Source organism: Serratia sp. NA_13 (assembly GCF_052691735.1).
The window spans coordinates 342,014-399,684 of sequence record NZ_JBQZFV010000002.1 but is presented as its reverse complement, the minus strand read 5'-3'; the positions used below and the strand labels follow the sequence as shown (position 1 = coordinate 399,684).

Genomic DNA, 57,671 nt, shown 5'->3' with positions numbered 1-57,671 from the left:
TGCTTAACCTGCTCAATGACCTGCAAGATCACGCGCGGCTGGAAACCGGTTCGTTGACGCTGGTGCCCAGGAGCGTGGCGCTGCAACCCTGGATAGCCCACATCAACGCCCTTTATCAACCGCTGATCGGCGAACGCCCGGTGACGCTAAACGTCAGCGCGGCCGACAACCTGCCGGCCGCTGTCCTCATTGATGGTGAGCGTTTACTTCAGGTAGCTAACAATCTGATAAACAATGCAATTAAGTTCACGCTGCGTGGCACCATTCAGGTGAATATCGGTTGGCATGAGCAGGATCCACCGCAGGGGGAATTGTGGCTGACGGTAGCCGACAGCGGCTGTGGTATCGCCACCGATGAGATAGATAAACTCTTCCGGCCGTTCTATCGCGCACGCGGTGCACAGCGTGTATCCGTTCAGGGGACCGGGTTGGGGCTGTCTATCTGTAAAGAGATTATCGAACAAATGGGCGGTCAAATCGCGTTGCAATCACAACTCGGCATCGGCACCCAGGTGACATTGTCCGTGCCGGTAAGCCAGGTCGCTGTCGATCCCTCGACTCAGCAGGCCGACACACCACCCAATTTGCCGCCGCCCCCCCTGCGCGTAGCGCTGATCGACGATCACCCCACCAACCTGCTGTTGATGGAGCGGCAATTGCGCCACTTCGGCCTGCAGCCAACGCTGTTCGAGCAGGGCTATAAGCTGTTGCAGGCCCACCGTCAGCAGCCGTTTGACCTGCTGTTTATCGATTACAATATGCCGCGTCCGGACGGCCTGACGCTGGCGAGGCTGATACGCCGCGACGAACAACGCCATCAGCGCCCGGCCTGCCAGATCATTCTCTGCTCGGCCGACGTGCAGGAATTTACCCGCATCCCACCGGGGCTGGTGGCGATAGATCGCTTTTTAACCAAGCCAATTTCCCTGGCCGCAATAGCTCAGGCACTACCGCAGCAACCTCAGGCGATGGAGCAGCAGTTAGTCCTTACTGACCTGCAGCAAACCCTGGTCGATATGGCCGGCAATGAGCGACCGATGATCCTGCGTTTGGCCACAATGCTGCAGGAGACGCTGCGGGAAGACCGGCAACGGCTTGAGTTGGCGGCACAGAATCAGGACTGGCCAACCCTGGCGCAAACCGCGCATCGCATCAAGGGCAGCCTGCTGATGTTGCAACAGCCTGCAGCGGCCAACCTGTGCCAACAACTGGCGGACAGCGGCCGTGAAGGAATATTTATTCAGGCCTCCTATACTGAATTGAGTAAGTTAGTGGAACAGATACTGATAGATCTGGATAATCTGGTCAGCACTGACAAGTCGTATTTTGCTATGGATAAGGATGAATAATGTCGGACACCCCACACGTACACCTGCCAAAAGACAGTAATAGTAAACGCCTACTGACCGCTTTTTTAGTCACCGCGGTCTTTATGGTTGCCGAAGTGGCCGGCGGGTTAATTTCAGGTTCACTGGCGCTGCTGGCGGATGCCGGCCATATGCTCACCGATGCCGCCGCGCTGCTGGTGGCCTTGATGGCGGTCCACTTCTCACAGCGTAAGCCCAACGCCCGCCACACCTTCGGTTATCTGCGCCTGACCACCCTGGCGGCCTTCCTCAACGCCGCGGCGCTGTTGGTGATCGTGGTATTCATCCTGTGGGAGGCGATACGGCGTTTCTTCGAGCCACAGCCGGTGATGGGTACGCCAATGCTGATTATCGCCATAGCGGGTCTGCTGGCTAACCTGTTCGCCTTCTGGCTGCTACACCGCGGCAGCGAAGAGAAGAATATCAATGTGCGAGCTGCCGCATTGCATGTGCTGGGGGATTTGCTGGGGTCGGTGGGTGCCATCGCCGCCGCCATTGTGATCCTGACCACCGGCTGGACACCGATTGACCCGATATTGTCGGTACTGGTGTCCTGTCTGGTGATACGCAGCGCCTGGCGGCTGCTGAAAGAGAGCTTCCACGAACTGCTGGAAGGCACGCCGCAGGAAGTGGACATCAACAAGCTGCAAAAAGACCTGTGCCTGAATATTCCGGACGTGCGCAATATTCATCACGTCCATGTGTGGCAGATTGGTGAACAGAAATTGATGACGCTGCATGCGCAGGTGATACCGCCACACGACCATGATGGCCTGCTGCGCCGTATTCAGGCCTATTTGCTGGAGCACTATCGGATTGGTCACGTGACCATTCAGATGGAATATCAGCACTGTGATACCCCCGATTGCGGGATTAACCGGGCCCCCGAGCCGAGTGATCACTCACATTCACATGTGGGACATCATCACTAGAATCAATTGGGGCGCCCTATTCGGCGCCCCAGCGTTGTTATGGTGCGGAAGATAATGGTCGGCCGGCGCTTTTGATCCACAGCCAGGAGCCGTTCAGCGCAATCAGCGTCAGGATCACGTATTCCAGCGCCATGGCATAGACGCCCTGGTAGGCGAATATCGCCACGCTGATCACGTCAATCACCACCCACAGCAACCAGTTTTCCACGTACTTGCGCGTCATCAAGATCATCGCCACGATCGACAACACCATCATGGTCGAATCCCAGAATGGGAAGGCATCCGGCTGCAGCTGCGGCATTTGCACGCTCAGGCCCAGCCCCTGCATTACCGTCACCGCCGCCTGCGTCAACCAGGCAAACACGCGGTCAATGTTGAACGTCATCAAGGCGATGCCGATAACGCATACTGCCGCCCAGCTCAGCGCCTTCGGCAGCGGCAGCCAGCGTATCTTCAACTCGGCCTGATTATCCTGAGTCTGACGGCTCCAGGCGTACCAGCCGTAAATATTGGCGGCAAAAAAGAACAGCTGCAGCAGCAGGCTGGCGTAAAGCTGGATTTGAAAGAAAATCACCGCAAACAGCGTGACGTTAATCAGGCCGAACAGGTAATTGATAATTTTCTCTTTGCTGGCATACCAGATGCACAGCAGACCAAACAGAGTGCCAATAGCCTCAATCCATGACAGATCGTAGCCCCCCACTCCCAGCGGGATATGCACCAGGATATTGCTGGTACTGAAAAAGCTCATTTTATCATCCTTATTAAACGGTTAAGCGTTCCCTTTAACCTGCACCCTTAACTCAGCGGCGAAATCCAACATCCGGTTCAACGGGATCAGCGCCTTCTGACGCAGCGCAGCATCGACGTGGATCTCATGCAGTGCACCGCCGTGCTCCAGCCCATCGGCGATCGCCTTCAGGCCATTCATCGCCATCCACGGGCAGTGCGCGCAGCTACGACAGGTGGCACCTTCCCCGGCGGTTGGCGCTTCGAACAACTCTTTGTCCGGGCAGGCCTGTTGCATCTTATAAAAAATACCGCGATCGGTGGCAACAATCAGCTGCGGATTGGGCAGAGCTTTCGCTGCCTGAATCAATTGGCTGGTTGAACCTACCGCATCGGCCAGGTCTACCACCGCCTGTGGTGACTCCGGATGCACCAGTATCGCCGCGTTCGGGTACAAAGCCTTCATCCGCATCAGGGCCTGGGTTTTAAACTCATCATGTACGATACAGGCGCCCTGCCAGCACAGCATATCGGCACCGGTCTGCTTTTGCACATAGCTGCCCAGATGGCGATCCGGCGCCCAGATGATTTTTTCACCCAAGCTATCGAGATGTTCGATCAGTTCAACGGCGATACTGGAGGTGACCACCCAGTCCGCTCGCGCTTTTACCGCCGCAGAGGTATTAGCGTAAACCACCACGGTCCGGTCCGGGTGGCTGTCGCAAAAGGCATTGAAGTCTTCTTCCGGGCAACCGAGATCCAGCGAGCACTCCGCGTTCAGCGTCGGCATCAGCACCCGTTTTTCCGGGCTGAGGATCTTGGCGGTTTCCCCCATAAAACGCACCCCGGCAACCAGCAGGGTCGAAGCCGGATGATTGCTGCCAAAGCGCGCCATCTCCAGCGAGTCCGCCACGCAGCCACCGGTTTCTTCCGCCAGCGCCTGGATCTCCGGATCGGTATAGTAATGGGCTACCATCACCGCATTACGCTGCTTGAGCAGGATTTTAATTTTCTCGCGGTAAAACGCCTTCTGCGCGTCGTCCAACGGTACCGGCTTGGGTGGGAACGGATACACCGCCGAATTAACATCAAACATTTCACTCATCGCTGCAATCTCTGTGCTAGGCTGGGTGTCTGCTGCCCGGGTATCACCCCATCGCAACCCCCTTCGTTTTATATACTAAACAAAATACCTTTATTTGTGCGAAAAGTCCGCTGATATTTTCAGTGTGAGGTCTTTGTTGTTTAATGGATTGAATTTTTAATGAAAGCAACGATGCTGTAACAAGCAAAATGCATTTTTGAAGGCAAAGCGGATTGAAAGTGTTGTGGAAAACGTACTGGAGATACGATTCGTGCGTTATGTGATGTTCAAGTTGGGGAAAGTGCTGAGGTACTCTGTGAAATGGTGGGCCGTGCGGGATTACTCGGCCTCCGGGCCAGCGCAAGCGCTGTTCAAAATTGTCAGAACAATTTTGTCGAACCTGAACGCAGCTTCTCACCCACACGGTTCGTGCTTTATGTGATGTTCAAGTTTAGGGAAAGTGCTGAGGTACTCTGTGAAATGGTGGGCCGTGCGGGATTCGAACCTGCGACCAATTGATTAAAAGTCAACTGCTCTACCAACTGAGCTAACGGCCCACTGAGGGGATACTGCTGAACCGCGTAAGCAGGAGAGGAACTCGCTGCAATAATGGTGGGCCGTGCGGGATTCGAACCTGCGACCAATTGATTAAAAGTCAACTGCTCTACCAACTGAGCTAACGGCCCACTGACGTGGTTTACTGCTGAACAACCAATACAAAACCGAAGCTCGTATTGCGGAAAACCATTCTGAAATGGTGGGCCGTGCGGGATTCGAACCTGCGACCAATTGATTAAAAGTCAACTGCTCTACCAACTGAGCTAACGGCCCACAGCAGTGGTGGGTGATGACGGGCTCGAACCGCCGACCCCCTCCGTGTAAAGGAGATGCTCTACCAACTGAGCTAATCACCCACTAGTGTGGTTACTGCTACTACTTCAGAAATTGGTGGGTCGTGCGGGATTCGAACCTGCGACCAATTGATTAAAAGTCAACTGCTCTACCAACTGAGCTAACGACCCAATTTCCTTGCTGCTTTAACATCTTGCAAGATGTCTTGGCAACGGCGGCATATATTACTAATTTATCTTGGCAGCGCAACCTAAATTTATAAACAACAGGTTCAACTGCTTGTTCTTCACACGAATGAGCCCAGAAACCGGTCAAATCGACTAACTTCTGGGCTCATTTTTTTACTGACTAACCTGCTACTCGACTTTTCGCCTGTTTGGCCGCAGCACTGGTTGGGTATTGTTTGATCACCTGCTGGAACACGGCTTTGGCTTTATCAGCCTGCCCTTTTTCCTGCATGATGATACCCACCTTGTACATTGCGTCCGGTGCCTTAGGTGATTTTGCGTAATTCTTCACCACCACCGCATAATAGTAAGCCGCATCATCTTTCTTACCCTTGTTGTAGAACAACTGGCCCAGCCAATAGTTGGCGTTAGGCTGGTAAGTCGATTTTGGGTACTGTTTTACGAAGGACTGAAAAGCGGAAATAGCCTGGTCATACTGTTTTTTTTCCAGCGCCAATGAAACAGCGGCGTTGTAGTCGCTGTTTTCATCACCCGTACTGGCCGGCGCTACTGCTGTAGCGCCCGCAGAGGCGCTGTCAGCACCGTCGGTGGACGCAGCCGCTGCTGCCCCGCCTGCGGCACCCGCTGCAGCAGCGGAGCTCTGAGCGCCACCCTGGCTGATGCTATCCATCTGCTGATAGATCTGCTTTTGGCGTTCAACAACCTGATTCAGTTGATATTGGTTTTCCTGGATTTGCCCGCGGAGAGAATCAATATCGCGCTGATTGTCAGAGAGTTGTTGCTGGAGTTGGTTTAAAAGCTGGCCCTGAGCATTGCTGATGCGCTCAAGTGAGGTGACACGGTCTTCGACCGAGCCGGAGCCGACATTACTGATTGGCGCTTGGGCAGTAGCGGCCCATGGGACCGCTACGCCAACCAGTAACGACAGACTCAACAAGTGACGTCTGAAGTTACTGTTCATGCGATTCTCTTAGTAAACCAGAACTGCACGACGGTTTTTAGCATAAGCCGCTTCGTCGTGGCCCAGTACTGCTGGTTTTTCTTTACCGTAAGAAACGATAGAGATCTGGTCAGCAGAAACGCCTTTACCTTGCAGGTACATTTTGACTGAGTTAGAACGACGCTCACCCAGGGCAATGTTGTATTCCGGCGTACCGCGTTCATCCGCGTGGCCTTCAACGGTCACTTTGTAAGACGGGTTGTTACGCAGGAATGCAGCGTGCGCGTCCAGCATCTGAGCGAACTCAGAGCTCACGTCATACTTGTCCAGGCCGAAGTAAACAATGTTGTTCTTCTGCAGTTCTTGCATCTGCAGACGAGCTTGTTCTTCAGAAGACAGGTTGCTGCTGCCATTTTCTGTACCAGTGCCAGCGCCCATACCAGATTGGTCGTTGTTTGCGCTTTTATTAGAACTACAAGCCGCTACAGCCAGAACTGGCAGTGCCAGCAGAAGCCCTTTCAGCACTTTGTTCAGTTGCATTTCTTTAATCCTTTTATAGTTTGCCATACATATTTACACATGCATCACAGATACGGCGACCAGGCAGGGAATTTGACCTGTCCATCAGTTGCCGGAAGACGCGCTTTAAAACGCCCATCAGTCGATACCAGTTGCAGCACGGAGCCCATACCTTGCGTGGAGCTATAGATCACCATGGTGCCATTTGGCGCAATACTAGGCGTTTCGTCCAGGAAGGTGCCGGTCAAAACTTGAACCGCCCCCGATCCAAGATCTTGTTTGGCGATATGCTGAGCACCACCGTTGGTCCCCACCATCACCAGGAATTTACCATCAGAGCTGACTTCAGAATCCTGATTCTGAGAGCCTTCCCATGTCAGACGCTGTGACGCACCGCCACTGGCACTGATTTTATAAATTTGTGGTCTGCCGCCCTGATCGGAGGTATAGGCCAGAGACTGTCCATCCGGGAACCAGGTCGGTTCGGTATTGTTGCTGCGCCCGTCGGTGAGTTGGGTAATCTGGCCAGAGCCAAGATTCATCACGTACAGGTTCAGGCTGCCACTTTTAGACAGCGCAAACGCCAGGCGGCTGCCATCCGGTGAGAACGCCGGTGCACCGTTGTGACGCGGGAACGAAGCGATCTGACGGATAGCACCGTTAGCCAGGGTCTGCACTACCAGCGCAGAACGGCCGCTTTCAAAGGTTACGTACGCCAGTTTGCTGCCGTCCGGCGACCAGGCCGGGGACATCAGAGGTTCTGGCGAACGATGTACCGTAAACTGGTTGTAGCCATCGTAATCCGCTACGCGCAGCTCATACGGGAATTTCCCGCCGTTGGTCTGCACTACGTAAGCAATACGGGTACGAAATGCGCCCTTGATACCGGTCAGCTTTTCAAACACTTCGTCACTGGCAGTGTGAGCAGAATAACGCAACCATTGTTTGGTCACTTTGTACTGATTCTGCGCCAGAACGGTGCCCGGTGAGCCAGAAGTGTCCACCAGTTGATAAGAGATCAGGTAGCCGCCGTCTGCACCAGGTTGCACCTGGCCGACCACAACCGCGTCAATACCCAATGCAGTCCAGGCCGCCGGCGTCACTTCAGACGCGGTGGTCGGTTGCTGCGGCATACGCGCCACGTCAATTGGGTTGAATTTGCCGCTGTTGCGCAGGTCTGCGCCGACAATCTTGCCAATATCTTCCGGAGGCGTGCCTGGACCCGCCCATTTAAACGGCACCACGCCAATCGGGCGAGCAGAGTCGACCCCCTGGGTGATTTCAATGCGAACTTCCGCGTGCAGCACGGACGCCCACAGAATTAAAAAACCTAGCGCTACTCGAAATGCCTGCTTCATCTCATCTCCCTTATCCAGGCGGGATGCCTGCGATAAATTAGCAGAATTTTAACAAACCAACTTACGTAAAACTACATAATCCCTGTTGGTTACCTTAGTACATCCCTGTGGTATCACTCAATCAACCGTTATTGCGGCTTGAATTCAAGTATAGAATTCTTAAAGTGCTGATAAACGGCATCGCTCGGCGGCTTCGGTATATGCGCCAACTTGGCGGCAGACACCGCTGCTTGACACAGAGCAGGATCGCCCCCCGCCGCTTGTACGCTTATCAGCAGACCGTCCGGCGCCAGCTTGATACGCAGGTCGCAGGTTTTGCCGACAAACGAACTGGCGTCATAGAACTTGCTCTGAATCGCCCCTTGGATCTGCCCCATATAACCGCTGATATCCGCCCCGCTGGCGCCAGCCGTCTTGGCATTGCCCTGCCCGGCCGGTTTACCGTCGCCCTTCGATTTGGCACCGCCTTTCGGCGCGTTCTTGCCGTCCGCCAGACCGCCAAGCAGATCGTCGACTTCCGCCGACTGCTTCGCAGCCTCTGCGGCAGCCTTTTTCTTGGCGTCCGCCGCGGCTTTCTTGGCAGCAGCCGCTTTCTCGGCGGCCACTTTTTTCTCTGCTTCGGCGGCGGCCTTCTTCTCTGCGGCCTCTGCAGCTTTTTGCTCTGCGGCGGCAGCGGCGGCTTTCTTCGCCTCTTCCGCCTGTTTCTTGGCGGCGGCGGCAGCAGCCGCTTCTTTCTTGGCTTCCGCTTCGGCTTTCTTCTGGGCTTCCGCCTGCGCCTTGGCTATTTTGTCTGCTTCGGCCTTCGCCTTGGCGGCAGCGGCTTCGGCGACTTTTTGTTGCTCTTTGGCCTTGGCTGCGGCGGCTTCCGCCGCTTTTTGCTGCTCGGCAGCCTGCTTTTGCTGTTCAGCCTGTTCTTTCGCGTCCTGAGCCGCTTTTTCCTGCGCGCTCAAACGCTCCTTCTCCAGCTCTTTCAGGCGCTGTTGTTCCGCCGCCTGCTTCTGCTGAAGTTCTTCGGCCTGTTGCTCCGCTTTTTTCTGGCGCTGCTTTTCAGCACGTTGCGCGTCGTTATTCTGCTGTTGCTGGCGGTTGTACTGCTCCACCACTGCTCCAGGATCGACCATCACTGCACCAACGACCGAACCTTCGCCGCCACCGCCGGCACTACTCATTTCGACGTTTTCTTGCAGCGAGCCCCAAATCAGCAGGGCAATCAATACAAAGTGCAGAACGACCGAAACAATAACGGCGCGGTTCAGCTTATCGTTTTGCTCAGTTGCCTTTACCAAAATAGATTCCCAAAAACTGGTGTTGCTTATACGGGGTTCCTGCACCGCAGCGCAGGAACCGGGTTGCCACTGACCTTAGGGTCAAATTGGCTGGGTCATCAGCCCCACGGAAGCGACGCCCGCCTGATGGAGAATATTCAATGCCTTGATAATCTCATCATACGGAACTTCCTTCGCCCCACCGATCAAAAAGACCGTCTTAGGGTTGGCCGCCAAACGTGACTTGGCTTCGGCTGCAACCTGCTCCGGCGGCAACAGTTCCATGCGGTCGTGATCCACCACCATGGTGTATTGGCCCACGCCGGAAACCTCGAGGATCACCGGCGGGTTATCACTGCTGGAGACCGCTTTGGAATCGGTGGCATCCGGCAAGTCAACCTCAACGCTCTGGGTGATGATCGGTGCGGTTGCCATAAAGATCAGCAACAGCACCAGCAACACGTCGAGCAACGGAACTATGTTAATTTCGGACTTCAGCTCGCGCCGATTACGTCCACGAACTCTCGCCATGCTACCTCCTACTTATTTGCTGTCGCTGGAGAAGGCCTGACGATGCAGAATAGCGGTGAACTCTTCCATAAAGTTGTCGTAATTCTGCTCAAGCTTGTTGACGCGCTGGTTGAGACGGTTATAGGCCATCACGGCCGGAATAGCGGCGAACAGACCGATGGCGGTGGCGATCAGTGCTTCGGCGATACCCGGTGCTACCATTTGCAGCGTGGCCTGTTTCACCGCACCCAGTGCGATAAAGGCGTGCATGATCCCCCACACGGTGCCGAACAAACCGATATACGGACTGATCGAACCCACGGTGCCGAGGAAAGGAATGTGGTTTTCCAGCGTTTCCAGTTCGCGGTTCATCGAGATGCGCATAGCGCGTGACGCACCTTCGATCACCGATTCCGGCGCATGGTTATTAGCGCGGTGCAAACGAGCGAACTCTTTGAAACCAGAGTGGAAAATTTGCTCTGAACCGGTCAGGCTATCGCGACGTGCCTGGCTTTCCTGATACAAACGGGAAAGCTCAATACCGGACCAGAATTTGTCTTCAAAGGCTTCGGCGTCACGCGTGGCCGCATTAAGGATGCGGGTACGCTGGATGATGATCGCCCAGGAGGCCACTGAGAAGCATATCAAGATCAACATGATAAGCTTAACCAGCAGGCTGGCCTTCAAGAATAAATCTAGGATGTTCATGTCATTCACTGCTTAAACTCCGCGACAATAGACTTAGGAAGCGCTATCGGCTTCATTTGGTGTGGATCAATACATGCAATCAACACGTCGGCCTGACTCAAAAGAGTTCCGTCAGAATTGACAATGCGTTGAGCAAACGTAAGAGAAGCCCCGCGCATTGAGGTGATTTCACTCTGGACTTCCAGCTGGTCGTCAAGACGAGCAGGAAGCAGATAATCAACCGTCATGCGCCGGACAGCGAAGGCGACATTTTCACTGAGCAGCTGCTGTTGATGAAAGTTATGATGACGCAGCATCTCGGTGCGCGCTCTTTCAAAAAAAGCCACATAGCGGGCGTGATAGACCACACCACTGGCATCGGTATCTTCGTAGTAAACGCGAACCGGCCATCGAAACAACGTATTACTCACTCTACTTCCCAGCAATGCAATTTAACGGTGCTACTATACGCAAGACGGATCGGGTTGGGAATGGGTTACAAGATGGGAACGAAAATAATTATGGGCCGCGATGGCCCATAACTTGGGGATATAGCGGAGATTATAAAGAAACGTAAAGTAATCCTGCGGCCAGGATCACAATTGCCGGAAGTGGCGCAAAAAAAGCTCGCCACAGGGTGCGTTGCGGTCGGAACCCGACGCCATGAACCACCCCGGCACAGACTGCCCAAATAAGCAGCAGCCCTTCCCAAATCTCCAGCGAGCTGGTCTTCGCCGCAAAGCGGGTCGGATCCCAGAAAATACAGCCCGCCAAAATCAACGCCAACACCAGTGAAAGGGCCCGGACCGGGCCCTTGTCGGTGATAGCGTACAGCTTTTCAGTCAGTGACAAACTCATCACTTATCGTCTTGCTGTGCTTTTGAATCTTCGTGGTGCTCAAGCGCCAGCGCCGTGATGATGCCGAAGGCACAGGCAAGAAGCGTTCCGAGAATCCAGGCAAAATACCACATGGTTTAGCTCCCTATCCTTAATACAGCGAATGCTTGTTGTTCTCGATGAAGTTCTTATCGAGACGGCCGAACATTTTGTAGTACGACCAACTGGTGTACGCCAGAACGATAGGCACGAAGATCGCCGCGACAATGGTCATCACTTGCAGCGTCAACAGGCTGGAGGTGGCATCCCACATGGTCAGGCTGATGTTAGGCACGGTGCTTGACGGCATCACGAACGGGAACATGGTCACCCCGGCGGTCAGGATCACACAGGCAATGGTCAGCGACGAGGTCACAAACGCCAGCGCGTCTTTCGACAAGCGCGAGAACAGCACGGTGAACAGCGGCAGCACCACGCCCAGTGCAGGCAGTGCCCACAGCAACGGATACTTGTTGAAGTTGATCAACCAGGCACCGGCCTGATGAGCCACTTCTTTACGCATCGGGTTGGATTCCGCCATGGTGTTCAGCGTCGAGGTAATCACATAACCATCGATGCCTTTCACCAGCCAGATACCGCCCAACAGGAAGAACACCGCCATCACCAGGGTAGAGATCTGCGCCGCAGCGCGAGCACGCAGGTGAATTTCACCGCTGGTACGCATCTGCAGGTAAGTTGCCCCCTGAGCCACCAGCATGGTCAAGCTGACCACGCCCGCCAACAGACCAAACGGATTGAGCAGTTGGAAGAAGTTGCCGGTGTAGAACAGACGCATGTATTCATCCATGTGAAACGGCACGCCCTGCAACAGGTTGCCGAACGCCACGCCGAATACCACCGCAGGCACAAAGCTGCCGATAAAGATGCCCCAGTCCCACATGTTGCGCCAGCGGCTGCTCTCCAGTTTCGAGCGGTAGTCAAAACCGACCGGGCGGAAGAACAAGGCGGACAGCACCAGGATCATGGCAACATAGAAACCGGAGAACGCCGCCGCATAGACCATCGGCCAGGCGGCGAACAATGCGCCACCGGCAGTGATCAGCCACACCTGGTTACCGTCCCAGTGTGGTGCGATGGAGTTGATCATCACTCGGCGCTCGGTATCGGTTTTACCGATAATGCGCACCAGGATGCCGACTCCCATGTCGAAACCGTCGGTGACGGCGAAACCGATCAGCAGTACGCCAATCAGGACCCACCAGATAAATCGCAGTACTTCATAATCAAACATACGTGGACTCCTGTTTAGCGCGCTTCCTGCACGGCGGCAGTCGGTTGTTCAAAGTGGTAGCGGCCAGTTTTCAGGCTGCTTGGACCCAGACGTGCAAATTTGAACATCAGGTACATTTCAGCCACCAGGAACAGGGTGTACAAGCCGCAAATCAGCCCCATCGAGAACAGAATGTCGCCGGCAGTCAGTGAAGAGTTGGCGACTGCAGTCGGTAACACCTCACCAATCGCCCAAGGCTGACGACCGTATTCAGCCACAAACCAGCCGGCTTCGATCGCGATCCAGGGCAGTGGCAGGCCATACAGCGCCGCACGGTGCAGCCATTTTCTCTGGCCAATACGGTTGCGAATCACGCTCCAGAACGACAGGCCGATGATCAACAGCATCAGAGCGCCACAGGCCACCATGATACGGAAGGCGAAATACAGCGGTGCTACACGTGGGATCGAGTCTTTGGTTGCCTGCTGGATCTGCGTTTCCGTCGCGTCGGTGACATTCTGGGTATAACGCTTCAGCAGTAAGCCATAGCCCAGGTCCTGCTTGGCTTTATTGAACTCGGTACGTACCGCCGGGTCGGTATTGCCACCACGCAACTCTTCCAGCAGCCCATAGGCTTTCATCCCGTTGCGGATGCGCACTTCATGCTTCGCCATCAGATCTTTCAGGCCGGTGACCTGGGTATCTGTCGAGCGGGTAGCAATAATGCCAAGCGCGTAAGGGATTTGGATTGAGTAGGAGTTTTCCATTTTATCCTGATTCGGAATACCGAACAGGGTAAAGGAAGCCGGTGCCGGTTGCGTGTCCCATTCGGCTTCGATAGCGGCCAGTTTGGTTTTCTGCACATCGCCCATTTCGTAGCCGGATTCATCACCCAGAACGATAACGGACAGCACGGCAGCCATACCGAAGCTGGCGGCAATGGCGAAGGAGCGTTTGGCAAAGGCGAGATCACGGCCTTTCAACAGGTAGTAAGAGCTGATACCCAGAACGAACATCGCGCCACAGGTGTAGCCGGCTGCCACGGTATGCACGAACTTCACCTGCGCAACCGGGTTGAGCACCAGTTCGGAGAAGCTGAGCATCTCCATACGCATGGTTTCGAAGTTGAAGTCCGAAGCGATCGGGTTTTGCATCCAACCGTTGGCAACCAGGATCCACAGCGCAGAAAAGTTTGAGCCCAGTGCCACCAGCCAGGTAACGGCCATGTGCTGCACCTTGCCCAGACGATCCCAGCCGAAGAAGAACAGGCCGACCAGCGTCGATTCAAGGAAGAACGCCATCAGACCTTCGATGGCCAGAGGGGCCCCGAAAATATCACCGACGTAGTGGGAAAAATATGACCAGTTAGTCCCGAACTGGAACTCCATGGTCAAACCGGTGGCCACACCCAGAGCAAAGTTAATTGCAAATAACTTGCCCCAGAATTTGGTCATATCTTTATAGATTTGCTTGCCTGACAGTACATATACCGTTTCCATAATTGCCAGCAAGAACGCCATACCCAGCGTTAATGGGACAAATAAGAAATGGTACATCGCCGTTAAAGCAAACTGTAAGCGCGACAGTTCGACAATATCAAACATCTTGACTCCTTGCTCCTCGCAGGAAGACTCCGACATGCGGTTATCGATATGACTTCGGGTGAAGCTACCGGTAACGCCCCGCAGTGAATGCCCTTAAACACAACAAAAATTTGATCCAGCTTCTCCGCTTTCAACGCGGGCCTTACTGGCCAGTGCACAAAACACACCACTGAAAACCGACAACGGGTAACAAATGCAACAAGATCAAACATCCATATTCAACATGGATGATACTCGCCCAATCCCACACAATAAATAGGTTTTTACGTGATGTGGGTTAGACTTTGGGTTACGTGTCAAATTTTCCCCCAAAGTGGTATTCAGGCGTAATTTGATCTGAAACAATTTAAGCCTATCCGGATTTTATTTCCAGATTCAGTTCACAATTTCTCATAATTATCTTGTGGTTATGTTACACAATGGTTTCGTAGTCTCTGTACGTAGTTTTTGTGTTAAATAGATGTGATATTTAATGGTTATTTGTATTTAAATCGAAGTTAGCCTGTGACTAATGTTAGCTTTAATTAACCTACTCTCAGAACAAGCTTAGCTTATTTTTTTGCTCTGATAATTTCTGGCAATGAAAAAGAAAACTTATTGATTGAAACAGCCAGCATATAAACCCGCCGCATATCCTCTTTCCGCCACGAAATGGCTCTCCACAGGTGCCTGATGCCCGGTACACGGGATATAGACCAACACTGTTGCCTTGAGCCGGTAAAAAAAACAGGGCCAGACAAAAAGTCTGGCCCTGTTCAAATAGAGCTTACTGCTGACGGTAAATTAGCGATTCAGAACCGCTTTTACTGCCTCACCGATGTCAGCCAGGCTGCGTACGGTTTTAACCCCTGCCGCTTCCAGCGCCGCAAACTTCTCGTCTGCAGTACCTTTGCCGCCGGCAATGATGGCACCAGCATGGCCCATACGTTTGCCTTTAGGCGCGGTCACGCCCGCGATATAGCCAACCACTGGCTTGGTCACGTGCTCTTTGATGTAGGCTGCCGCTTCTTCTTCCGCGCTACCACCGATTTCACCGATCATGACGATCGCTTCTGTTTGCGGATCTTCCTGGAACAGTTTCAGGATATCGATGAAGTTGGAACCTGGGATCGGGTCACCGCCGATGCCCACACAGGTAGACTGGCCCAGACCGGTATCGGTAGTTTGTTTTACCGCTTCGTAGGTCAGGGTGCCAGAGCGGGAAACGATACCCACTTTACCCGGCAGGTGGATGTGGCCAGGCATGATGCCGATTTTGCACTCGCCTGGGGTGATAACACCTGGGCAGTTCGGGCCAATCATGCGCACGCCGGCTTCATCCAGCTTCACTTTCACGGTCAGCATATCCAGCGTCGGGATACCTTCGGTGATGGTAATGATCAGTTTGATGCCTGCATCGATAGCTTCCAGAATGGAGTCTTTGCAGAACGGAGCCGGTACATAGATAACGGACGCGGTGGCACCAGTCGCTTCTACGGCTTCACGCACGGTGTTGAACACCGGCAGACCCAGGTGCTCGGTACCGCCTTTGCCCGGCGTGACGCCACCGACCATTTTGGTACCGTAAGCGATAGCCTGCTCGGAGTGGAAAGTCCCCTGGCTACCGGTGAAGCCCTGGCAAATTACTTTGGTGTTTTTATCGATTAAAATGGACATTATTTGCTCCCCACTGCCGCAACAACTTGCTGAGCCGCATCAGTCAGGCTGGTCGCAGCAATGATATTCAGACCGCTGTCCGCCAGTTTCTTGGCGCCCAGTTCGGCGTTATTCCCTTCCAGACGCACCACCACCGGGACGTTAACGCCCACTTCGGCTACTGCGCCAATGATACCGTCAGCGATCAGGTCGCAACGCACGATCCCACCAAAAATGTTAACCAGAACCGCTTTCACCTTGTCGTCAGACAGGATGATTTTGAAGGCTTCGGTCACGCGCTCTTTGGTTGCGCCGCCGCCCACATCGAGGAAGTTGGCCGGTTCGCCGCCGTGCAGTTTAACGATGTCCATGGTTCCCATCGCCAGGCCTGCGCCGTTCACCATGCAACCGATGTTGCCGTCGAGAGCAACGTAGTTCAGCTCCCACTGTGCCGCACGGGATTCACGCTCATCTTCCTGAGAAAGGTCACGCATTTCACGTAGCTCAGGCTGGCGGAACAGTGCGTTGCCGTCAGCGCCCAGTTTGCCGTCCAGACAGATCAGATCGCCCTGCTTGGTCACCACCAGCGGGTTGATCTCAACCATGGCCAGGTCACGTTCCAGGAACAAGGTCGCCAGACCCATGAAGATTTTGGCGAACTGGCCGACTTGCTTACCGGTCAGACCCAGTTTGAAAGCCAGTTCACGGCCCTGGTAAGGCTGCGGACCTGCCAGTGGATCGATGGTCATTTTGTGGATCAGTTCCGGAGTTTCTTCCGCAACTTTCTCGATTTCAACGCCACCCTCGGTGGATGCCATGAACACCACGCGACGGCTGGCACGGTCAACAACCGCGCCCAGGTACAGTTCTTTATCAATGTCGGTCGCCGCTTCTACCAGGATCTGGTGAACCGGTTGGCCCAGCGCGTCAGTCTGGTAGGTCACCAGACGCTTGCCCAGCCAAGCTTCAGCGAAAGCACGGATGTCTTCCTTGCTGTTAACCACTTTAACGCCACCAGCTTTACCGCGACCGCCAGCATGAACCTGACATTTAACCACCCACGGGCCGGAGCCGATTTTGGATGCGGCTTCTTCCGCTTCACGCGGTGTGGTACAGGCATAACCGGTCGGTGCCGGCATACCATACCGAGCAAACAGCTGTTTTGCCTGATATTCGTGTAAATTCATGATGTTCTATCCATTCAGTTCTGAAGGTTTTAGCCGAGCCATTTTGGCGGAAAACCGCATGACTTTAATCGGCCACATAGCACAGAGTGTGGGCGCGGCGTACCCGTCATACTTCAAGCCACATCTTTGTTGGCTGCCTTCTCTCACCCCAATCACATAGTTCGCTATGTTCCTGGGGATTCGTTCGGTTGCCGCCGCGATGCAACTCCAATTATTTAAGGTACCGCGCCCATCAGGGTTATACGTCCAGCAGCAGACGAGCCGGATCTTCCAGCATCTCTTTAACCGTCACCAGGTAACCAACGGACTCTTTGCCGTCGATCAGGCGGTGATCGTAAGAAAGTGCCAGATACATCATTGGCTGGATCACAACCTGACCATTCACCGCCATTGGGCGATCTTTAATGGCGTGCATGCCCAGGATCGCGCTCTGCGGTGGGTTGATGATCGGGGTAGACATCAATGAACCGAATACGCCGCCGTTGGTAATGGTGAAGTTACCGCCGGTCAGTTCTTCCACGGTCAATTTTCCGTCACGGCCTTTAACTGCCAGCTCTTTGATTTTCTTCTCGATGTCCGCCATGCTCATGCTGTCTACATCGCGCAGCACCGGGGTCACCAGGCCACGAGGAGTAGATACCGCAATGCTGATATCGAAATAGTTGTGGTACACCACGTCGGTGCCGTCGATAGAGGCGTTCACTTCCGGGAAGCGTTTCAGCGCTTCAACCACCGCCTTGATGTAGAAGGACATGAAGCCCAGACGAACACCGTGGCGTTTTTCGAAGGCTTCACCGTACTGCTTGCGCATGTCCATGATCGGCTGCATGTTGATTTCGTTGAAGGTCGTCAGCATCGCAGTGCTGTTCTTCGCTTCCAACAGGCGCTCAGCCACGCGCTTGCGCAGACGGGTCATAGGAACACGCTTCTCACTGCGGCCGCTCAGAGCAGGCTGCGGTGCGACGTCAACGGCGGCCGGCTTGTCGGCTTTCTTGCCGTTGGCCAGGTGCGCTTCCACGTCTTCACGGGTGATACGGCCACCCACGCCGCTGCCTTTAATAGCAGCTGCATCGAGGTCGTGTTCGGCAATCAGGCGGCGGATAGCCGGGCTGAGTGCGTCGTTGCTTTCTTCTTCCAGGCTGGCGGTTGCGCGCTGGGCTGGAGTGGCTTCTTTAGCCTGGCTTTTTTCTTCGGTCGGCTTGCCAGAGCTGTCGCCCGGACGAATACGGCCAAGGATCTGGCGAGAAAGCACGGTTGCGCCTTCTTCTTCCACGATCGCATCGAGAATGCCTGTTTCGCTGGCCGGAACTTCCAGCACCACTTTGTCAGTTTCGATTTCAACCAGAACTTCGTCACGCTGGACGCTGTCGCCTGGTTTCTTGTGCCAAGTGGCGACGGTCGCATCGGCAACCGATTCAGGAAGGTCAGGAACCAGAATATCTACGCTACTCATTTAGCTTTCCCTTAATCTTTATTCAATATTCAGCGCGTCATTAACCAGAGCCTGTTGCTGCTTCTGGTGTACGGACATATAACCGACCGCCGGCGAGGCGGAGGCTGGGCGTCCGGCATAACGTAAAGAAGCCCCGAACGGCACCACTTCACGGAAGTTGTGTTGGCTGCAGTACCAGGCCCCCTGGTTCAGCGGCTCTTCCTGACACCAGACGAAATCATGCACGTGAGCATACTTCTCCAGCACCGCCTGAAGGGCCTGATGCGGGAACGGGTACAGTTGCTCGATACGTACGATGGCCACGTCTTTCTGGTCGTTCTTGCGACGCTGTTCCAGCAGATCGTAATAGACCTTACCGGAGCACAGCACCACGCGTTTGACTTCTTTCGGATCCAGATCGTCAATTTCGCCAATCGCCGGCAGGAAGGTGCCGTTAGCCAGTTCATCCAGAGAAGACGTTGCCAGCGGGTGACGCAGCAGAGATTTCGGTGACATCACCACCAACGGACGGCGCATACCGCGCAGCGCCTGACGACGCAGCATGTGGTAAACCTGTGCCGGGGTGGACGGGATACACACCTGCATGTTCTGCTCGGCACACAGCTGCAGGTAACGTTCCAGACGCGCAGAGGAGTGCTCTGGGCCCTGGCCTTCGTAACCGTGCGGCAGCAGCATCACCAGGCCACACATACGGCCCCATTTCTGCTCGCCGGAACTGATGAACTGGTCGATCACCACCTGAGCGCCGTTGGCGAAGTCACCGAACTGCGCTTCCCAGATGGTCAGGGTGCGAGGTTCTGCGGTGGCATAGCCATATTCGAACGCCAGAACGGCTTCTTCAGACAGGACGGAGTCCCAAACTTTGAACTCGCCCTGCCCACTGTGAACATTGGCTAGTGGTACGTAGACCGAACCGTTTTTCTGGTTGTGCACCACCGCATGACGGTGGAAGAAGGTGCCGCGACCGGCGTCTTCACCGGAAAGGCGGATTGGAATGCCTTCGTCAACCAAAGTAGCGTAAGCCAGCGTTTCCGCTGCACCCCAGTCGAACGCTTTATTGCCTGCAGCCATCTCGGCGCGGTCACCGTAGATTTTCGCTACGCGTGACTGCATTTCAATAGCTTCCGGCGCGGTGCTGATGCGACGGGCCAGTTCCTGCAGGCGCTTCATTTCAACCTTGCTTGGGTACTCTTCGTCCCACTCGTGGTTGAGGTACGGCGACCAGGTAAAGGAGTGCAGGTTCATCGGACGCCATTCTTCAACCACGCAATCACCGCGGTCGAGTGCATCACGGTACAGGTTGACCATTTCCGTGGCATCTTCCAGGCTGGCGACTTTTTGTTCGGTCAGCACGTCAGCATAAATCTTGCGCGGCGTTGGGTGTTTCTTGATCTTCTGGTACATCACCGGCTGGGTTGCACTTGGCTCATCGGCCTCGTTATGCCCGTGGCGACGGTAGCAGACCAGATCAATCATCACGTCACGTTTGAAGGTGTTACGGAAATCCAACGCCAGACGGGTAACAAAGGCCACCGCTTCCGGATCGTCAGCATTGACGTGGAAGATCGGCGACTGCACCATCTTGGCGATGTCAGTACAGTATTCGGTAGAACGCGCATCCAACGGGTTGGAAGTGGTGAAACCAACCTGGTTGTTGATCACGATACGTACCGTGCCACCCACTTCGTAACCGCGAGCCTGCGACATGTTCAGGGTTTCCTGAACCACACCCTGGCCGGTAATGGCGGCGTCACCGTGGATGGTGATTGGCAGTACCATGTTGCTGCGCGCTTCGTCCAGACGGTCACGACGGGCACGTACGGAACCCATAACTACCGGGCTGACGATCTCCAGGTGCGACGGGTTAAACGCCAGCGCCAGGTGAACCATGCCGCCTTCGGTTTCTACGTCGGAGGAGAAGCCCTGGTGATATTTCACGTCACCGGTGCCGAGGTGTTCTTTATGCTTGCCGGCAAACTCGTCGAACAAGTCAGCAGGTTTTTTACCCAGCACGTTGATCAACACGTTCAGACGACCGCGGTGGGCCATGCCCAACACCACTTCACGCGTGCCATTCTTACCGGCGTGGCGCACCATCTCTTTGAGCATTGGCACCAACGCATCACCACCTTCCAGCGAGAAGCGTTTTGCCCCTGGGAATTTGGCGCCGAGGTAGCGCTCCAGACCTTCCGCTGCAGTCAGCTCGTTCAGGAAACGGCGCTTCTCGTCATGGGTAAAGCTGGCGTGCCCCACCACCGATTCAATGCGCTGTTGGATCCAGCGTTTCTCTTCGGTATTGGTGATGTGCATGTATTCCGCACCGATAGAGCCGCAGTAGGTCTGCTTCAGCGCAGCGTACAGGTCGCCCAGCTTCATGGTTTCTTTGCCGATGGCGAAAGAACCCACGTTGAAGGTTTCCTGGAAGTCGGCTTCGGTCAGGTTGTGGTAGGCGGGTTCAAGGTCAGGAACTTGCTCACGCTGCCACAGACCGAGCGGATCGAGGTTGGCATGCTGATGTCCGCGGAAACGGAAGGCGTTAATCAGCTGCAGTACCTTGACCTGTTTGGCGTCGGTGTCTGGATCGTTGATGGTGGTGTTGTAACGCGCGGAGTCTTTCGCCAGGCGGCGGAAGTAGTCACGCGTTTGAGAGTGAAGCTGATCGGGTTTTACACCCGCGGTTGGTAGCTGTTGAAAAATGGAACGCCAGCTATCTTCAACGGAGCCCGGATCGGTTAAGAAGTCTTCATAGAGCTGTTCTATGTAAGACTGGTTCGCGCCCGCCAGATAGGAGGAATCCAGCCAGGCCTTCATTGCGCCGTTCTGCATCATGATCCCTTAAGCTTTGAAGCTTTAGTTTTCGCCGTGGTTAACATAATTACCGTGATGGATACGGTTTGCCGTAAAAACGGTTCACTCGACGTACTTTTATACCCGTCGCCTTTCAAGTTACAGCGTTGTTACCTGCACTCGCTCACCCCAGTAACTTACTAATGTAAGCGCCTGGGGATGAACGAGCTTGTCGCCTAGCTGTAACTCGAAATTCATAGGATATAGCTATTAAGCTCGGTACGTTCTGCTATGGACCTTGCGGTCCCTTACAAGGAACCTCTAAAAACCGGCGGGCGAACCAGGCTGCTTAGCGCCGCAGCCGCGGGTCAGTTTTTAGAGGCTCCCTCCTCGTTGATGTGCGCCGGAAACTGCCCGGCGCAGCATCTCATTCCATTTATGCGCCGCGGTGCAGCAGCATAGACTTGATATGACCGATTGCACGGGTCGGATTCAAGCCCTTAGGACATACACTGACACAATTCATAATGCTATGGCAGCGGAAAACACTGAAAGCGTCGTCCAGATCGTCTAAACGTTCTTCCGTTTCCGTGTCACGGCTGTCAATCAGGAAGCGGTACGCCGCCAACAGGCCAGCCGGGCCGATAAACTTGTCAGGATTCCACCAGAATGACGGGCAAGAGGTCGAACAACAAGCGCATAAAATGCACTCGTACAGACCGTCCAACTTGGCACGCTCTTCCGGTGATTGCAGGTGCTCACGCGCCGGCGGGTTCTTGCCGTCGTTCTGCAGGAAAGGCTTGATCTTTTCATACTGGGTGTAGAACTGCCCCATATCGACCACCAGATCGCGCACTACCGGCAAGCCCGGCAACGGACGGATCACAATCTTTTTGTTGCCTTTGGTCAGCGACGACACCGGTGTGATACAGGCCAGGCCGTTTTTACCGTTCATGTTGATCCCATCGGAACCACACACGCCTTCACGGCAGGAACGACGGAACGACAGGCTTGGATCTTTTTCTTTCAGCTGGATCAACGCATCCAGCAACATCATGTCGCGACCTTCTTCCGCTTCCAGGCTGTAGTCCTGCATGTGCGGAGCGTCATCAACATCCGGATTGTAGCGATAAATTGAAAATTCGAGTTTCATCAATCGATCTCCGCAATTAGTAAGAACGCACTTTCGGCGGGAATGCCGGGCGCAGCTTCGGTTGCATGTTCACTTCACGACGCGTCATGCTTTCCGATTGCGGCTGATACAGCGAGTGACACAGCCAGTTGGCATCATCACGTTCCGGGAAGTCGAAGCGGCTGTGTGCGCCACGGCTCTCGGTACGGAAGTTGGCCGACACGGCGGTGGAAAACGCGGTCTCCATCAGGTTATCCAACTCCAGACATTCGATGCGCTGGGTGTTGAATTCGCTGGAGGTATCGTCCAGACGTGCGTTCTTCAGACGTTCACGGATCTCTTTCAGTTCTTCCAGCCCTTTCGCCATCGCATCACCTTCACGGAATACCGAGAAGTTGTGTTGCATACAGGCTTGCAGCGCCTTGCGGATTTCAACCGGATCTTCACCTGAACGGGTGTTGTTCCAGCGGTTCAGACGATCCAGCGACGCTTCCACATCGGATTCGCTGGCTTCACGGCTGGCGCCCTGCTCCAGGATTGACTCCTGCAGATGCATGCCGGCGGCACGACCGAACACCACCAGATCCAGCAACGAGTTGCCGCCCAGACGGTTGGCGCCGTGCACCGATACGCAGGCAATTTCGCCCACGGCGAACAGCCCCGGGATCACTACGTCTTCGCCTTTCTCGTTCACGGTCAACGCCTGGCCGGTCACTTTGGTCGGAATACCGCCCATCATGTAGTGGCAGGTTGGAATAACCGGGATAGGCTCTTTCACTGGATCGACGTGCGCGAAGGTGCGCGACAGTTCCAGAATACCCGGCAGGCGGGATTCCAGCACTTCTTTACCCAGGTGATCGAGTTTCAGCTTAACGTGTGGGCCCCACGGGCCGTCACAACCACGGCCTTCGCGGATTTCAATCATGATCGAACGGGCTACGACATCACGGCCCGCCAGGTCTTTGGCGTTCGGCGCATAGCGCTCCATGAAACGCTCGCCGTGTTTGTTCAGCAGATAACCGCCTTCACCACGACAACCTTCGGTCACCAGTACCCCGGCACCGGCGATGCCGGTCGGGTGGAACTGCCACATTTCCATGTCCTGCACCGGCACGCCAGCGCGCAGCGCCATGCCGACACCGTCACCGGTGTTGATATGGGCGTTGGTGGTGGACTGGTAAATACGGCCTGCGCCGCCGGTCGCCAGCACGGTAGCCTTGGCTTTGAAGTAAACCACTTCACCGGTTTCAATGCAGATAGCCGTAGTACCGACTACTGCGCCATCCTGGTTTTTCACCAGATCCAGCGCATACCACTCGGAGAAGATAGTGGTGTGATTTTTCAGGTTCTGCTGATACAGGGTGTGTAGCAGGGCGTGACCGGTACGGTCAGCCGCCGCAGCGGTACGTGCCGCCTGCTCGCCACCGAAATTCAGTGACTGGCCGCCGAATGGGCGCTGATAGATGCGGCCATCGTCGGTACGGGAGAATGGCAGCCCCATATGCTCCAGCTCCAGAACCGCTTCCGGGCCGGTTTTACACATATACTCAATGGCGTCCTGGTCACCGATATAATCGGAACCTTTCACCGTGTCATACATATGCCATTCCCAGTTATCTTCGTGGTTGTTACCCAGGGCGACGGTAATGCCGCCCTGTGCAGACACGGTATGGGAACGGGTCGGGAATACTTTGGACAGCAGGGCACAAGAAGAACCCGCTTGAGAAATTTGCAGTGCCGCGCGCATACCTGCGCCGCCTGCACCGATAACTACAGCATCAAACTCTCTGACCGGCAGTTTCATCTTACGCACCCCACACTACGATTGTTCCGTACAGTAAATAGACCAGCAACACGACAACGATCGCCAGTTGCAACACCAGACGTACCGCTACCGGCTTGACGTAATCCGTCAGCACCTGCCACAACCCGATCCAGGCGTGAGCCAGAATCGACAGCAGCGTCAGCAGCGTGAACACTTTCGTAATAGAAGTGGCGAAGAAGCCGCGCCAGATTTCGTAGGTGAGATCCGGAGCCGTGACAAAGAAGCCCAGGATATACAGAACATACAGGGTGATGACGATAGCGGAAGCACGCAGTAACAACCAATCGTGTACGCCGTTGCGTCCTAATGCAGAAACATTGTTTACCATACGAGGACTCCAGCCAGAACTGACAGCACGACGGTCAGACCGATTGCCACCTGGGCAGAACGTTGACCTACGGCTAAACTCTCTTCGATATAGCCAAAATCCATTAACAAGTGGCGAATGCCACCGCAAATGTGATAGGCCAGCGCAGTGAGGATGCCCCAGAATATGAATTTGACAACGAAGCTATTCATGATGGCAGCAGCCTGCATGAAACCCTCTTGGGAAGAGAGTGACAGGCCCAGCAGCCAGAGGAGGATACCCACGGCAACGAAGGTAATTACGCCAGAGACTCGGTGTAAGATGGACGCTATCGCAGTTACGGGAAACTGAATCGTTTGAAGATCCAGGTTGACAGGTCTTTGTTTTTTCACGTTTTTGCCCACACAGCTCTTATTATTTTCCTTCCTCCGGCCTGGGCGGGGATCAGACAGCGTTAAGAGCCAAAACCCTTACACGTCACGCGCTCAAACAACAACATCCTCTGTGCTTAAACGGCGCGTAGTTATAACGCTGGGTGCTCCTACTTCAGGGTATCCCGGAGACCTGGCGGCAGTATAGGAGGATCACATTCTTATTACAATTCCCATACAATCCCTTTGGTAACATTTCCCCCGAACAGTGATTTAGATCACGGATTTCACAATTGGCATAAAATTAATTATCTGATTTGACAAGAGATCAACAATTCCATTACATATAGGGGCACAAACGGTCCTATGATGCGCTATAGGTCAGCAGATACACTTCCCCCGATGTTCAGGATGTGCAACAGTGTATTTGAAAGAACCTATCCCAATGGCGGTTTTTGCCGGTCATGTTTGCAGCACATCACCGCAGACGAGAACAAATAAGGCATATAAAACAGTTTATTGGGATAGGTTCAACCACCCCCGAACACGTCGTAGGTAAGATTAACAGAACATAACGAATTCCGATGAATCGTTAACAACTGGTCACCCACCTCGTTCGCCTGGTTAGCACTCTGTACCCTACCCGCGCATTTGCGCAGTCGCTCACAGAGTTAGCGTCCGCTCCATTTTTTGCGGGCAACCTGAGGAGAATTAAGGTATTTCAGTTGTTAGAGGTTTTTAAAATAAGGCGCAAAGGAGACTGTAAATGACTGATAAGAAAGCGACGCTAACCATTAATGATGGTGAAGCTCCAATCGAACTGGGCGTATTAACCCCGACACTGGGCCCCGATGTCCTCGATGTCCGCGCCCTGGGCTCCAAAGGTTATTTCACGTTTGATCCCGGCTTTACCTCTACCGCTTCCTGCGAATCCAAAATCACTTTTATCGACGGTGACAAAGGCGTACTGCTGCACCGCGGCTTCCCGATTGAACAGCTGGCGAAAGAGTCTTCCTATCTGGAAGTGTGCTACATCCTTTTGTACGGAGAAACGCCGACCGCAGAAGAGTTCGAGACCTTCAAAACTACCGTGACCCGTCACACCATGATCCACGACCAGATCACCCATCTGTTCCGTGGCTTCCGTCGTGACTCACACCCAATGGCCGTACTGTGCGGTGTGACCGGCGCCCTGGCGGCGTTCTACCATGATGCACTGGACGTCAACAACGAGCGTCACCGCGAGATCACCGCGTTCCGCCTGCTGTCCAAAATGCCTACCGTGGCGGCTATGTGTTACAAATATTCGCTGGGTCAGCCGTTCGTTTACCCACGCAACGATCTGTCCTATGCCGGTAACTTCCTGCATATGATGTTTGCCACCCCATGCGAAGAATACGTGGTGAACCCAGTGCTGGAACGCGCAATGGATCGCATCCTGATCCTGCACGCAGACCACGAACAAAATGCTTCCACTTCTACCGTGCGTACCGCAGGTTCTTCAGGCGCTAACCCATTTGCCTGTATCGCTGCCGGTATCGCTTCCCTGTGGGGGCCAGCACACGGCGGCGCCAACGAAGCCGCACTGAAGATGCTTGAAGAGATCAAAACCGTCGATCACATTCCTGAGTTTATCAAGCGCGCCAAAGACAAGAACGACTCGTTCCGTCTGATGGGCTTCGGCCACCGCGTGTACAAGAACTACGACCCACGCGCCACCGTGATGCGTGAAACCTGTCACGAAGTGCTGAAAGAACTGAACAAGAAGGACGACAACCTGTTGCAAGTGGCGATGGAGCTGGAACACATCGCGCTGAACGACCCGTACTTCATCGAGAAGAAACTGTACCCGAACGTCGACTTCTATTCAGGCATCATCCTGAAGGCGATGGGGATCCCTTCTTCCATGTTCACCGTTATCTTTGCCATCGCCCGTACCATCGGCTGGATTGCACACTGGAACGAAATGCATGACGAAGGCATCAAGATTGCGCGTCCGCGTCAGTTATACACTGGCTATGCCGAGCGTGACTTCAAGTCTCAAGTGAAGAACAAATAACGCCGCTTTACCCCAGGTATTGCAGCAAAAAGCCGCCCCGATGGGCGGCTTTTTTTTGCCCTCTCCCAAGGGGAAGGCAAACATTGAATAACCTATTTCTGGCAACCCAGGCACCAATAAAAGGGTCGTGAAGACAGCGTCGTGCGCTCGATCATCGCACCACAACGCTCGCAAGGTTCACCACTGCGGTGGAACACCTTAAAGCTGAACAGCGCGCCATGATGGCGGTTCTCATCCACCTGCCCGCGCGTCTGATAAGACAAGCGTGGGACTGCCAACAACGCCTCTGCCAGCCGCTGTAAAACCTCAGGTTCCAGATCCTGTGGCTTATGCTGGGGTGCCAGCTCAGCCTGCCAGAGGATTTCAGCGCGCAGGTAGTTGCCCAGCCCGGCAAGAAACGCCTGATCGAGCAACATACCGCCAAGTTGCCTGCGGCGAAACACCGGTGACAGCAACCGTTGCTCCACCGCAGCTACCGTTAATGTCATATCCAGCACATCGGGGCCGATACGTTGCAAGAACGGGTGCTGTTCAATTTCTTCACGCGGCCCGACGGTAATCTCCGAGGCGCTGTACAGCAAAATCGCCCGTTCCGCCGTTTCCAGGCGCACGCGCAGCTCCCGCTTGGTTTCCGGCGTCTCCCCCGCTTGCACCACTTTCCACAAGCCATACAACTGGTTATGGCTATACAGCGTCAGACCGTTGGAAAAATGGGTCAGCAGTGCCTTACCCCGCGGCTCAATAGCGATAATGCGCTCACCGATTAACCGGTCGCGGTAGTGTTTAAGCTGGGGAAAGGCAAAACCGACTTCGGTCAGTGGCTGGTCGATCACCGCCGCCGCCAATGCATCCGCCGCCCGGCGAATTTCCGGTCCTTCCGGCATATGAAAACTCCTGAATGGACCCCGGCGCAGCAGGCCGCACCGGGGGGATAACTGCAATTAATGCGTCGCGCCGCCGACCACCTTCAGGTCATGTTCAACCTGTAACGCAATGGAAATGGCCAGTTCCAGGGCGAACAATACCGTGGTCGCCGCCATGCTCGGTGCGCCAGGGTGTGCGGCAGCCTGTTCCGGCAGATAAGGAATATGAATAAACCCGCCCTTGATCGCCTGCTGACTGTTTAAACGGTGCAACAGACCGTACATCACATGGTTGCAGACATAGGTGCCGGCCGTTTGCGATACCGAGGCGGGAATACCCGCTTCACGCATCGAGTCGACGATGGCCTTGATCGGTAGCGTGCTGAAATAGGCCGCCGGTCCGCTTTCAACGATAGGCTCGTCGATCGGTTGCTGCCCCTGATTATCAGGGATTCGGGCATCATCAACGTTGATCGCCACCCGTTCGAGGGTGATGTCGGTACGTCCACCGGCCTGGCCGATAGCCAACACCATCACCGGCTGCACTTCATCAATCGCCACATTCAGTGCTTCCAGCGCTGCGCCAAACACACAAGGCAGTTGGCGGGCAATAATACGCGCACCGGCCAGTTCCATATCATTGAGTTGCTTTACCACTTCCCACGAAGGATTAACGCGTTCGCCGCCAAAGGGCTCAAAGCCCGTGATCAATACCTTTTGCATGCGTTCTCCTTACAGGAACATCAGGAAATAAAGCAGGAATACGTTGACCAGTAGCAGCAGCACCCCTGTCGGGATCTGTGCCTTGATAACCGCATTCTTGTCCGGCAATTCCAGCAACGCCGCCGGTACAATATTAAAGTTAGCAGCCATTGGCGTCATCAGCGTGCCGCAATAGCCGGAAAACATGCCGATGGCCGCCATCACCGCCGGATTGCCGCCGTGCTGCAGCACCAAGATCGGGATACCGATACCGGCGGTGACGATCGGGAAAGCCGCAAAGGCGTTACCCATGATCATGGTCAACAGCGCCATGCCGATGGCGTAAACCGCCACTGCGATAAAGCGGTTATCTACCGCCAGATACTCCTGGGTGAGATGAGAAATGGCCGTGCCAACGCCGGCAGTGGTAAACAGCAGGCCCAGCGTGGCGAGGATTTGCGGCAAAATAAACGCCCAGCCGATGGAGTCCAGCAGGCGACGTGCTTCCTGAATTGGTTGTAGCGCTTTTTCGTGGGTCATTTTCACCGCGATAACCAGGCCAAGCACACAGCCGACGGTCATCGAGAACAGAGTAATCAGGGTGGCGTGGTTGCCGCTGCCGAAGACCGCGGTTTGCAGCGCCGGAATATTATTGAACAACAGCACGCCCGCCACCGTTACCACCGGGATCGCCAGCGCCGGAATAAACAGTCGGTTGCCCAGGCGTTTTGCGCTCTCTTCGCGCTGCTGCGGGGTACGTTGGTGATAGCTGCCCAGACGCACACCGCCGAAACCTGCGATTAAAGCCATGATCACCACCACTACACCGACGATGATATGCAGCATGCGTTTCTCATTGCTGCCCTCACCCAGCACGTCCCCCAACAGACTATAGGTCCAGTCACCGACCAGGAAAATCAGGCCGTACAATGCCCAGAACAGGCCCGTGGTGACGCGGCGCGGGTTGGCGCGATCGCGGAAAGACATCACCGCGACGAGCAACAGCACCACGCCCGCCAGCCAGTAGAGATATTGTTGTTGGAAAATCATTGGGCATCTCCTTTGGCCTGCAGCGCCGCCTGGTTGAGCTGCGAAAGTTCGGCGCTGAGCTGTTTATCCATCCGGTAAAGCCGGAACGCATGGATCAGGAAGGCAAAGATAGCGGTAGGAATGCCCCACAAGGCGATATGCAGCGGCTCGGTCTGGATGCCGCCGGATTCCAGCATAAAGTTGTGCATAAAGATGATTGCGCCAAAGGCGACAAAAATATCTTCGCCAAAGAACAACCCGACGTTATCCGTGGCGGCAGACATGGCCCGCAGGCGGTGGCGCGTACGCTCCGGCAGCTCACCGTAACGGTTTTCCGCTGCCCCTTCGGCCATCGGTGCCAGCAGTGGGCGCACCATTTGCGGGTGCCCCCCCAGGCTGGTCAGCCCCATGGCGGCGGTAATTTCACGCACAAACAGATAGACGATCAACAAGCGTCCGGCGGTGGCGCTTTTGATCTTGGCGATCCACGCCTGTGCGCGTTCTTTCAGCCCGTGACGTTCCAGCAGGCCGATCACCGCCAGTGGCAACAGCAGGATCAGCGGCAGGTTACGGGTATTGAGGAAGCCCTCACCCAGTTTTTCCAGGATCGTATCCAGCGGCATCAGCGCTGCCAGCCCGGTGATAATGCCGGCGGCAATCACCACCAGCACTGGGTTGAAGCGTAAAACAAACCCAACCACGATGGCGGCGATGCCAATCAGTGGCCAGAGGTTAACGGCCTGTTCCATTATATCTCCCTTTTACCCTTCGCCTTTCAAGCCGCAGCGTTGTTACCTGCACTAGTCCACCCCAGTTACTTACTAAAGTAAGCGCCTGGGAATGAGCGAGCTGGGCGCCTAGCTGCAACTCGAAATTCATTGGGTAATATTGTGTTGTGTGTTTGTGTTGTATGTATTTAATTATTTTTATTCTGCGTTGACGCTGATGCCTTCCAGGGCAAAACGTTCGCGTAGCCTACGCGCATATTCCAGCGCGTGCTCACCGTCGCCGTGCAGGCAGACGGTTTCGGCCTGCACCGCGGCCCAGGTGCCGTTCAGGGTGCGAACCCGATGATGACGCACCATTTCCAGCGTTTGCGCCAGGGCCAGTTCGTCGCTGGTAATCAGCGCCCCCGGCTGGCCACGCGGTACCAATGTGCCATCGGCCTGATAGCCGCGATCGGCAAACACTTCCTGCCGTGTTACCAATCCTTGTTCTTCACCGGCACGGATCAGCTCACTGCCAGCCAGCCCTACCAGCCGCAGCGTCGGATCGACCGCTTTAACCGCCCGGGCGATGGCCTGCGCCAGTTCCGGCTCCACAGCCGCCTGGTTGTAAAGCATGCCGTGTGGCTTGACGTGAACCATCACTCCGCCTTCGGCACGGGCAATCGCAGCCAGCGCACCAAGCTGATAGACCACTTGGGCATATACCGTTTCCGCAGGTAGTTGCATCCGGGTACGGCCAAAGTTCTCGCGATCGGGAAAACTCGGGTGCGCACCAATAGCTACGCCGTACTGCAGTGCCCAACGCACCGATTGACGCATGGTTTGCGCATCCCCGGCATGAAAACCGCAGGCAATATTGGCCGAGCTGACCAGTTGCAGCAGCGCCTGATCGTTGGCGCAGCCCTCACCGAGATCGGCATTTAAATCAACGATCATCTAACCCCCAGGCAATCTGTTGGATAAAGTGCTCCTGTTCGACCCGGGCACGTTGTGCCTCGGCCAAAGTACAGGGAACAAAGTGGATGGCCTCCCCCAGACGGATCTGCGCCAAATGGTAGAGATCGGCCTCGATCACGCAGGCAATACGCGGGTAACCACCGGTAGTCTGCGCATCGGCCATCAACACGATCGGCTGGCCGTTATGCGGTACCTGTACGACTCCCGGTAACAGACCATGCGATAGCATTTCGCGGTCAGTGGTGCGGCTTAACGCATAGCTGCCATGCAGACGATACCCCATGCGGTTACTCTGCGGGCTCAGTTGCCAGGCGGTGCGCCAGAAAGCCTCTTTCGCCTCTTCGCTGAATTCATCATATTCCGGCCCCGGCAACGCACGGATGCGGTTGTTGAACAGCGGTTGCTTCACACCAAAACTCTGCTTTGGCAATGAATGGGTTTGCCCCAGCGGCAGGCTGTCGCCATCTCGCAAGTTGCGCCCTTCCAGCCCACCAAAAGCAGCTTTATTATCGGTGCTGCGCGAACCGAGTATTTCCGCTACCGCAATGCCTCCGCTGATCGCCAGATAGGTGCGCATACCGCGTTTTGGCGTTTTCAGTATCAGCTGTTGGCCCGCATTGACCGGGTAGCGCCAGCCAGTCCACAGTGGTTTGCCATCGAGTTGCGCATCGCAACCGGCACCGGTCAGAGCGATCCAACCTGACTGAGTAAATTCGGCACTAAATTGCCCCAGAGTGATTTCCAGCCCGGCGGCATTGGCAGCATTGCCCACCAGTAGATTGGCGATCCTCAGCGCAGGTTCGTCGAGCACCCCGCCCTGGCTGACGCCCAAACGACGGAAACCGTTACGGCCGAGATCCTGCACCGTGGTGTAAATGCCCGCACGCAAGATCTTCAGCATACGCCCTCCTTCTGTGGCACAAACCGCACGCTATCGCCGGGGCGCAGCAAGGTTGGCGGCATTTCATAAGGATTAAAAAGCGCCAAAGGAGTACGGCCAATCAACTGCCAGCCACCGGGGGTGACCAACGGATAAATCCCGGTCTGGCTGCCCCCGATGCCAACTGAGCCTGCCGCCACCGACAAGCGCGGTTCGGCACGGCGCGGCACCGCCAACTTTTCCGACATTCCGCCCAGGTAAGAAAAGCCGGGCTGAAAACCGAGGAAATAGACCACATAGGCCGCTGAGGAGTGGCATTCCACTACCTGCTTCGGCGTCATACCGGTGTGGCGTGCCACTTCGTTCAGATCCGGACCGTCCTTACCGCCATAGATCACCGGAATATCCACCTGGCGCGATTCAGGCACCAGGATTTCCTTACTGTCCCAGCCCTGTTGCAACAGCGTCAGCATTTGTTCTGCGTCGGCCTGCGGCGTATGCAGCAGCAAGGTCAAATTGTTCATACCCGGTATCACTTCACGCACATCGGGATGATGATTAAGTTTTTCGGCCAGCGCCCAGATCCGCTGCTGGCTCGGCAGCGTCACCGGTGGCGACAGTTCAAGCACCACCGCTCTTTCACCTAACAGGTAACATCGTGCTCGTTGCACCCTTTTCTCCTTATTATTATCGCGATGAAAACACAACAGTTATGCGCGACAGCGCTCTGGCTGTCAATAGAATAACCTTTTATAAAATAAGGGATTAGGCTATTAAAAGGATTCAGCCACGGTAAACACCGGGCTGGATCCTGGGGGGATAATCAGGCGGGGTTGGGGATATCGATAAAGGTCACGTCAAAGCCATAGTGTTGGGTCAGCCATTCACCGAGCGCCTTAACGCCACCGCGTTCAGTGGCATGGTGACCGGCGGCAAAGAAGTGAATACCCATCTCGCGCGCGCTGTGAATGGTTTGCTCAGAAACTTCACCGCTGATAAAGGCATCAACGCCAAAGCGTGCGGCGCTGTCGATAAAGCCCTGACCGCCGCCGGTGCACCAGGCTACACGGCGGATATGCGCCGGTGCGTTATCGCCGCAGTGCAGCACGGCACGGCCCAGACGACTTTCGATGCGCTGTTGCAATTCAATACCGGTCAATGGCTGCTCAAATTCACCGTGCGGCACCAGCGGCTCCACTTCGCCAATCACCCGGATCCCGAGTAAATGTGCCAACTGTGCGTTGTTGCCCAGCACCGGATGCGCGTCCAGCGGCAGATGATAAGCGTACAGGTTGATGTCGTTACTCAGCAGCGTTTTCAGCCGGTTACGCTTCATGCCGCGCACCGAGGGCGCTTCGTTTTTCCAGAAATAACCGTGATGCACCACAATGGCGTCCGCCTGATGTGCCACTGCCGCATCCAGCAGCGCCTGACAGGCGGTCACGCCGGTGACGATACGCTGCACGTGTGCTCTCCCTTCCACCTGCAGGCCATTCGGCCCGTAATCCTGAAACGCAGCGGTATTCAGTTCTGTGTTGATCAACTGTTCCAGATCGAGGTTACGCATAGAGTTCTCTCTTCAATTCAAAATGTCTGCCGGTCGCCCTGTTCCATCAGGATATATTTTACGCCCAGGCTGTTACCCTGTTCCAACTGCTGTTTGATGGTCGCGCGCACGTCTTCGCCCTGCTTCAGGCTGGGCTTGATATGGCTGATCACCACCGGGAAATCTTTCAGCGAGTCTTCGCCGCCGCTGTACTGAGTCAGATTTTTCAACTCTTTTTGCAGCCACGCCGGCGTCAGGTGGCCATACAGGTTTTTATCTTCCACCTCATTGGGATAGGAAGTTTCGATAATCATCCCTTTCAGCTTTTTCTGCTCAATCAGCGCCCCCAGCGCACGCCAGACGCTATCAAGATTGCGCGACTGCTCAAGCGTATCCGCTCCGGTATCACCAAAATAGGCGAAAGATCCGCTTCGATCGGACACCAGCAACATCGAAGAAGGGTAACGGTCATGACTGAGCGGATACATCACGCCACTCAAACCGGTCATACCCAGAGTCACGCGCTGCTGTGGCCGCACCGTTTGCAGCCGGTAAGTCCCCAGTCGCGAACCGTTGCCGGAATCAGTGAAGTTAGGCCAGGCCTTCCAGTTAAAATAATGATTACGCAGGGTGAGAATCGTATCGACCTGGGCATAGATATTCTTTTTACCGTCTTCCGGCGAACCGATAATCAGCCCCGCCACGTGGTCCAGATGACCATGGCTGATAAAGTAAGCGCCGATTAACTGGCGGAATATATAGCCCTGCGGGGTATAAGGCGCAGCCAGTTCAGGGGTAACCTGCGGGAAACTGCCCTTTTCCAGCCCTTTGGCGATCCCCGGTAGCAGTGAGCCAGCATCCAGCGCCAGATACTGCGGCTGGTTGTCGCTGCGGATCAGGTAGGAGGTCAGATTGCCGTCGCTGACGCCGCCGTCCACGCCCAGGGCCACCACGTCAAAACCGGCCTGCGCCAGGGCGCAATAGCCGCTCAGGCACAGGGCCAGCACCTTTTTCATCATTTTTCGCTCCTTGCTGTTGCCTTAATATTCCCCGCGCTTCGCCGCTTCAAAGGCGGCCAGTGTCTCCAGCCGCACCTGCTTGTGGTCGACAATCGGCAACGGATAATCCAGCACGCGCTGCTGTTGTTCCGCCCAGCGATGGGGTTGATGAATAGCATTGTCCGGTACATCCGCCAGTTCGGGCAACCATTTACGGATAAAAGTGCCTTGCGGATCAAAACGTTCGCCCTGGGTGATCGGGTTAAAGATGCGGAAGTACGGCGCAGCATCGGTGCCGGTTGAGGCCGCCCACTGCCAGCCGCCATTATTGGCTGCCAGATCGCCGTCCAATAGCTGTGACATGAAATAGCTTTCACCGGCACGCCAGTCGATCAACAAGTCTTTCACCAGAAAGCTGGCGCTGATCATGCGTAATCGGTTGTGCATCCAGCCGGTGGAATTCAACTGGCGCATGGCAGCATCGACAATCGGATAACCGGTCGCGCCCTGCTGCCAGGCCTGCAAAAGTTCTTGGTTATTCCGCCAGAGTACCCTATCCGTCCATTCGATAAAGGGACGGTGCTTACATAACGCGGGATAGGCCACCATCAAATGCCGATAAAACTCGCGCCAGATCAGCTCATTGAGCCAGCCAAAGGCACCGCTGTCCTGGTTTTCCAGCAGCTGCGGACATTCAGCTCGCAGGCGGTTAAAACATTGGCGCGGTGACAACACGCCAATCGCCAGATAAGGCGACAGGCTGCTGGTCCCTGCAATGGCGGGCAGATCCCGCTGTTGAAGGTAATCCTGCACCAGCTCACGGCAAAAGCTGCGTAGCCGCTGTAGCGCCGCTTCTTCTCCGGCGGGGAAATCCTCGTTCGACTCTGCCGGCGGATAATCAAATGCCTCTGGGGTAGCGGCTACCGGTAATGCGCCGCCTACCCGTGGTTTGGGCGCAGGCAAGGATTGAGCGTCGGATTCAGTCAGACGCTGGATAAAGGCTTTACGAAACGGCGTGTAGATTTTGTACATTTCGCCACCGCCGGTTTGCACGCTACCCGGCGGTAACAGCAGGCTGTCATCAAAGCTCTGGCAAATCACCTGCCCGGACAAACGCTGTTCCAGCCGTTGGTCGCGCTGGCGTTCATTGATTTCGTACTGGCGATTGTAAAACAGCGTATCCACCCGCTGCTGCGCGCAATACGCCGTCAGCCAGTCAACCGAGGCGGCAAAATCATCACACTGGTGGTAGCCAAGCGGAATGCCCCGTTCGGCAAGAGCCTGCTGCACCTGCAGCAGGTTGGCATGGATAAATGCAGCCTGACGGGGGGCCATTTCATGCTGTCGCCATTGTTGCGGGGTGGCGATAAACACCGCCAACACGCGGGCTTCGGGATCGCTGCAGGCGGCGTGTAACGCTTTGTTGTCGGTAATACGCAGATCGTTACGCAACCAGACCAGATGCGTGACCATAAAACTCCTTGTCAATTAATGGCCATAACGCAGGCGCAACGCCTCAGGATAGGGCTCGAAATAACGTTGATCGGCCAGATAGCGATCGGGGTATTCGGCCATGTAATGTTTGAGCAGCGTAATCGGCGCCAGCAGCGGCTGCACGCCCTGCCGATAGCGGTCGATCAACTGCGCCAGCTCCTGACGTTGTGTGGAACTCAGGTGACTGCGAAAATAACCCTGAACGTGCATCAGCACGTTGGTGTGGTTGCGGCGCGTCGCCTTGTGCGCCAAAAGTTTCATCAGGCGGCTGCGGTATTCAATCGCGAACGCCTCCAGCGACGCCCATTTATCCACGTCCGCCACAAAGCGCCCCAGCTCGCGGTATTCCGGCTGTGAGTGCGCCAGCAGCGACAGCTTATAACGGCTGTGGAAGGCGATCAGCCCACCACGAGTCACCCCCTTGCGCCACAGCATGTTCAACTCATACAAGGCATAAACCCGTTCGACAAAGTTTTCCCGCAGCGTAGCGTCATTCAGGCGTCCGTCCTCTTCCACCGGCAGCCAGGGCATTTGGCGCTGCAGTTCGGCGGTGAACAGCCCGACGCCGCTTTTACGCGCGCCTTCACCGCTCTCATCGTACAGCCGCACCCGTTCCATACCGCAGCTTGGCGAATTGGCGCAGACAATGTAGCCGCACAGATGCTGCAAAGCAGCAATCCGCTGGGTGGAAAACTGCTGCATCTGGTCGGTCACATCGATACTGTCGTCGTTGCTGTAACGCAGCGCGATATGATGTTGTTTTTTGATCAACCGCAGCGCCGGGCGCGGGGTCGACAAACCAATCGCCATTTCCGGGCAAATCGCCTCAAACCGCACATAGGGCGCCAGTTGTTCCACCGCGAAGGCCAGCCGTTTATGGCCACCGTCAAAACGCACCTTTTCACCTAACAGGCAGGCACTGATCCCGACCGGGATTTTGTCACTCATATTGGGCTCCCGCAGCGTTGGATGATGTAAAAGTGTAGAGGAATTTCCCTCTCAGGACGAACCTTACCAACACAATGACCGCCCCGCGCCCATAAAAAAACCCCCGCTGCGAAGCGAGGGTTTCAGGGGACAGCGGCAACGATCAGTAAAAATCGCAGGCCGCCAGTTCCGCCTGCTGCAGCCAGACCGGTTTATCGCTGGTTTTAGACCAGACGCGGTGCAAATAGCTGTAAAAACGAGCACGGTCACTGCGGAAAAGCATTACCGGTAAAGCCAACACACCTGCCAGGATCACTGCGCTGCGACGCAGGAGAATCCGATGCAATGAATAAGCTGGGTAGATAGACATGCGAACCTCCTTAAAAACGCCCGGCTGTTGATTTGTCTTGCAAACAGCACTGGCGTAAACCATTAAAACGGGATGATTTGGTAACTGGACAAAATTTTAGCGCAATTGATGAAAGTTTACTACTCATCCGACCACTAAACTGGTCAAAAAATCGCAAATAAATACCCCATTACGTAATTTTGTTACGTCAATGTTAATAACTAACTAACCATTAGTTACATTATGGATATTTATCACCTGTTTATACCCGTAGCGTCTTTGCCGATGACCAAGCCCTGCCCCAAACGCGCCCCCCGCTCACCCCGCCCTCATTAAAAAGTCATTTTTTGTTGTAATTTCAGCCATTTTTATACTTTTTTTACACCGGTCGTCGCTATTTTTTCATCTTCTTTCTACCGCCCTCCCTACACTCGCCATATCAAAAACTACACCTCTGGAGGTGTCCTGTGAGTATCAGCGTTATTGGTGGTGCGCTGTTGGTCCTGCTGCTGTTGGGCTATCTGGTTTATGCCCTGTTCAATGCGGAGGATTTCTGATGGCAGCTTCAGCCTTTTTATTGATTGCCAGCTTCATGCTGGTGCTTTTGCTGCTGGCCCGGCCGTTAGGCAGTTTCCTGGCGCGCCTGACCGAAGGTGAACCTTTACCCGCTCTGCGTCGGGTGGAGGCCGCCGTCTGGCGCGGCTGTGGCATTACCAGCGCTGAAATGAACTGGTGGCAGTATGCGCTGGCGATCTTGTGGTTCAACCTGCTCGGGCTGGTGCTGCTGTTCGCGTTGCTGATGGCGCAAGGCTCACTGCCGCTAAACCCACAGGGCTTCTCTGGTCTGTCGTGGGATCTGGCGTTCAATACCGCCGTCAGTTTCGTCACCAACACCAACTGGCAAGCCTACAGCGGTGAAAGCACCCTCAGCTACCTTAGCCAAATGGCCGGGCTGGCAGTGCAGAACTTCCTGTCTGCCGCTACCGGTATCGCCGTGGCCTTTGCGTTGATCCGCGCCTTCACCCGCCGTTCCAGCGCCACCATTGGTAATGCCTGGATCGATATGTTCCGCATAACGCTGTACGTGTTGCTGCCGATCTCGCTGCTGATCGCGCTGTTCTTCGTCAGCCAAGGCACGCTGCAAAACTTCCTGCCTTACCTGCATATCAGCACGCTGGAAGGCGCGCAGCAGACGCTGCCGATGGGGCCGGTGGCCTCGCAGGAAGCGATCAAGATGCTCGGCACCAACGGCGGCGGCTTCTTCGGCGTCAACTCGGCTCATCCGTTCGAAAACCCGACCGTGCTGACCAACTTTGTGCAGATGTTGGCGATCTTTCTGATCCCTTGCGCGTTGTGTTTTGCTTTCGGTCAGGTTGCCGGTGAAAACCGCCAGGGCCATGCGCTGATCTGGGCGATGTCACTGATCTTCATCGTGGCCGTGGTGGTGGTGATGTTCGCCGAACTGGCGGGTAACCCGCATCTGAGCGAGTTGGGCAGTGCCAGCAACATTAATATGGAAGGCAAGGAGTCGCGCTTTGGCATTCTTGCCACCAGCATGTTCTCGGTGGTCACCACCGCAGCGTCCTGTGGGGCAGTCAACGCCATGCATGACTCCTTCACCGCACTGGGCGGCATGGTGCCGATGTGGCTGATGCAGATTGGTGAAGTGGTGTTCGGCGGCGTCGGTTCCGGCCTGTACGGCATGCTGCTGTTCGTGCTGCTGACGGTGTTTATCGCCGGGCTGATGATCGGGCGTACCCCGGAATATCTGGGTAAAAAAATTGACGTCTATGACATGAAAATGACCGCGCTGGCGATCCTGGTCACGCCGACCCTGGTGCTGCTGGGCAGCGCACTGGCCATCTCTACCGACGTAGGTCGCGCCGGCATTCTTAACCCGGGCGCGCACGGTTTCAGCGAAGTGCTGTATGCCCTGTCCTCCGCCGCCAATAACAACGGCAGCGCCTTTGGGGGGCTGAGCGTCAACACGCCGTTCTACAACCTGCTGCTGGCCTTTGCCATGTTCGTCGGCCGCTTCGGGGTGATCCTGCCAGTATTGGCGATCGCCGGTTCATTGTGCGCCAAGAAACGCCAGCCGGCTGGCAACGGCACCCTGCCAACCTACGGGCCGCTGTTTATCGGCCTGCTGGTCGGTACCGTGCTGCTGGTGGGCGCATTGACCTTCGTACCGGCGCTGGCGCTGGGACCGGTGGCCGAACATTTGCAACTTTGGCTGGCCAAATAACAGAGCTCATAGAGAGAGATTAAGAGATGACTCGCAAACAACGTGCGCTGTTTGAACCGGCACTGGTCCGTACCGCGCTGATCGATGCGCTGAAAAAGCTGGATCCACGCACCCAGTGGCGTAACCCGGTGATGTTCGTGGTGTATATCGGCAGCATCCTGACTACGGCCATCTGGCTGGCGATCCTCGCCGGACAGACCGACGGCAGCGCGGCTTTTACCGGCAGCATCGCGCTGTGGCTGTGGTTCACCGTGCTGTTCGCCAACTTTGCCGAAGCGCTGGCCGAGGGGCGCAGCAAAGCTCAGGCGGAAAGCCTGAAAGGCACCAAGAAAACCAGTTGGGCGAAGAAACTGGCCACGCCACGCCGCGAAGGTGCCACCGAGAAAGTGTCCGCCGAAAGCCTGCGCAAAGGTGACATCGTACTGGTGGAAGCCGGCGATACCATTCCCTGCGACGGCGAAGTGCTGGAAGGCGGCGCATCGGTGGATGAAAGCGCCATTACCGGTGAATCCGCCCCGGTGATCCGTGAATCCGGCGGTGACTTCTCATCGGTCACCGGCGGTACCCGCGTGCTGTCCGACTGGCTGGTGGTTCAGTGCAGCGTCAATCCGGGCGAAACCTTCCTTGACCGGATGATTGCCATGGTTGAAGGCGCAAAACGCCGTAAAACCCCGAACGAGGTGGCGCTGACCATTCTGTTGGTAGCGCTGACCCTGGTGTTCGTGCTGGCGACCGCCACGCTATTCCCGTTCTCGCAATACAGCGTCGACGCCGCCAACGGCGGTTCGGTGGTCAGTATCACCGTATTGGTGGCCCTGCTGGTCTGTCTGATCCCTACCACCATCGGCGGTCTGCTGTCTGCCATCGGCGTGGCCGGGATGAGCCGGATGCTGGGTGCCAACGTCATCGCCACCAGTGGCCGTGCGGTTGAAGCCGCCGGGGACGTGGATGTGCTGCTGCTAGATAAAACCGGCACAATCACACTGGGTAACCGTCAGGCCTCCGAATTTCTGCCGGCGCCGGGAGTGAAAGAACAGGACCTGGCTGACGCCGCGCAGCTGTCTTCACTGGCGGATGAAACGCCGGAAGGCCGCAGCATTGTGGTGCTGGCCAAACAGCGCTTTAACCTGCGTGAGCGTGACCTGCAGGCGCTGAACGCTACTTTCGTGCCCTTCTCTGCACAGACGCGCATGAGCGGCGTCAACGTGCAGGACCGCATGATCCGTAAGGGCGCAGTAGATGCCATTCGCCGTCACGTGGAGTCCAATCAGGGCCACTTCCCGCAGGCGGTAGATAACCTGGTGGCCAGCGTGGCACGCACCGGCGGTACGCCGTTGGTAGTGGCCGAAGGGCCACGCGTGCTGGGGGTGGTAGCGCTGAAGGATATCGTCAAGGGCGGTATCAAAGAACGCTTTGTCGAGCTGCGTAAAATGGGCATCAAAACGGTGATGATCACCGGCGATAACCCACTGACCGCTGCCGCCATCGCCGCCGAAGCCGGGGTGGACGACTTCCTGTCGGAAGCGACGCCGGAAGCCAAGCTGGCGTTGATTCGCCAATATCAGGCGGAAGGCCGCCTGGTGGCAATGACCGGCGACGGCACCAACGACGCCCCGGCGCTGGCACAGGCCGACGTGGCGGTGGCGATGAACTCAGGGACTCAGGCCGCCAAAGAAGCGGGCAACATGGTCGATCTGGACTCCAACCCGACCAAGCTGATTGAAGTGGTGCATATCGGCAAACAGATGCTGATGACCCGCGGTTCGCTGACCACTTTCAGTATTGCCAACGACGTGGCCAAGTATTTCGCCATCATCCCGGCGGCGTTCGCGGCAACCTATCCGCAGTTGAACGCGCTGAACGTGATGCATCTGCACTCCCCCGCTTCCGCCATTATGTCGGCGGTTATATTCAATGCCCTGGTGATCGTGTTCCTGATCCCGCTGGCGCTGAAAGGGGTGAGTTACAAGCCAATGAGCGCCGCTGCGCTGCTGCGTCGTAACCTGTGGCTTTATGGCGTGGGCGGTCTGCTGGTGCCCTTTGTTGGTATCAAGCTGATCGACCTGCTCCTGGTCGCGCTGCATATCGCCGGTTAATCATTAAGAGGAAATGAAAATGTCTTATTTACGACCTTCGCTGGTGATGTTGTTCCTGCTGACGTTGATTACCGGTATCGCCTACCCGCTGTTGACCACCGGACTATCGCAGTTGTTGTTCTCCGGCGCGGCCAACGGCTCGCTGCTGTACCGGGACGACAAAGTGGTGGGATCAGCGTTAATCGGCCAAAACTTTACCAAACCCGAGTATTTCTGGGGTCGCCCTTCTGCCACCGCGGATTCGGCCTATAATGCCATGGCGTCTGCCGGCAGCAATCAGGCCGCCACCAACCCGGCGCTGGATAAAGCCATTGCCGAGCGTGCGGCACAGCTGCACCAGGCTAATCCAGCGATGAAAGGCCCGATCCCGGTCGATCTGCTGACCGCATCCGGTAGTGGCCTGGATCCGCAGATTTCCCTCGCGGCGGCACAGTATCAACTGGCCCGGGTGGCTGCGGCGCGCCAATTGGCACCGGAGCAAATCGCCAAACTGATTGATGAAAGCACTGATCAAGCCACCCCCAACTTTATGGGTGAGTCGGTGGTAAACGTGCTGAAATTGAATCTGGCACTCGACGCGTTGAAATAATGCCTCGCGTGTTAAAAGATAAGTGACGGGTTCGGCGTGCCGGACCCGCTTTACGTTGCTGCAAAAAGGAACTCCGATGGTGGAAGAGGAACAACAGCGCCCCGACCCTGACAGCCTGCTGGCGCTGGCCAATGAAAAGCCCCGTGGCCGCCTGAAGGTGTTCTTCGGCGCCTGCGCCGGGGTAGGCAAAACCTACGCCATGCTACAGGAAGCCCAGCGGCTGCGTGCCCAAGGGCTGAACGTGCTGGTCGGCGTGGTGGAAACCCATGGCCGCAGCGAAACCGCCGCGCTGCTGGGCGGGCTGGATTTGCTGGCGCAAAAGCGCATTCAGTATCGCGGCAGAATGGTGCAGGAGTTTGATCTCGACGCCGCACTGGCTCGCCACCCGGCATTGATCCTGATGGATGAACTGGCGCACAGCAATGCCCATGGCTCACGCCATCCGAAGCGCTGGCAGGATGTCGAAGAGCTGCTGGATGCCGGTATCGACGTGTTGACCACCGTCAACGTACAACATCTGGAAAGCCTGAACGACGTGGTTGGCGGTGTGACCGGAGTGCGGGTACGTGAAACAATGCCCGATCACGTGTTCGACGAAGCCACCGAGGTGGTGCTGGTTGACCTGCCACCGGACGATCTGCGCCAGCGTCTGAATGAAGGCAAAGTGTATATTCCCGGTCAGGCCGAACGTGCCATCGAGCACTTTTTCCGTAAGGGCAATCTGATTGCCCTGCGCGAACTGGCACTGCGCCGCACCGCCGATCGGGTCGATGACCAGATGCGCGCCTTCCGGGATACCCAGGGCCGCGAACGCGTGTGGCACACCCGTGACAGTATCCTGCTATGCGTCGGCCATAACAGCGGCAACGAAAAGTTGGTGCGTATCGCCGCCCGGCTGGCGGCCCGGCTGGGTTGCCACTGGCACGCAGTCTATGTCGAAACGCCCAAGCTGCACCGTTTACCAGAGAGCCAGCGCCGGGCAATTTTGCGAGCGCTGCGACTGGCGCAGGAGTTGGGGGCCGAAACCGCCACCCTGTCCGAACCTGATGAAGAACGCGCCGTCTTACGCTACGCCCGTGAGCACAACCTGGGAAAAATCATTATTGGCCGTCGCAGCGAACAACGCTGGAAACTGCGTGGCAGCTTTGCCGATCGCCTTGGCAAGTTGGGGCCGGACCTCGATCTGGTGATTGTCGCCTTGGAAAACGACAGCCTCCCGCAGCCAGGCAAAGAACATGACAGTCGAAACTTTAGCGAGAAATGGCGCATCCAACTGCGTGGCTGTGCCGTCGCCGTCGCACTCTGCGCCCTGATCACCCTGCTGTCCCAGTGGCTGCTGCCGGGCTTCGATCAGGCCAACCTGGTGATGGTCTACCTGCTTGGCGTGGCCATTGTTGCGCTGTTCTTTGGCCGTTGGCCGTCTGTGTTGGCGGCGGTGATCAACGTCGCCAGTTTTGACCTGTTTTTCGTCCAGCCCGAGTGGTCGTTTGCCGTCAGTGATATGCAATATCTGCTGACCTTTGGCGTCATGCTGATTGTCGGTATCACTATCGGTAACCTGACCGCCGGCGTACGTTATCAGGCGCGGGTGGCGCGCTATCGTGAGCAGCGGGCTCGTCATTTGTATGAGATCTCCCGTGGGCTGAGCCAGGCGCTGACCACCGAAGACATCGCCAAAACCAGCCGCCACTTCCTTTCCAGCAGCTTCCAGGCCAAAACCGTGCTGTTGCTGCCACAGGAAGACGGCAAACTACAGCAAATGGTCGGGGAAACCGGCGGCCTGCTGTCGGTGGATGAGGCTATTGCGCGCTGGAGTTTCGACAAAGGCATGCCAGCCGGAGCCGGTACCGATACCCTGCCCGGCGTGCCCTATCAGCTGTTGCCGTTAGCCACGTCGAAACAAACCTTTGGCCTGTTGGCCATCGAGCCCAGCAACCTGCGTCAGCTGATGGTGCCGGAGCAACAGCGGCTGCTACAGACCTTTGCGGTGTTGATTGCCAGCGCGCTGGAACGTTTGCATTTGGCGCGCAGCGCCGAGGAAGCCAAGTTGGACGCCGAACGCGAACAACTGCGCAACTCGCTGCTGGCGGCGCTGTCCCACGACTTGCGTACTCCGCTGACGGTGCTGTTCGGTCAGGCGGAAATTCTGACGCTCGATCTGGCGGCGGAAGGCTCCAACCATGCAACCCAGGCCAGTCAGATCCGCCAGCAGGTGTTGAGCACCACCCGGCTGGTGAACAACCTGCTGGATATGGCGCGCATCCAATCCGGTGGTTTTAATCTGCGTAAAGAGTGGCAATCGCTGGAGGAGATCGTTGGCGCATCGCTGCACATGCTGGAGCCGCTGATGGCCCAGCATCAAATCAAGGTTGAGCTTCCGGCGGAGCTGGTATTGGTTAATTGCGACGGTAGCCTGCTGGAGCGCGTGTTCACTAACCTTTTGGAAAATGCCAATAAATATGCCGGCTACGATGCTACTATCGGTATCCGTGCCCATACTCTGCCAGAGTGGCTGGAAGTCGAAGTCTGGGACGATGGTCCGGGCATTCCCGAAGGGAAATTACAGCTTATTTTCGATAAGTTTTCCCGCGGTAATAAAGAGTCGGCGATCCCCGGCGTGGGTTTGGGGTTAGCGATTTGCCGTGCCATCATTGAAGTGCACGGTGGCCGTATCTGGGCCGAAAACGGGGCCAACGGCGGTGCCCGTTTCCGCTTTGTGCTACCGCTGGAGAAACCGCCAGAAATAGACAGCGAAGCCTTTGATCTTTAATCAAGTCCCGGGAGTCTTGTGAGCAATACGCCAACCAATATTCTGATTGTTGAAGATGAGAAAGAGATCCGACGTTTCGTCCGTACCGCCCTGGAAAGTGAAGGCCTGCGGGTGTTTGAAAGCGAAACGCTGCAACGCGGGCTGATTGAAGCCGGTACGCGTAAGCCGGATCTGATTATTCTCGATTTGGGGTTGCCGGACGGCGACGGGCTTAACTATATTCGTGATTTACGCCAATGGAGCGCCATTCCGGTCATCGTGTTGTCGGCACGCAACGCTGAGGAAGACAAAATCGCCGCGCTCGACGCCGGGGCGGATGACTATCTCAGCAAGCCGTTTGGTATCGGTGAGCTGTTGGCACGCGTACGGGTCGCCTTACGCCGTCATTCCGGTAGCCTGCAAGAAAGTCCACTGGTCAGCTTCTCCGAAATCACCGTCGATCTGATCAACCGCCGGGTACTTCGTCAGGGTGAGGATTTGCATCTGACGCCGATAGAGTTCCGTTTGCTGGCCGAACTGCTGGCCAACTCCGGCAAGGTGATCACCCAACGTCAGCTATTAAGCCACGTCTGGGGGCCGAACTACGTCGAACACAGTCATTATCTGCGCATTTATATGGGTCACTTGCGACAAAAACTAGAGGCCGACCCGGCCCGGCCGAAACACTTGCTGACCGAGACCGGCGTCGGTTACCGCTTTGTACCTTGAGGTCAATGGGTGCCACATGTGGTTTAGCGAGCGGGACATGTGGCCAGATAGGTTATTCTATCCCAATAAGAAACGCGCCCCTTTCCGGCCCGGCGCCGACCACCAGCACGGCAATATCATCGCCCGAATGGAGTTTGTTCTCTTTCAAATCATCGTGAATAAGTTTTAGCGTACTCGGGATCACCAGGTTGCCATAACGCCGGGCGTGAGTACTGAATTTACCCTGCTCCACCTGCGTCTCATGACAGTATTGCTCAATATAGCTTTCGACCATATTAGGGCTAGCCTGATGGGTATAAATTCGCGCTACCTCATTGTAATAATTGCTATTATATTGAGCCAACCCCAGGTGATTCAATTTCATCCCTTTTGCATAGTAACGTTTGGTTTGATCACCCGCCATCGCATAGCAAGACAGTTCTTCATTACGCTCAACGCCGGGAGGATTCAATCCGCCGCCGCCGGGGTAATGAATGAGCGGATCTTCAAACCCCGCTTCATCACCGAAGGACAGTGAGTCCCGGCTATAAAGACTGTAGCCTTGCGCATCGTCATGCTGTCTTAATACGATCGCCGCTATGCCATCAGAAAATAGCGCCGGCGAAGCCCATAACGAATCGCGCAACGGGTGCACGCTGTTATAACGGTAAATGGGTGAAACCATGTACAGACTAGAGACTTCATACGTCACTACCAGGATATTTTTCGCCTGTAAACGGGCGGCTAAAGACAGCGCTCGCCCCATACCGGCACAGCCGGCAGCCAATTGTAATGGCGGAATGTGATCGGGAATTCCCAGCGCTCGCATCAGGCGAAAAGAGTCGTAATCCAGTTGAACCTCATACGGAGTACTGCTGGCTACCATCACGACGTCAATATCGTTCGGGCCAAGCCCCGCCGCCTGCATAGCCTCTTGCGCCACATTGACGACATGAGTGAAATCGCGAAATAAATCCGGATCCCAGCTTTTGGACTCCACGGGACCAATAATTTTTTGAATGTCCTTGCCAGTTAAGTATTGCCCCGGTTTTTTCCGGTGTGGGACTTTAAACATTTCCGCCCATTCGTCCATCGATACCACCTGGCCAATTAACGTAGAGATGCCCGCCAGTTTATATTTGAAGGTCTGCCCTTGTTGCTCACCGTTCATATACGCCTCACTTGATTTTTGGAGAATGAATTGCTGCGGAACTCTGTTGAGCAACCTGCTGGCGTTCGATGTGTTCCAGGATCCGATCGGCGCAGGTCAGCAATGTCGTACCGGGGCCAAAAATATCGGCCACACCGCAATCGAAGAGAAAGGGGTAATCGGCAACAGGCAGCACCCCGCCAACGAACACGGTGATATCCTCTCTTCCGGCCGCCGCCAGCACCGTCATTAATGCAGGAACCAGCGTTTTATGCCCTGCCACCAGCGATGAGACGCCAATAGCATGGCAGTGGCTTGCGCTGGCCTGTTGTACCACTTCCTCCGGGGTCTGGAATAATGCGCCCAGTACAACGTCAAAGCCCATGTCATGCAGACCGGCTGCCACCACCTTTGCCCCCCGATCGTGTCCGTCCTGCCCCATTTTTGCGATCAGCAATTTTGGCCGCTGGCCCAGTCGCAGGGTGAGCGCGCCAATCTGCGCTGTCACTCTTTGCCACTGCGGGTCGTGCCTGAGCTCCTCGCCATAAACATGAGTGACAAACTGCGGCTCCGCCTGATAACGCCCCCATACCTGCCCGAGCGCTGCGGTCACCTCACCGACCGTGGCCCGCAGACGCATTGCATCGACTGCTGCAGCCAATAAATTGCCATCGCTCTCGGCACAGCGCGTCAATGCCGCCAGCGCATGCGCGACCTGGGTATCATTGCGTTGCCGGCGCAGTGAGGCCAGCCGGGTTATTTGCTGAGCCCGCACTTTACTGTTGTCAATAAAGCGAACCTCAAGCGGCCGCTCTCCCGATAACTGATACTTATTAACGCCGACAATCACTATTTTGCCGGAATCAATCTGCGCCTGGGTAATGGCCGAACAATGTTCAATTTGTCGTTTTACCCAACCGTTTTCCAGAGCGACCAGCATTCCGCCCATGGCACTGATGTCGTTCATGATGTTTCGCGCCCCTTCCGCCATCTCCATCGTCAGCGTTTCCATCATGTAAGAGCCGGCCCAGGGATCGGCCACGTCACAGATGGCGGTTTCTTCCTGCAAAATGAGTTGGGTATTGCGGGCGAGCCTGGCGGAGTTATCGGTTGGCAACCCCATGGCTTCATCGAACGCGTTGGTGTGCAAAGACTGGGTGCCGCCGAAAATGGCAGCCATAGCTTCAATAGTGGTACGTACCACATTGTTCAGCGGATCTTGCTCCGTCAACGACCAGCCCGAAGTCTGGCAATGCGTACGCAGCAGCAATGAACTGGGCTTACTCGCACCAAATGACTGCATGATTTGGCACCATAGCAGGCGGGCGGCACGCAGCTTGGCGATGTTGGCATAGAACTGCATGCCCATGCCGAAAAAGAAACTCAGGCGGCCGGCAAAATCGTCGATTTTCAATCCGCGATCCAGAGCCGCCTGAATATAGGCTTTACCATTAGCCAACGTCAGGGCCAACTCCAGTACGTCAGGCGCACCGGCCTCTTGCATGTGGTAACCCGAAATAGACAAGGCGTTGAATTTCGGCATGTACTCAGCGGTGTAAGCGAGAATATCGGTGACAATACGCATTGAGGGTACGGGAGGATAAATATAGGTGTTACGAACCATAAACTCTTTCAAGATATCATTTTGCAGCGTTCCTTTAAGCTGTTCTGGTGCCACGCCGCTTTCTTCCGCGGCAACAATATAGGCTGCCATCACCGGCAAAACAGCGCCGTTCATCGTCATCGACACCGAAACCCTATCAAGCGGTATGCCGTCAAATAAGGCTTTCATATCCTCTACAGAATCAATGGCGACGCCAGCCTTGCCGACATCGCCCTCGACACGAGGATGATCCGAGTCATACCCACGGTGCGTAGCCAAATCAAAAGCCACAGAAATTCCCTGCATTCCCCCTGCCAATGCTTTACGGTAAAAAGCATTGGACTCTTGACTGGTAGAAAAACCAGCATATTGCCTTATGGTCCAGGGTTTTACCGTATACATAGTCGCATTCGGCCCACGAATATAAGGCGGTATTCCCGGCAAGGTATCCACATAGGGAAATGACGTGATATCCTCACGGCTATAAACCGCTTTTAGCGGAAAGTCATAATGATAACGGGAACTTTCCTCTATCGGCACATTAGAATAAACCGCGTAATCAAAACCATCGGATTTTTTATTACTGCTAACGTATGTTTTTCTCATCACTCCCCCCTTTAGTGATACAGCAGGCGCAGCACGACTCGGCGTGAATTCATTTTCGAATTCACACCTAAAAGCAATCCTTTGAATATCAATAAAATTTCTCACCATCAATATAATGGCGGTAAGGGGAAATGATGCTATTGTTAGCATTAAATTAATTAGGGCTATTATTACTTACTGTACTTAATTACTGCAGAAAAACTGGTTTTATGACGTTTCTAGTTATTAATAATCTTGAAATATTTATTAAAAAAATGGCAACCGCTTACTTTTATAAAATAACCAGAGTTAATGATAGTTGTCATTCTGTTAAATGCAAACCCAGTTCATGAGGCCTGTGCGACGCCCCTACGAATGTGACCCTTTCTTCAACCCCATCATAAATTCCTTGAACGCCTCGCGCAGCGGTGCGAACACCGGATGCTTGCGGTTCTCGATCATCACTTCCGAGAACAGCTTCAAGCCGACGGCAAAGGCTGCACTTTTATCTTCGCCAAAGTTCAGATCTTCACGCGCTTTGATACGCTCAACAATGCCGAGAATATCGTCGTGGTTTTCCACTTCAAAACTCAACGGCGCTTTATCCACCGGCTCACCCTGGCGATCGTTCAGGGCTTCAACGGTGATACGGAAACGGTGGCCTGGCATCAGTCGTTCTCCTGCGCTGTTGGGCGAATGTTCATTTCGCTTTCGATCGTCGCCACTGCGGTGAGCAACGCCTTATTGATGCGTTCAACCTGCTGGGGCGAGAGATCGGCGCGCATCACGTTACCGCGCAGCAAACTGCGCAGGCGGTTCATGGCTTCGGAGATACCCTCCGCCAGATTACCGTGATGATGATGGCTGCGGCCGGCCCCGGCTAAACGGGCAAGGATCAGATCTACGGTGGCCTGGTGCTTTTGCAGTTCACTCTGACCAAGCGCGGTGATTTGGTAGCTTTTACGGCCGTTACCGGTGGTGATCGGCTCAAGGAAATCTTGCTCTTCCAACAGCGTCAGGGTCGGATAAATAACACCCGGACTTGGCACGTACAAGCCGGAGGAAGCCTCGTCGATCGCCTTGATCAGCTCATAGCCGTGGCTCGGCTTGCGCGCCACCAGCGCCAGCAGCACCAACCGCAAATCGCCATGTTCAAACATGCGGTGACGCCCGCCACGGCCACCACGCCCACCGCGTCCATGTTCTTCGTCGTGCTCGCCGCCAAATTGGTGGCGCCCGCCGCGCCGACGATGTTCGAGCCCTTCTTCGCCGTCATGGTGGCAACCGGGCCGGCAGTGTAAACCTAATCGATGGTACATAGGGTTTTACCTCTCAATGAATAGTCAGTTGACGAAGTCATTTAGATATATCTAAATGACTTCGATATATCTAATCTAGATCGATATATCTAAATATGCAAAGGGTCTTTGTAAATAGATATATCTAAATTGCAGGCATAAAAAAAGCGCTGTAAAAACAGCGCTTTTCATCAGGCAGAAAAGAAATTATTTGGCGGAGGCCAGCACGGTACTGACGATTTCTACTGCTTCGAGCTCGATCTTTTCGCGATGTTCGGCCCCCAGGAAGCTTTCACAATAGATTTTGTAGGCTTCTTCGGTACCTGAAGGACGTGCGGCAAACCAGCCGTTGTCGGTCATCACTTTCAGGCCGCCGATGGAGGCACCGTTGCCCGGAGCCGCCGTCAGACGAGCGGTGATCGGGTCACCCGCCAAGGTGTTGGCCTTGACCATTTCCGGCGACAGCTTGGCCAATGCGGCTTTCTGCGCATGGGTAGCTGGAGCCTGAATGCGATTGTAGCTTGGTGCACCAAAGCGGTTGGCCAGATCTTCGTAGTGATTTTGTGGGTTTTCACCGGTGACTGCGGTAATTTCCGCCGCCAGCAGGCACATGATCATGCCGTCTTTATCGGTCGACCAAGGTGTGCCGTTGAAACGCAGGAAGGATGCCCCCGCGCTCTCTTCACCACCAAAGCCCAGGCTGCCATCGTACAAGCCATCGACAAACCATTTGAAGCCCACCGGCACTTCCACCAGTTTACGGCCCAGGTCAGCAACCACGCGGTCAATCATTGCACTGGAAACCAGTGTTTTGCCCACCGCCACATCGGCACCCCACTCTGGACGATGCTGGAACAGGTAGTTGATGGACACCGCCAGATAGTGGTTCGGATTCATCAGCCCCTTCGGCGTAACAATGCCGTGGCGGTCGTAATCCGGATCGTTGGCGAACGCCAGATCGAACTTGTCACGCAGCGCCAGCAAACCGCCCATCGCCGGAACGGACGAGCAGTCCATGCGGATCACGCCGTCGTGGTCCAGGTGCATAAAGCGGAAGGTCTGATCGATAGAGTCGTTCACCAGCGTCAGATCCAGCTTGTAATGCTCGCCAATACGCTGCCAGTAGGCAATACCGGAACCGCCAAGCGGATCGACACCCAACTTCAGGCCGGCACGCTGGATAGCAGGCATATCGACGATATCTACCAACCCTTCGACATACGGCTGCACCAGATCTTGCGCGTGCACGCGGCCGCTGTTCCAGGCCTTATCCAATGACTGACGCTGAACGCCTTTCAACTGCAATGACAGCAGTTCATTGGCGCGCTTTTCAATCACGGAGGTCAGGTTGGTATCAGCCGGGCCGCCGTTGGTCGGGTTATATTTGATGCCACCGTCTTCCGGGGGATTGTGAGACGGGGTGATAACGATACCGTCGGCCAGTGCCCCACCGTTACGGTTATGGCACAAAATGGCATGGGATACCGCAGGAGTTGGCGTGAAGCCGTTATTTTCCTGCACGACAACATCGACGCCATTGGCGGTCAACACTTCCAGCACAGAAATAAAGGCAGGCTCGGACAGCGCATGGGTATCTTTACCCACGTAGCATGGGCCGGTCACCCCTTGCTGATGACGGACTTCCGCAATCGCCTGTGCAATAGCGAGAATATGATTTTCATTAAAGCTATGACGCAGAGCGCTGCCGCGGTGGCCCGAAGTGCCGAACTTCACCGCGTGTGCTGCATTGCCGGCTTCAGGTTGCAGTACATAGTACTGCGACGTCAGCTGGGCTACGTTGATCAAATCGCTTTGCTGAGCCGGCTGCCCGGCACGTGGATTATTCGCCATCGACATATCTCCCTAATCCCTGTCCTGCGGCCTGGCAATATGTCGCTCACGGCCACCATGACGGGCTGTTCGCTAAATTAGATAGTGCCGCAAACTTTTTCTGTCAGTTCCGCGGGGAACTGCATAGCCTGCATGATGTGTTCCACCATGCTGCGTTTACGACCGGTATTGGTATTGGTGATCACCCAGTACGGGGTGCTCGGAACGTGCTTGGGTTTGGTGTGCGTTCCGTTCGCCAGCAGGGTTTGCTGATCGCCAGCGAAATAGGTGCGGGTACGGCCATGCAATGCATCGGTAGCTGCGGCAAAGCCCGCCGCGTCGAGGGTATACAGGGTGGAAAGTACCAGCATAAAACGGTTCACCGCTTTGCTCTGCTCGGCATACTCATCCGACAACAGCAGCTCACGCACGGCACGTACGCGATCGCGCGGGCGCGACGCGGCAACAATTTTATCCTGCTCAGCGCTCTGGGCGCTGCCGGACGGCACCGCACGTAACGGCTGACCTGCGGTAAACTTCAACATGCGGCGCAAAATATCGGACGCGCTCTCACCAATATGTTGCGTGTGGCTGGCAATATAACGGTAGAGCTCTTCGTCGACTTCAATAGTTTTCATCTTTATCCAGTACTGTTTTTTTCTACTTAGAACCTGAAGCCAGATCCTGCATTCAAGCCATGGGATTATAAGGTTAAAAGCGCAGATGCGAACATCACAATGTGCCTCAACACGGCAAAAGCAGACTATTACCTAAAGCCTGCCTGGCATTGGCTCTGCCAAACCCGCACCTTACCATGAAAAATCCGCGTTATACCCTATGGATTTCAAGCCGCAGCGTTGTTACCTGTGGCTTGAAAGGCGACGGGTATTTTCATCGTGTGTTTTAATCATGATACCCTAATCTGAATCTCACTCAGTATGAACTTTGCCATGAAATTACATTATCAACTGCTGGCCTGCGAGTCCGACGCTCTGCCGGTTGTCATGATCCACGGGCTGTTCGGCAATCTGGACAATCTGGGCGTGCTGGCTCGCGATCTCAACCGACAGCACAGCGTGATTAAAGTCGATCTGCGCAACCACGGCCTGTCACCACGTTCACCGGTAATGACCTACCCGGAAATGGCAAAGGATCTGCTGGCGCTGCTGGATGACTTGCAGTTGGACAAGGTCATTGTGATCGGCCACTCGATGGGAGGCAAAGCGGCGATGGCGCTGACGGCAATCGCACCTGAGCGAGTGGAGAAACTGATCGTTATTGACGTGGCACCGGTGGATTATCAAACCCGTCGCCACGACGAGATTTTTGTCGCCTTACAGGCCGTAAGTGCGGCCGGCATCACCCAACGCCAGCAGGCGGCGGAATTGATGCGCGACTACCTGAAGGAAGAAGGAGTGATCCAGTTCCTGCTGAAATCCTTCCACCAGGGCGAATGGCGTTTTAACCTGCCGGTGCTGATCGATCAATATGAAAACATCACTGGCTGGCAGGAGGTTCCCGCCTGGCCGCATCCCACATTATTTATTCGTGGTGGTTTGTCGCCCTACGTGCAGGACAGCTACCGTGCAGACATTGCCCGCCAGTTCCCACAGGCTCGCGCACATGTGGTCGCCGGCAGCGGACACTGGGTTCATGCGGAAAAACCGGAGCCGGTGCTGCGCGCTATTCACCGTTTTCTCGACGAAGCCTGAGCCGACCGGCGCTTTCCCCTGGTGCGGACAACCACCCAAAACGGCCATCTGGTGAAAAAACGCGCTAAAGATAACGACTTAGCGCGTTTTCGGCTCAGTTAAGCATTGTCGTTGCTCCACCTGCTGGGGTAATATGACGCGCTATAATTTTGCCGCCGTGCCCGGCGTGTTGATTAACGCCTGGCTGGGGGTAAATTTGGGTTAGGGTTTATTGGCCCGAAGTGTGTTAACCGAACCATCCAGAAGCGTCTACGCGCTTTTAGATGCAAACTCCCTTGCAGTACCGCTACCTATGGCAAAAGAACAAACGGATCGCACGACGCTGGATCTGTTCGCAGATGAACGCCGTCCGGGGCGCCCGAAAACCAACCCGCTATCCCGAGATGAACAGCTTAGAATCAATAAGCGTAATCAGCTTCGACGCGATAAAGTCCGTGGTTTACGGCGTGTGGAACTGAAGATTAACGCGGATGCGGTGGACGCCCTGAACAAACTGGCGGAACAGCGGAATATCAGCCGCAGCGAGCTTATTGAGCAAATGCTGTTGGCACAACTGGCGGACGACCAGCCAGAACATTGATCATTGCAGCCGCACATGCGGCGCGGCGTTAAGGATGACGCCCGATCAACATCGTTTTATTCCACCCGGTATCGCATAAACGTGATAAAACCCCGGGGTAAATTTCTGGCATGATACGCAATTACCGGTGAGGGCCTCCCTTGCCATGGCATCATTTTAATCGGTGTTATCGTGGTCATCGCTAACATCGTGTAATGCAATTTATTGAATTTAAAGGTTATACGCGATATGGCTAATGTAGGCATTTTCTTTGGCAGCGACACTGGCAATACCGAAAACATTGCCAAGATGATCCAGAAAATTCTTAAGCAACAGTTTGGTGACGATGTGTGTGAAATTCACGACATCGCCAAAAGCAGCAAAGAAGACCTGGAAGGCTTCGATATTCTGTTGCTCGGTATCCCAACCTGGTACTACGGTGAAGCCCAGTGCGACTGGGATGACTTCTTCCCAACGCTGGAAGACATCGACTTCAACGGCAAGCTGGTAGCCCTGTTTGGCTGTGGCGATCAGGAAGACTACGCAGAATATTTCTGTGATGCAATGGGCACCATCCGCGACATCATTGAACCGCGTGGCGCTGCCATAGTCGGCCACTGGCCAACCAAAGGCTATCATTTCGAAGCCTCAAAAGGTTTGGCAAGCGACAGCCACTTTATTGGTCTGGCAATTGACGAAGACCGTCAACCTGAGCTGACCAATGAGCGTGTTGAAGGCTGGGTAAAACAAATCGTCGAAGAGCTGAGCCTGGCCGAAATCGTCGGCTAACGCCAAACGTTGAACAAAAGCCCTGCAAAGTGCATAGTGTTGCCAGCAGGGCCATCATTGGCAGTACTGATTACTGCAATCGAAGATACATATTTGTAACTTCCCACATCGTCAAGGTAGACTGAGTTATCGGTTTATCCCGCCCATCAAGACGTTGCGTGTGCAACATGCAATAGTGCAATTATATCTTTGTTAACAACCGGCGGTTTCTATTTAGGTCAACCGGTTCTATAATGAGACGCAATTAACTCTTTGTGCCGACCGATGCCACAGGCGAGAACGCCTCAACTTGATTAGCATAGTAACAGGACTGAATCCGCATGACTGACAACAACACCGCATTGAAGAAGGCCGGCTTAAAAGTCACGCTTCCGCGACTCAAAATCCTGGAAGTACTGCAAAATCCGGAATGCCATCACGTCAGTGCGGAAGATCTGTACAAAAAACTGATAGATATGGGCGAAGAAATTGGCCTGGCTACGGTTTACCGCGTACTGAACCAATTTGATGATGCCGGCATTGTGACCCGTCACAACTTCGAAGGCGGCAAGTCCGTGTTCGAACTGACCCAGCAGCATCACCACGATCACCTGATTTGCCTGGACTGCGGCAAAGTGATCGAATTCAGCGATGAATCAATCGAAGTTCGTCAGCGTGATATCGCCAAGCAACACGGCATTAAGCTCAGCAACCACAGCCTGTACCTGTACGGCCACTGTGCAATTGGTGACTGCCGCGAAGACGAAACTCTGCACGATAAAAAATAATGCCCTTAACCGGCATTAAGAACCGCCTTAACTGAACAGATAAAAAAATCCCCGGACAGGCCCGGGGAAAGTTCACAGCTTGAAATACAACAATTGCAGAGGCACTTCTTTCCGTCTTCCCACTTACACTCACTTCACCGTCAACTCACCCGCCGACACGCGGATGGGCAAACCTCTTCACAGCTCATACTCAAGAAACAGCAACCGATCAAAAAACAACGGCCAGGCGTGATCGAATACACCTCGAACACGGAACCCCTTGTTCAGATAAATTTGGCTGGCATCACTGCGTTGCCATACACATAGCACGATATTTTTCGCCTGGTGCTGTTGTGCTCGCTGCTTTATCAGCGCAAACAATTGGTTAAAATGCCCTTGTCCGCGGAATTGACTCTCGATTGCCAGACTGCAGATGAAATAATCGTCAGCAGTGCACAGGCTTTGCACAAAGCTGTCATAAGCCTCATCAAGCGGTTTTATTTCATCGCGATAATGATAATCCGCTTCTATGCCATACAGCTCGCTGATGGTGGCCGCATTAAAAAAGCCGACAAACTCTCCACGCCGATCGTAAGCTACCGTGATCAGCCCGAGATAAGGCTCAATATTTTGCGCCTGCTGCAATGACACCAGATCCAGCCCAGCTCGATTGCCGATAGAGCAGTATTCAAGGTAACTGGTGGTGAAAATCAGCTTTGCCATGCGAGTCTTATCGGCTGCACTCGCCTGCCGCCCCGGTAGAAAATGCAATGCCCCGCCCTGCTCCGGTAACACCGCGTCCCCTACTCCAGCGGTCGGGCACCAGTAATTACCCGCCGTAATCCGTCGCCGGTTATCGGCGATCAGGTATTCACCAAAAAGTTGATTTACCCGATCAAGCGTACGGTCATGGGAAAGCACGGAATAATAGTGGTAATGGTCGATATCGGAACGGATCTGCGCCGGGTAGGCCATGCGAGGTACTTCATCAACGGTGAATATTTCCGCATAACGAGTCAGATCCAGCGGCTGCTCAAGCTGCCAGTCCACCTGTTCTAAGCGGCTGACGCATTGCCGGTAGCTGTGCTGTTCCTCCTGCGACAGCGGTAACCGTTCATTGGTGATCACATCCTCCAACAGGCGCATGCCACGGATACCACAGGTGACTGCCTGTGGGTGCGCATCATAATGGACGCCATAATCCTGGCAGAAGCGATCGTGACTGAGGAAAGACCGGCCTATGTGGCGGCTCCACAGCTGATAAAAGGGATCAAACAGCTTCCGTTCATAAACCGAATTCTTGTCCGGCACTTCGCCGCTTTCCGCCGCATAGATCTGATCCAACCCCGCCAGCATTCGGCACAGCGAAATGTCCCCTTTCCGGCTGATAATCATGCCGGTTTCATCAAGAAACAGATTCAACCAGCTGACGTGGCTGACCTCGCCCTCAGCCAGAAACTGAAGATAATCAGGCACCTCTGGTTTGCTCAAAAACAGCGTCGCCGACCGGTGGGGTATGGTATCGATATCCATGTACAGCCCCCCCATCTCGATCAAAATCAGAAAGCGGAAGTAATCAGAAAGCGTGGCGTAATAGCGCTTATCGTGCAGTTGATGGATAAAGCCCAGATTGTCGCCGAC

Annotated in this window: 52 protein-coding genes, 5 tRNA genes, 1 other RNA gene and 1 pseudogene (2 of these 59 running past the window's edge); 13 read left to right on the top strand and 46 right to left on the bottom strand. The window is 55.1% G+C overall.

Features of this window, described 5'->3' with window-relative positions:
- A protein-coding gene (locus ACUTSU_RS05455; protein ID WP_445653853.1) for an ATP-binding protein crosses the window boundary here: on the top strand, positions 1–1,349 show its 3' portion. It extends 1,864 nt beyond the left edge of the window; the window shows 1,349 of its 3,213 coding nt (coding positions 1,865–3,213); the start codon falls outside the window, past its left edge; the stop codon is at positions 1,347–1,349.
- Complete coding sequence (gene zitB, locus ACUTSU_RS05450) at positions 1,349–2,299, top strand: CDF family zinc transporter ZitB (RefSeq protein WP_445649848.1); 951 nt, start codon at positions 1,349–1,351, stop codon at positions 2,297–2,299. The genes ACUTSU_RS05455 and zitB overlap by 1 nt, the downstream gene beginning before the upstream one ends.
- Before the next feature lie 37 nt (positions 2,300–2,336).
- On the opposite strand, the gene pnuC is transcribed toward zitB, so the two are convergent.
- From pnuC to sdhC, 27 genes are all read right to left on the bottom strand, one after another.
- On the bottom strand, positions 2,337–3,050 hold the full coding sequence (gene pnuC, locus ACUTSU_RS05445) for a nicotinamide riboside transporter PnuC (RefSeq protein WP_445649847.1): 714 nt from the start codon (positions 3,048–3,050) through the stop codon (positions 2,337–2,339).
- A 21-nt stretch (positions 3,051–3,071) separates the two neighbouring features.
- On the bottom strand, positions 3,072–4,133 hold the full coding sequence (gene nadA / locus ACUTSU_RS05440; RefSeq protein WP_445649846.1) for a quinolinate synthase NadA: 1,062 nt from the start codon (positions 4,131–4,133) through the stop codon (positions 3,072–3,074).
- 301 nt (positions 4,134–4,434) lie between these two features.
- Positions 4,435–4,550, bottom strand: a non-coding RNA gene (locus ACUTSU_RS05435) — RtT sRNA.
- Positions 4,551–4,593: 43 nt separating this feature from the next.
- Positions 4,594–4,669 (bottom strand) — tRNA-Lys (locus ACUTSU_RS05430).
- A gap of 53 nt (positions 4,670–4,722) precedes the next feature.
- Positions 4,723–4,798: transfer RNA gene (locus ACUTSU_RS05425), tRNA-Lys, on the bottom strand.
- 69 nt (positions 4,799–4,867) lie between these two features.
- Positions 4,868–4,943: transfer RNA gene (locus ACUTSU_RS05420), tRNA-Lys, on the bottom strand.
- 7 nt (positions 4,944–4,950) lie between these two features.
- Positions 4,951–5,026, bottom strand: a tRNA-Val gene (locus ACUTSU_RS05415).
- 32 nt (positions 5,027–5,058) lie between these two features.
- Positions 5,059–5,134 (bottom strand) — tRNA-Lys (locus ACUTSU_RS05410).
- Positions 5,135–5,312: 178 nt separating this feature from the next.
- The gene (gene cpoB / locus ACUTSU_RS05405) at positions 5,313–6,113 is read right to left on the bottom strand and encodes a cell division protein CpoB (protein ID WP_445653852.1); all 801 of its coding nucleotides are present in this window, start codon (positions 6,111–6,113) and stop codon (positions 5,313–5,315) included.
- A 9-nt stretch (positions 6,114–6,122) separates the two neighbouring features.
- On the bottom strand, positions 6,123–6,632 hold the full coding sequence (gene pal / locus ACUTSU_RS05400) for a peptidoglycan-associated lipoprotein Pal (RefSeq protein WP_445649844.1): 510 nt from the start codon (positions 6,630–6,632) through the stop codon (positions 6,123–6,125).
- Between the two features lie 44 nt (positions 6,633–6,676).
- Complete coding sequence (gene tolB, locus ACUTSU_RS05395; RefSeq protein WP_445649843.1) at positions 6,677–7,969, bottom strand: Tol-Pal system beta propeller repeat protein TolB; 1,293 nt, start codon at positions 7,967–7,969, stop codon at positions 6,677–6,679.
- A gap of 128 nt (positions 7,970–8,097) precedes the next feature.
- Positions 8,098–9,255 (bottom strand): cell envelope integrity protein TolA, encoded by a 1,158-nt coding sequence (gene tolA, locus ACUTSU_RS05390; RefSeq protein ID WP_445653851.1) that lies wholly within the window; start codon positions 9,253–9,255, stop codon positions 8,098–8,100.
- An 81-nt stretch (positions 9,256–9,336) separates the two neighbouring features.
- A complete protein-coding gene (gene tolR, locus ACUTSU_RS05385; RefSeq protein WP_135315565.1) occupies positions 9,337–9,765 on the bottom strand; it encodes a colicin uptake protein TolR in 429 nt (142 codons plus the stop codon).
- Positions 9,766–9,777: 12 nt separating this feature from the next.
- Positions 9,778–10,461 carry a Tol-Pal system protein TolQ gene (tolQ, locus tag ACUTSU_RS05380; protein WP_135315564.1) on the bottom strand — a complete coding sequence of 228 codons (684 nt, stop codon included), beginning with the start codon at positions 10,459–10,461 and terminating at the stop codon, positions 9,778–9,780.
- Positions 10,458–10,862, bottom strand: a complete 405-nt coding sequence (gene ybgC, locus ACUTSU_RS05375; RefSeq protein ID WP_012005710.1) for a tol-pal system-associated acyl-CoA thioesterase — start codon at positions 10,860–10,862, stop codon at positions 10,458–10,460. Before ybgC ends, tolQ begins: the two co-directional genes overlap by 4 nt.
- A 130-nt stretch (positions 10,863–10,992) precedes the next feature.
- Positions 10,993–11,289, bottom strand: a complete 297-nt coding sequence (ybgE, locus tag ACUTSU_RS05370) for a cyd operon protein YbgE (protein WP_445649841.1) — start codon at positions 11,287–11,289, stop codon at positions 10,993–10,995.
- Positions 11,289–11,402: a cytochrome bd-I oxidase subunit CydX gene (gene cydX, locus ACUTSU_RS05365; protein ID WP_012005708.1), complete on the bottom strand. Its 114-nt coding sequence runs from the start codon at positions 11,400–11,402 to the stop codon at positions 11,289–11,291. The genes ybgE and cydX overlap by 1 nt, the downstream gene beginning before the upstream one ends.
- A 17-nt stretch (positions 11,403–11,419) precedes the next feature.
- Positions 11,420–12,559 (bottom strand): cytochrome d ubiquinol oxidase subunit II, encoded by a 1,140-nt coding sequence (gene cydB, locus ACUTSU_RS05360; protein WP_445649840.1) that lies wholly within the window; start codon positions 12,557–12,559, stop codon positions 11,420–11,422.
- Positions 12,560–12,573: 14 nt separating this feature from the next.
- On the bottom strand, positions 12,574–14,142 hold the full coding sequence (gene cydA / locus ACUTSU_RS05355; RefSeq protein ID WP_445649839.1) for a cytochrome ubiquinol oxidase subunit I: 1,569 nt from the start codon (positions 14,140–14,142) through the stop codon (positions 12,574–12,576).
- 783 nt (positions 14,143–14,925) lie between these two features.
- Positions 14,926–15,798: a succinate--CoA ligase subunit alpha gene (sucD, locus tag ACUTSU_RS05350; RefSeq protein ID WP_012005705.1), complete on the bottom strand. Its 873-nt coding sequence runs from the start codon at positions 15,796–15,798 to the stop codon at positions 14,926–14,928.
- Positions 15,798–16,964: an ADP-forming succinate--CoA ligase subunit beta gene (sucC, locus tag ACUTSU_RS05345; protein ID WP_012005704.1), complete on the bottom strand. Its 1,167-nt coding sequence runs from the start codon at positions 16,962–16,964 to the stop codon at positions 15,798–15,800. Before sucC ends, sucD begins: the two co-directional genes overlap by 1 nt.
- 238 nt (positions 16,965–17,202) lie before the next feature.
- Complete coding sequence (gene odhB, locus ACUTSU_RS05340) at positions 17,203–18,417, bottom strand: 2-oxoglutarate dehydrogenase complex dihydrolipoyllysine-residue succinyltransferase (RefSeq protein ID WP_445653850.1); 1,215 nt, start codon at positions 18,415–18,417, stop codon at positions 17,203–17,205.
- 18 nt (positions 18,418–18,435) lie between these two features.
- On the bottom strand, positions 18,436–21,243 hold the full coding sequence (gene sucA / locus ACUTSU_RS05335) for a 2-oxoglutarate dehydrogenase E1 component (RefSeq protein ID WP_445650240.1): 2,808 nt from the start codon (positions 21,241–21,243) through the stop codon (positions 18,436–18,438).
- 397 nt (positions 21,244–21,640) lie between these two features.
- Positions 21,641–22,357, bottom strand: a complete 717-nt coding sequence (locus ACUTSU_RS05330) for a succinate dehydrogenase iron-sulfur subunit (RefSeq protein ID WP_445649837.1) — start codon at positions 22,355–22,357, stop codon at positions 21,641–21,643.
- 16 nt (positions 22,358–22,373) lie between these two features.
- Complete coding sequence (gene sdhA, locus ACUTSU_RS05325) at positions 22,374–24,140, bottom strand: succinate dehydrogenase flavoprotein subunit (RefSeq protein ID WP_012005700.1); 1,767 nt, start codon at positions 24,138–24,140, stop codon at positions 22,374–22,376.
- Position 24,141: 1 nt separating this feature from the next.
- On the bottom strand, positions 24,142–24,489 hold the full coding sequence (sdhD, locus tag ACUTSU_RS05320) for a succinate dehydrogenase membrane anchor subunit (RefSeq protein WP_012005699.1): 348 nt from the start codon (positions 24,487–24,489) through the stop codon (positions 24,142–24,144).
- The gene (sdhC, locus tag ACUTSU_RS05315; RefSeq protein WP_445649836.1) at positions 24,483–24,872 is read right to left on the bottom strand and encodes a succinate dehydrogenase cytochrome b556 subunit; all 390 of its coding nucleotides are present in this window, start codon (positions 24,870–24,872) and stop codon (positions 24,483–24,485) included. The genes sdhD and sdhC overlap by 7 nt, the downstream gene beginning before the upstream one ends.
- A 733-nt stretch (positions 24,873–25,605) precedes the next feature.
- Between sdhC and ACUTSU_RS05310 the strand changes: the two genes are divergently transcribed.
- The gene (locus ACUTSU_RS05310) at positions 25,606–26,898 is read left to right on the top strand and encodes a citrate synthase (protein WP_153857678.1); all 1,293 of its coding nucleotides are present in this window, start codon (positions 25,606–25,608) and stop codon (positions 26,896–26,898) included.
- A gap of 92 nt (positions 26,899–26,990) precedes the next feature.
- Here ACUTSU_RS05310 and nei read toward each other — a convergent pair whose 3' ends face one another.
- From nei to ACUTSU_RS05250, 12 genes are all read right to left on the bottom strand, one after another.
- Positions 26,991–27,782 carry an endonuclease VIII gene (gene nei / locus ACUTSU_RS05305; protein ID WP_445653849.1) on the bottom strand — a complete coding sequence of 264 codons (792 nt, stop codon included), beginning with the start codon at positions 27,780–27,782 and terminating at the stop codon, positions 26,991–26,993.
- Positions 27,783–27,839: 57 nt separating this feature from the next.
- Positions 27,840–28,484, bottom strand: a complete 645-nt coding sequence (gene pcp / locus ACUTSU_RS05300) for a pyroglutamyl-peptidase I (protein ID WP_445649834.1) — start codon at positions 28,482–28,484, stop codon at positions 27,840–27,842.
- A 9-nt stretch (positions 28,485–28,493) separates the two neighbouring features.
- On the bottom strand, positions 28,494–29,513 hold the full coding sequence (locus tag ACUTSU_RS05295) for a DUF979 domain-containing protein (protein ID WP_445653848.1): 1,020 nt from the start codon (positions 29,511–29,513) through the stop codon (positions 28,494–28,496).
- On the bottom strand, positions 29,510–30,241 hold the full coding sequence (locus tag ACUTSU_RS05290) for a DUF969 domain-containing protein (protein ID WP_012005694.1): 732 nt from the start codon (positions 30,239–30,241) through the stop codon (positions 29,510–29,512). Before ACUTSU_RS05290 ends, ACUTSU_RS05295 begins: the two co-directional genes overlap by 4 nt.
- A 177-nt stretch (positions 30,242–30,418) precedes the next feature.
- A complete protein-coding gene (gene pxpA / locus ACUTSU_RS05285; RefSeq protein WP_445649832.1) occupies positions 30,419–31,156 on the bottom strand; it encodes a 5-oxoprolinase subunit PxpA in 738 nt (245 codons plus the stop codon).
- Positions 31,146–32,078 carry a 5-oxoprolinase subunit PxpC gene (gene pxpC, locus ACUTSU_RS05280; protein WP_445649831.1) on the bottom strand — a complete coding sequence of 311 codons (933 nt, stop codon included), beginning with the start codon at positions 32,076–32,078 and terminating at the stop codon, positions 31,146–31,148. The genes pxpA and pxpC overlap by 11 nt, the downstream gene beginning before the upstream one ends.
- The gene (gene pxpB / locus ACUTSU_RS05275) at positions 32,072–32,728 is read right to left on the bottom strand and encodes a 5-oxoprolinase subunit PxpB (protein ID WP_445649830.1); all 657 of its coding nucleotides are present in this window, start codon (positions 32,726–32,728) and stop codon (positions 32,072–32,074) included. Before pxpB ends, pxpC begins: the two co-directional genes overlap by 7 nt.
- A gap of 152 nt (positions 32,729–32,880) precedes the next feature.
- Positions 32,881–33,624: a type 2 GTP cyclohydrolase I gene (locus ACUTSU_RS05270; RefSeq protein ID WP_445649829.1), complete on the bottom strand. Its 744-nt coding sequence runs from the start codon at positions 33,622–33,624 to the stop codon at positions 32,881–32,883.
- A 17-nt stretch (positions 33,625–33,641) separates the two neighbouring features.
- Positions 33,642–34,622 carry an MBL fold metallo-hydrolase gene (locus tag ACUTSU_RS05265; protein ID WP_445653847.1) on the bottom strand — a complete coding sequence of 327 codons (981 nt, stop codon included), beginning with the start codon at positions 34,620–34,622 and terminating at the stop codon, positions 33,642–33,644.
- 21 nt (positions 34,623–34,643) lie between these two features.
- Complete coding sequence (gene phrB, locus ACUTSU_RS05260; protein WP_445653846.1) at positions 34,644–36,074, bottom strand: deoxyribodipyrimidine photo-lyase; 1,431 nt, start codon at positions 36,072–36,074, stop codon at positions 34,644–34,646.
- Between the two features lie 15 nt (positions 36,075–36,089).
- Complete coding sequence (locus ACUTSU_RS05255) at positions 36,090–37,043, bottom strand: YbgA family protein (protein WP_445653845.1); 954 nt, start codon at positions 37,041–37,043, stop codon at positions 36,090–36,092.
- 142 nt (positions 37,044–37,185) lie between these two features.
- Positions 37,186–37,392 carry a YbfA family protein gene (locus tag ACUTSU_RS05250; protein WP_012005686.1) on the bottom strand — a complete coding sequence of 69 codons (207 nt, stop codon included), beginning with the start codon at positions 37,390–37,392 and terminating at the stop codon, positions 37,186–37,188.
- A 446-nt stretch (positions 37,393–37,838) separates the two neighbouring features.
- On the opposite strand from ACUTSU_RS05250, the gene ACUTSU_RS05245 reads away from it, so the two are divergent.
- The 6 genes from ACUTSU_RS05245 (at position 37,839) to kdpE (ending at position 45,779) form a co-directional block, all read left to right on the top strand.
- Positions 37,839–37,928 carry a K(+)-transporting ATPase subunit F gene (locus tag ACUTSU_RS05245; protein ID WP_004949718.1) on the top strand — a complete coding sequence of 30 codons (90 nt, stop codon included), beginning with the start codon at positions 37,839–37,841 and terminating at the stop codon, positions 37,926–37,928.
- Positions 37,928–39,616 (top strand): potassium-transporting ATPase subunit KdpA, encoded by a 1,689-nt coding sequence (gene kdpA / locus ACUTSU_RS05240; RefSeq protein WP_445653844.1) that lies wholly within the window; start codon positions 37,928–37,930, stop codon positions 39,614–39,616. Before ACUTSU_RS05245 ends, kdpA begins: the two co-directional genes overlap by 1 nt.
- A 26-nt stretch (positions 39,617–39,642) precedes the next feature.
- Positions 39,643–41,712: a potassium-transporting ATPase subunit KdpB gene (gene kdpB / locus ACUTSU_RS05235; protein WP_445649824.1), complete on the top strand. Its 2,070-nt coding sequence runs from the start codon at positions 39,643–39,645 to the stop codon at positions 41,710–41,712.
- A 19-nt stretch (positions 41,713–41,731) separates the two neighbouring features.
- Positions 41,732–42,301 (top strand): potassium-transporting ATPase subunit KdpC, encoded by a 570-nt coding sequence (kdpC, locus tag ACUTSU_RS05230; RefSeq protein WP_445649823.1) that lies wholly within the window; start codon positions 41,732–41,734, stop codon positions 42,299–42,301.
- Positions 42,302–42,377: 76 nt separating this feature from the next.
- The gene (kdpD, locus tag ACUTSU_RS05225; RefSeq protein WP_445653843.1) at positions 42,378–45,071 is read left to right on the top strand and encodes a two-component system sensor histidine kinase KdpD; all 2,694 of its coding nucleotides are present in this window, start codon (positions 42,378–42,380) and stop codon (positions 45,069–45,071) included.
- An 18-nt stretch (positions 45,072–45,089) separates the two neighbouring features.
- Positions 45,090–45,779: a two-component system response regulator KdpE gene (kdpE, locus tag ACUTSU_RS05220; RefSeq protein WP_445649821.1), complete on the top strand. Its 690-nt coding sequence runs from the start codon at positions 45,090–45,092 to the stop codon at positions 45,777–45,779.
- A 52-nt stretch (positions 45,780–45,831) separates the two neighbouring features.
- Here kdpE and ACUTSU_RS05215 read toward each other — a convergent pair whose 3' ends face one another.
- From ACUTSU_RS05215 to seqA, 6 genes and pseudogenes are all read right to left on the bottom strand, one after another.
- Positions 45,832–46,929, bottom strand: a complete 1,098-nt coding sequence (locus tag ACUTSU_RS05215; RefSeq protein WP_445653842.1) for a 3-oxoacyl-[acyl-carrier-protein] synthase III C-terminal domain-containing protein — start codon at positions 46,927–46,929, stop codon at positions 45,832–45,834.
- Between the two features lie 7 nt (positions 46,930–46,936).
- Positions 46,937–49,009, bottom strand: a pseudogene (gene scpA / locus ACUTSU_RS05210) (methylmalonyl-CoA mutase); the annotation flags it as partial.
- Positions 49,010–49,465: 456 nt separating this feature from the next.
- Positions 49,466–49,765: a DUF3861 domain-containing protein gene (locus tag ACUTSU_RS05205; RefSeq protein WP_445653841.1), complete on the bottom strand. Its 300-nt coding sequence runs from the start codon at positions 49,763–49,765 to the stop codon at positions 49,466–49,468.
- Positions 49,765–50,415, bottom strand: coding sequence for a PadR family transcriptional regulator (locus tag ACUTSU_RS05200; protein ID WP_445653840.1), 651 nt, complete (start codon positions 50,413–50,415; stop codon positions 49,765–49,767). Before ACUTSU_RS05200 ends, ACUTSU_RS05205 begins: the two co-directional genes overlap by 1 nt.
- A gap of 186 nt (positions 50,416–50,601) precedes the next feature.
- Positions 50,602–52,245, bottom strand: coding sequence for a phosphoglucomutase (alpha-D-glucose-1,6-bisphosphate-dependent) (gene pgm, locus ACUTSU_RS05195; RefSeq protein WP_445653839.1), 1,644 nt, complete (start codon positions 52,243–52,245; stop codon positions 50,602–50,604).
- 77 nt (positions 52,246–52,322) lie between these two features.
- On the bottom strand, positions 52,323–52,862 hold the full coding sequence (gene seqA, locus ACUTSU_RS05190) for a replication initiation negative regulator SeqA (protein WP_445649816.1): 540 nt from the start codon (positions 52,860–52,862) through the stop codon (positions 52,323–52,325).
- Between the two features lie 300 nt (positions 52,863–53,162).
- On the opposite strand from seqA, the gene ybfF reads away from it, so the two are divergent.
- The 4 genes from ybfF to fur all read left to right on the top strand — a co-directional run bounded on the left by ybfF (position 53,163) and on the right by fur (position 56,051).
- Positions 53,163–53,936 (top strand): esterase, encoded by a 774-nt coding sequence (gene ybfF / locus ACUTSU_RS05185; protein WP_445649815.1) that lies wholly within the window; start codon positions 53,163–53,165, stop codon positions 53,934–53,936.
- Between the two features lie 292 nt (positions 53,937–54,228).
- Positions 54,229–54,516: a LexA regulated protein gene (gene ybfE, locus ACUTSU_RS05180; RefSeq protein WP_012005675.1), complete on the top strand. Its 288-nt coding sequence runs from the start codon at positions 54,229–54,231 to the stop codon at positions 54,514–54,516.
- Positions 54,517–54,744: 228 nt separating this feature from the next.
- Positions 54,745–55,284 (top strand): flavodoxin FldA, encoded by a 540-nt coding sequence (fldA, locus tag ACUTSU_RS05175; RefSeq protein ID WP_012005674.1) that lies wholly within the window; start codon positions 54,745–54,747, stop codon positions 55,282–55,284.
- Positions 55,285–55,604: 320 nt separating this feature from the next.
- Positions 55,605–56,051, top strand: a complete 447-nt coding sequence (gene fur, locus ACUTSU_RS05170) for a ferric iron uptake transcriptional regulator (protein WP_135315525.1) — start codon at positions 55,605–55,607, stop codon at positions 56,049–56,051.
- A gap of 177 nt (positions 56,052–56,228) precedes the next feature.
- Here fur and ACUTSU_RS05165 read toward each other — a convergent pair whose 3' ends face one another.
- Positions 56,229–57,671, bottom strand: the 3' portion of a protein-coding gene (locus ACUTSU_RS05165; protein WP_445653838.1) for a glycosyltransferase. It continues 519 nt past the right edge of the window; only the last 1,443 of its 1,962 coding nucleotides appear in the window; the start codon falls outside the window, past its right edge; the stop codon is at positions 56,229–56,231.

Coding starts and splice junctions, on each gene's coding strand:
- kdpA (WP_445653844.1), top strand. CDS start 37,928: ATGGCAGCTTCAGCCTTTTTATTGATTGCCAGCTTCATGCTGGTGCTT.
- cydA (WP_445649839.1), bottom strand. CDS start 14,142: ATGTTTGATATTGTCGAACTGTCGCGCTTACAGTTTGCTTTAACGGCG.
- tolR (WP_135315565.1), bottom strand. CDS start 9,765: ATGGCGAGAGTTCGTGGACGTAATCGGCGCGAGCTGAAGTCCGAAATT.
- ACUTSU_RS05295 (WP_445653848.1), bottom strand. CDS start 29,513: ATGATTTTCCAACAACAATATCTCTACTGGCTGGCGGGCGTGGTGCTG.
- nadA (WP_445649846.1), bottom strand. CDS start 4,133: ATGAGTGAAATGTTTGATGTTAATTCGGCGGTGTATCCGTTCCCACCC.
- ACUTSU_RS05215 (WP_445653842.1), bottom strand. CDS start 46,929: ATGAACGGTGAGCAACAAGGGCAGACCTTCAAATATAAACTGGCGGGC.
- ACUTSU_RS05255 (WP_445653845.1), bottom strand. CDS start 37,043: ATGAGTGACAAAATCCCGGTCGGGATCAGTGCCTGCCTGTTAGGTGAA.
- ybgE (WP_445649841.1), bottom strand. CDS start 11,289: ATGAGTTTGTCACTGACTGAAAAGCTGTACGCTATCACCGACAAGGGC.
- pal (WP_445649844.1), bottom strand. CDS start 6,632: ATGCAACTGAACAAAGTGCTGAAAGGGCTTCTGCTGGCACTGCCAGTT.
- fur (WP_135315525.1), top strand. CDS start 55,605: ATGACTGACAACAACACCGCATTGAAGAAGGCCGGCTTAAAAGTCACG.
- ACUTSU_RS05310 (WP_153857678.1), top strand. CDS start 25,606: ATGACTGATAAGAAAGCGACGCTAACCATTAATGATGGTGAAGCTCCA.
- sucA (WP_445650240.1), bottom strand. CDS start 21,243: ATGCAGAACGGCGCAATGAAGGCCTGGCTGGATTCCTCCTATCTGGCG.
- ACUTSU_RS05330 (WP_445649837.1), bottom strand. CDS start 22,357: ATGAAACTCGAATTTTCAATTTATCGCTACAATCCGGATGTTGATGAC.
- pxpA (WP_445649832.1), bottom strand. CDS start 31,156: ATGATCGTTGATTTAAATGCCGATCTCGGTGAGGGCTGCGCCAACGAT.
- sucD (WP_012005705.1), bottom strand. CDS start 15,798: ATGTCCATTTTAATCGATAAAAACACCAAAGTAATTTGCCAGGGCTTC.
- kdpD (WP_445653843.1), top strand. CDS start 42,378: ATGGTGGAAGAGGAACAACAGCGCCCCGACCCTGACAGCCTGCTGGCG.
- kdpC (WP_445649823.1), top strand. CDS start 41,732: ATGTCTTATTTACGACCTTCGCTGGTGATGTTGTTCCTGCTGACGTTG.
- sdhD (WP_012005699.1), bottom strand. CDS start 24,489: ATGGTAAACAATGTTTCTGCATTAGGACGCAACGGCGTACACGATTGG.
- ACUTSU_RS05290 (WP_012005694.1), bottom strand. CDS start 30,241: ATGGAACAGGCCGTTAACCTCTGGCCACTGATTGGCATCGCCGCCATC.
- tolB (WP_445649843.1), bottom strand. CDS start 7,969: ATGAAGCAGGCATTTCGAGTAGCGCTAGGTTTTTTAATTCTGTGGGCG.
- nei (WP_445653849.1), bottom strand. CDS start 27,782: ATGCCGGAAGGACCGGAAATTCGCCGGGCGGCGGATGCATTGGCGGCG.
- ACUTSU_RS05250 (WP_012005686.1), bottom strand. CDS start 37,392: ATGTCTATCTACCCAGCTTATTCATTGCATCGGATTCTCCTGCGTCGC.
- ACUTSU_RS05270 (WP_445649829.1), bottom strand. CDS start 33,624: ATGCGTAACCTCGATCTGGAACAGTTGATCAACACAGAACTGAATACC.
- pxpC (WP_445649831.1), bottom strand. CDS start 32,078: ATGCTGAAGATCTTGCGTGCGGGCATTTACACCACGGTGCAGGATCTC.
- sdhA (WP_012005700.1), bottom strand. CDS start 24,140: ATGAAACTGCCGGTCAGAGAGTTTGATGCTGTAGTTATCGGTGCAGGC.
- odhB (WP_445653850.1), bottom strand. CDS start 18,417: ATGAGTAGCGTAGATATTCTGGTTCCTGACCTTCCTGAATCGGTTGCC.
- fldA (WP_012005674.1), top strand. CDS start 54,745: ATGGCTAATGTAGGCATTTTCTTTGGCAGCGACACTGGCAATACCGAA.
- cydX (WP_012005708.1), bottom strand. CDS start 11,402: ATGTGGTATTTTGCCTGGATTCTCGGAACGCTTCTTGCCTGTGCCTTC.
- pnuC (WP_445649847.1), bottom strand. CDS start 3,050: ATGAGCTTTTTCAGTACCAGCAATATCCTGGTGCATATCCCGCTGGGA.
- ybfF (WP_445649815.1), top strand. CDS start 53,163: ATGAACTTTGCCATGAAATTACATTATCAACTGCTGGCCTGCGAGTCC.
- phrB (WP_445653846.1), bottom strand. CDS start 36,074: ATGGTCACGCATCTGGTCTGGTTGCGTAACGATCTGCGTATTACCGAC.
- ACUTSU_RS05205 (WP_445653841.1), bottom strand. CDS start 49,765: ATGCCAGGCCACCGTTTCCGTATCACCGTTGAAGCCCTGAACGATCGC.
- pgm (WP_445653839.1), bottom strand. CDS start 52,245: ATGGCGAATAATCCACGTGCCGGGCAGCCGGCTCAGCAAAGCGATTTG.
- cydB (WP_445649840.1), bottom strand. CDS start 12,559: ATGTTTGATTATGAAGTACTGCGATTTATCTGGTGGGTCCTGATTGGC.
- seqA (WP_445649816.1), bottom strand. CDS start 52,862: ATGAAAACTATTGAAGTCGACGAAGAGCTCTACCGTTATATTGCCAGC.
- zitB (WP_445649848.1), top strand. CDS start 1,349: ATGTCGGACACCCCACACGTACACCTGCCAAAAGACAGTAATAGTAAA.
- ACUTSU_RS05200 (WP_445653840.1), bottom strand. CDS start 50,415: ATGTACCATCGATTAGGTTTACACTGCCGGCCCGGTTGCCACCATGAC.
- cpoB (WP_445653852.1), bottom strand. CDS start 6,113: ATGAACAGTAACTTCAGACGTCACTTGTTGAGTCTGTCGTTACTGGTT.
- ybfE (WP_012005675.1), top strand. CDS start 54,229: ATGGCAAAAGAACAAACGGATCGCACGACGCTGGATCTGTTCGCAGAT.
- ACUTSU_RS05265 (WP_445653847.1), bottom strand. CDS start 34,622: ATGATGAAAAAGGTGCTGGCCCTGTGCCTGAGCGGCTATTGCGCCCTG.
- pcp (WP_445649834.1), bottom strand. CDS start 28,484: ATGCAAAAGGTATTGATCACGGGCTTTGAGCCCTTTGGCGGCGAACGC.
- kdpB (WP_445649824.1), top strand. CDS start 39,643: ATGACTCGCAAACAACGTGCGCTGTTTGAACCGGCACTGGTCCGTACC.
- sucC (WP_012005704.1), bottom strand. CDS start 16,964: ATGAATTTACACGAATATCAGGCAAAACAGCTGTTTGCTCGGTATGGT.